Raw genomic sequence first — 57061 nt, forward strand, 5'->3', positions numbered from 1 at the left:
CGAGTTCGAGCAGGGCGAGGTCGTCGCCGTCGACGGCCAGTCCCAGGACGCGGTCTCGCTCGTCGAGGACCTCAACGAGCGCGCTGGCAAGCACGGCGTCGGTCGCACGGACACGATGGAGGACCGTATGCTCGGGCTCAAAGTCAGGGAGAACTACGAGCACCCCGCGGCGACGGTGCTGCTGACGGCCCACGAGGCGCTCGAATCGCTCGTGCTGACCCAGGAGGAGCGCTCGTTCAAGACGGGGATCGACCAGCGCTGGGCCGAGAAGGGCTACGAGGGCCTGGTCGACGCGCCGCTGACGAAGGCGCTGGAAGGGTTCATCGAGCAGACCCAGACCAAAGTCACCGGGACCGTCACGGTCAAGCTCGACGGCGGGCAGGCCCGCGCGGTCGGTCGCGAGAGCGAGTACGCAGTCTACAGCGAGTCGGCGGCCTCGTTCAACGAGGAGGCCGTCACCGACGACATCGAACAGGACGACGCGACGGGCGTCGCGAAGTACCACGGCTTCCAGTCCCGGTTGGCCAACCGCGTCGCCGAGAACGTCGCGGCCAAGCAGGCCGAGGCCGCCACCGACGGCGGCGAAGAGACAGACACGGACGAGTAAGATGACCGACGGCGAGGACACCCCCGACGCGGGCGAGGCGGCCGAAGCGAGCGGCGCGGACGGCACCGTCGACACCGCCACCGGCGGGACCGCGATCCGCCGGGATCGGTTCTCGGGTGGCCCCGCACGCGGGTTCATGTCCTCGCTGGCCGCCGACGAGCGCATCTTCGGGGCGGACCTGCAGGTCGACCGCGCCCACACGGTGATGCTGGCAGAACAGGACATCGTCGGTGACGACGATGCGGCCGCGATCCTATCGGCGCTCGACGACGTGGAAGCGGCGGGCCACGGCGAGTTGCCCGACGCCGAGGACGTACACGAGGCCATCGAGACCGCGGTCATCGGACGTGTCGGCCTCGAGGGTGGGCGCATGCACACTGCGCGCTCGCGCAACGACGAGGTGGCGACCTGTATCCGGTATCGTCTGCGTTCGGACCTCTTCGAGGCGCTGGAGACCGTGGTCGGGGCACGCGAGCAGTTGCTCGACGCCGCGGCCGAGCACACCGAGACGCTGCTGCCAGGGTTCACGCACCTGCAGTACGCCCAGCCAGTGACGGTGGCTCACTGGGTCCTCTCCTACGAGGGACCACTCGCGCGTGACACGGAACGGCTGCTCGCGGCGTTCGATACGACGAACCGGTCGCCGCTGGGCGCGGCGGCGTTCGCGGGCACGCCCTTCGACGTGGATCGGGCGCGCACGGCCGAACTGCTGGGCTTCGACGGCACCGTCGCGAACTCGATGGACGCCACGTCTTCGCGGGATTTCCTCGTCGAAACGACGAGCGCCCTGACGACGCTGGCGACGACGCTCTCGGGGCTCGCGGAGGATCTGGTGGTGTACAGCGGTCGCGACTACCTGGAGATCAGCGACGACTACGCCTCCACGTCGTCGATCATGCCCCAGAAGAAGAATCCGGACACGCTGGAGATCGTCCGCGCGACCGCCGGGGAAGCGCAGGGCGCGCTCCAGCGGTTGCTGACGACGCTGAAGGGGCTGCCCCGCTCGTACAACATCGACCTTCAGGAGGCGACGCCGCCGGCGTGGACCGCCGTCGACTCGGTGCCGCCCGCGCTGGAGGTCGCCACGGGCGCGCTGACGACCGCCGAGTGGCACGAGGACGTGCTGGCGGGGGAAGCCGCCGCCGGGTTCTCGACGGCGACCGGCGTGGCGGACCGGCTGGCGATGGCGGGCGTCCCCTTCCGGACGGCCCACGAAGTCGTGGCGTCGGTGGCCGAGGACCTCGATCCCGGGCAGAACGCGCCGGCGATCGACGAGCTGGAGGCCGCCGCCGAGGAAGTCCTGGGCGAGCCGCTGACGGCGTACGTCGACCGAGAGACGCTGGAATCGACGCTCGACCCGGTCGAGAGCGTGGCGATGCGCGACTCGCCGGGTGGACCGGCGCCCGAGGCGGTCGCCGCGCAGATCGACGCGGCCCGCGAACGCCTCGCGACCGACGAGGGCGCGATCGCCGAGCGCAGCGACGTGGTCGCGACGGGGCTCGACGAGCTCGAATCGGAGGTGGCCGACCGTGTCTGAGCGCCGAGACGCCCGCGACCGGTCGCACACCGACCGATACCACCGACCGCGACCGCTCCCACGACCCCGCGAGGGGAACTAACATAAAACTGATACAGTGAACGGACTGTCCACGAAATCGGGCTCGCGACGCGCTTAGCGTAGAGTCCGCGTAACTATTTTTCTCTGATAGGTTCGAAGCGTTTAAGTAGATAGCAGGGTGAGTAGGGACTACGATGGCAGAATGCGTCGAGTGCGGAGCGGAAGTAACTCTGCACGACGGCATCGAGATAGGAGAGATCGTCGACTGTGGCACCTGCGGTGCGGAGCTCGAAGTCGTCGACACCGAACCTCCAGTCCTCGAGACGGCACCCGAGCTCGAAGAGGACTGGGGTGAGTGAGAGTGAAGGTCGGCATCCTCTACTCCCGGATCCGCCGGGACGAGAAGCTCCTGCTGAACGAGCTGCGTGAGCGCGACCACGAGGTCGTCAAAGTCGACGTGCGCAAGCAGCGCTTCGGGCTCTCGGAACCGCCCGAGGACATGCGCGGCGTCGACGTGCTCGTCGACCGCTGTCTGGCGACGAGCCGCTCGCTGTACGCGACGGAGTTCGCCGACGCCTACGACATCCCGGTCGTCAACAGCGCCCACACGGCGGAGGTCTGTGCGAACAAGGTGAAAAACAGTCTCGCGCTGGAGAAGGCGGGCGTCCCGACGCCGGCGACCGACGTGGCGTTCACCAAAGACGCTGCCCTCGAAAGTATCGAGGACTTCGGCTATCCGTGCGTCCTCAAGCCCGTGATCGGGTCGTGGGGGCGGCTGATGGCGAAGATCGACTCCCGGTCGGCCGCGGAGGCGATCCTCGAACACAAGGAGACCCTGGGCCACTACGAGCACAAGGTGTTCTACATCCAGGAGTTCGTCGACAAGCCGGGCCGGGACATCCGTATCGTCGCGGTCGACGGCGAGCCGGTCGCCGGCATGGTCCGCTCGTCGGACCACTGGCTGACCAACGCCGCCAAGGGTGCCGAGACCGCGGAGATCGAGATCACGCCGGAGATGGAAGAACTGGTGACCAAGGCCAGCGACGCCGTCGGCGGCGGGCTGCTGGGGATCGACCTCATGGAGACCGGTGTGAGCGAGGACGGCGACCCCTCGGGCTACACCGTCCACGAGGTCAACCACACCGTCGAGTTCAAGGCGCTCGACGAGGTCACCGACGTCGACGTGCCGGCGACGGTCGTCGACTGGCTGGAGACCACCGCCGGCGTCGACGAGGGCGAGACCGCAGAGGCGACGACATGAACAGCGAGGTGACGGCATGAGCCAGTACACCGCGTCGGTCGTCGGCGGCACGGGCTTCACGGGCGGCGAGTTGCTCCGCCTGCTCGCGGGCCACCCCGAGTTCGAAGTCGTCCAGGCAACGAGCCGCTCGAAGGAGAACAAGACGGTGGGTCACGCCCACCCGAACCTCCGCGACCTGGACCTGCGCTTTTCATCCCCGGAGGATCTGGAGAGCGTCGACGCGCTGTTCGCCGCGACGCCACACGGCGTCTCGATGGAGCAGATAGACGAGTTTCAGGACGCCGCGGAGACGGTCGTCGACCTCTCGGCGGACTTCCGCCTGGATACGGAAGCCCAGTACGACGAGTGGTACGACGGGCACACGCGCCCGGAGCTGCTCGACGAGTCCGTCTACGCGTTGCCCGAACTGACGCGCGACGAACTCCCGGGCGCGGATCTCGTCGCCTCGGGCGGCTGTAACGCCACGGCGACGATCCTCGGACTCAAGCCGCTGGTCGAGGAGGGCATTCTCACCGACGACGAGCAGATAGTGGTCGACGTGAAGGTCGGCTCCTCGGAGGGCGGGGCAGGGGGCGGCGAAGCCTCCTCCCACCCCGAGCGGTCGGGCGTCGTCCGCCCGTATGCGCCGACGGGACACCGCCACGAGGCCGAGATCGAGCAGTTCCTCGGCCTGGACGTCTCCTTTACCGTCCACGCGGTGGACATGATCCGCGGCGCGAGCGCGACCTGTCACGTCTTCCCGGGCGAGCCCGTCTCGAAGGGCGACCTGTGGGGGGCGTATCGCGGCGAGTACGAGGACGAACCGTTCGTCGAGCTCGTGGCGGGCGGCGGCGGGGTGTATCGCTACCCCGAGCCCAAGGCGGTCGCGGGGACGAATCGCGCGGAGGTCGGGTTCGAGCTCGACCCCGGAAACAGGCGTCTCGTCGTCTTCTCGGCGATCGACAACATGATGAAGGGCTCGGCGGGGCAGGCGGTCCACGCCGCCAACGTCGCCTTCGGTATCGAGGAGACCGCGGGGCTGGAGTTCGGGGGCCTCCACCCGGTCGGCGCCCCCTGAGCAGGTGATTTTTCGTGACTACAGTCGTCAAGATCGGCGGCGCTCGCGCGGTCGACCCCGCGGGCGCTCTGGCGGACGTTGCATCGTTGCGTGAGGACGGAGAGAGCGTCGCGGTCGTTCACGGCGGTTCGACGGCCGTCGACGAGACGCTCGAACGGCTCGGCATCGAACCGGAGTACGTCGAGACCCCCTCGGGCGTCGTCGGCCGGTTCACCGACGAGGACACCATGGAAGTGTTCGAGATGGTGTTCGGCCACCTCAACACGCAACTGGTCGCGGGACTGCAGAGCCAGGGCGTCGACGCCGTCGGGCTCAACGGGGTGGACGGGAAGCTCCTGTACGGGCCGCGCAAGTCCGCCGTTCGCGTGCTAGAAGACGGGACTCGCAAGATCCGCCGGGGCGACCACTCGGGGACGATCAAGCAGGTCAACGCGGAGTTGCTGGAGACGCTGTTCGACGACGGTTACACGCCGGTCGCGAGTCCGCCGATGGCGGGCAAGGACGACGACGAGGTCGTGCCGGTCAACACGGACGCAGACCGCTCGGCGGCCCACATCGCCGGTGCGGTCGAGGCGACGCTCGTCCTACTGACCGACGTGGAGGGTATCTACGCGGACCCCGACGACCCCGACACACTCATCGAGTCCGTCGAGACCGGTGAGGAGTGGGCGGACCTCGAAGACGCCGCCGAAGGGTTCATGGAGCGCAAGGTGATGGCTATCGAAGAGGCCATCGAGGGCGGCGCCGAGGAAGTGGTAGTCGCGGACGCAAACGCCGGCGACCCTATCCTGTCGGCCCTGTCCGGCGGCGGGACGCACGTGTACGCGTCGGCGCTCGACACTGCGGACAGTTCGGAGGAGGATTCACAATGAGCGGATTCGTCTTTTCAGAGAAACCGATCCAGATCGAGGAGGGCGACGGCAGCCTCCTCTACGACGACAGCGGTACAGAGTACCTCGACTTCGGCGCGAGCTACGCCTGCGTCCCGCTGGGCCACGGCCACGAGGCGGTCCACGACGCGGTGACCGAGCAGTTCGAGAAGTTGACCTACGTGCAGGCGTCGTACCCCAACGCTTCGCGGACGGCGCTGTACGACCTGCTGGCCGACACCGCGCCGGGCGACGTGGACTACACGTGGCTCTGTAACTCCGGGACCGAGGCCAACGAGGCGGCGCTGAAGTTCGCCCGTGCGGCCACCGGGAACTCGAAGATCGTCGCGACGATGCAGGGGTTCCACGGTCGGACGATGGGCGCGCTCGCGACGACCTGGAAGAGCAAGTACAAGAAGCCCTACGAGCCGCTGATGGGCGACGTAGAGTTCGTCCCGTACGGGGACAGCGAGGCGATGGCCGACGCTATCGACGACGAGACAGCCGCCGTCATCGTCGAACCCGTCCAGGGGGAGGGCGGCATCAATCCAGGGACCAGAGAGTTCCTCCAGACGGCTCGCGTCGAGACGGCGACCAGCGGTGCGGCGCTGATCTTCGACGAGGTTCAGACCGGGATGGGCCGCACGGGGACGCTGTGGGCCTCCGAGTGGGCCGACGTGGTCCCGGACATGATCACCGCGGCCAAGGGCCTCGGAAACGGGTTCCCGGTCGGCGCGACGCTCTGTCGCGAGTGGATCGCCGACAACTACGGCTCGCACGCGTCGACGTTCTCGGGCGGCCCGGTCATCTCGGCGGCCGCGGGCGCGACCGTCTCGACCATCGTCGAGGAAGAGATCCCGACCCACGCTCGCGAAGTCGGCGATTACATGATCGGCGAACTCGAAGCGGCCGTCGGCGACCAGGTTCGCGACGTGCGCGGCGAGGGTCTGATGATCGGCGTCGAAGTCGGTCGTGGCGCAAACCGCGCGCTGAAGGAACTCGCGATAACCCACAACGTCCTCGCACTCCCCGCGGGCCGGACCGTCGTGCGATTCCTCCCGCCGCTGACGGTCACCGAGGAGGAGGTCGATCAGGTGGTCGACGCCACGGCGGAGGTCGTCGGCGATGAGTGAGAGCGCCGGCGAACCCGAGGACGCGACCGCGTCGGTTCCCGTCGACGAGGACGCGCGCGACCTCCTGATCGACGTGGTCGACACGCCCTCGGTGACCGGGGAGGAGGCCGAGGCCGCAGAGGTGCTCGCCGACTTCTTCGAGGCCCACGACCGCGAGGTGTGGGTGGACGACGTGGGCAACGTCCGCGCGCCGGCCGACGACAGCGTCCTCCTGACCTCCCACATCGACACCGTTCCGGGCGACATCCCGGTGCGCGTCGAGGAGGGTGAGGCGGGCGAGCAGGTGCTGTGGGGTCGCGGGAGCGTCGACGCGAAGGGGCCGCTGTGCTCGATGGCCGTCGCGGCCGTCCGCACGGGCGCGTCGTTCGTCGGCGTCGTCGGCGAGGAGGTCGACTCCCGGGGCGCCCGACACCTCGTCGAGGACCGCGACGCCGAGCCCGGCGCCGTGATCAACGGCGAGCCCTCCGGCTGGGACGGTATCACGCTCGGCTATCGGGGATTGCTGGGCGGGACGTACGTCGCGACCTCGGAGTCGGGCCACTCCTCGCGACCGGAGAACAACGCGATCCAGGACGCTATCGGCTGGTGGTCGGCGGTCGAGGAGGAGTTCGGCCACGACGACTGGGTCCCGGTCTTCGAGCGGGTGACGGCCAAGCCGATCAGTTTCGAGGGCGGGATCACCGACGACGGGCTCTCGGTCGAGGCGACGGCGGACGTGCAACTGCGCGTTCCGCCCGAATACACGACCGAGGAAGTGCGAGAGATCGCAGACGGCCACCTCACCAACGGAACCGTCCACTGGCACGACGCGGTCGAGCCGGTGATGATGAACCCGCGAACGGCTGCGGCACGAGCCTTCCGCGCGGCGGTCCGGCAGGTCGGCGGCGACCCTCGCCTGTTGCGCAAGACCGGCACAAGTGATATGAACGTCTACGCACAGGAGTGGGACTGTCCGATGGTGACCTACGGACCCGGTGATTCCGACCTGGACCACGCGCCAGACGAGCACGTCTCCCTCGCGGAGTACGACCGCGCAGTGGCCGTGTTGGAGACCGCGACGGAGCAACTCCAATCATGAACTTCCTCGACGTCGACGACCTCACGACCGGTGAACTGGCGGCCGTCCTCGACCGCGCGGCGGCGATCAAGGCCGACTACCGCGACAGCGGCGCGAGCGACCTGCTCGAGGGCCAGACACTCGGCATGATCTTCGAGAAGCCCTCCACGCGGACCAGAGTCTCCTTCGAGACCGGCATGACCCAGCTGGGCGGTCACGCCGTCTTCCTCGGTCCGGACGACATCGGCCTGCACGGTCGCGAGCCCGTGAAAGACATCGCGCGGGCGCTCGGTCGTTACGTCGACTTCGTGATGGCCCGCGTGTACGACCACGCCGACGTGGTCGAACTCGGCGAGTACGCCGAGGTGCCCGTCATCAACGCGTTGACCGACGACGCCCACCCCTGCCAGACGCTCGCCGATCTCTTGACCATCCGGGAGCACTTCGACGAGGACGTCTCGGTCGCGTGGGTCGGCGACGGCAACAACGTCTGTCAGTCGTTCGTCCTCGGCGCGGCGATGTCCGGGCTCGATCTCACGGTCGCCACCCCCGAGGGGTACGGCGTCGACGACGGCGTGCTCAAACGCGCCGAGGGGCTCGGCACCGCCCCGGCGACGACGACCGATCCGGAGGCCGCCATCGCCGGCGCGGACGTGGTGTACACGGACGTGTGGGTCAGCATGGGCCAGGAGGACGAGCGCGCGGAGAAACTGGAGGCCTTCGAGGGGTTCGGGATCACGCCCGAACGCCTGGGCGATCGCAAACTGATGCACTGCCTGCCGGCCCACCGCGGCGAGGAGGTCACCGACGCAGTCATCGAGCGCGACGACGCCATCGTCTGGGATCAGGCGGAGAACCGCCTGCACGCCCAGAAGGGACTGCTGGCGTGGCTTGCCGAGCAGGAATAGACAGCATCCGCGCGCCGTGGGCGCGCGGTTCACCGGGCCGAGCGTAGCGAGGGCCGTTTTTTCGCCACCGAGAGAGCGAAGCTCTCTCGAGCCCTGCTCCGCTTCGCTCAGCAGGACCACGTTTTTCGACGAGCGGTGCCCGCGGCGAGTGGGCCGAGCGAGGACGAGCGGAAGGGGAGGGCGCGATAGGCTCGGATTATCGTCGGTAAGGGTTCTCGACCGGTGAGAACGATCGTCGGTGGTCAAGGTATCTCTCGGCCAATATTTCGTATGGCTTCGACAGCGACGAACGCGAGCGAGCGGGGGGCAGTGAGAGCGAGCGGGGAGCAGCGGGTTCGGCGAGTCGTGGACTGGGCGGTGCCGATACTGCTCGGGCTGTACGGGCTGGCGGTAGGCTTCGGCGGGGCGGCGCTGGCGGTAGCGGCGGACCGGGACGTGATCGCCGAGCTGGTGGCCGAGGGGACGATCGTCTCGGACGTGTTCACTGACGCGGCGCTGGTCGACGTGACCTTCGCGACGGCGCGCTGGAGCGGGGTCGGACTCGTCGCGACGGGACTGCTGTCGTGGGTCGCGGCGGTGGCGTTCGTCGCCCATCGGCGTCGCGAGCGCGCTCGGACGCGAGGGTCCGGAGCCGCCCCGACGTACACGTGGACCGACGCGGCGGCGGGCGGCGTGGTGACGGCGGTCACCTCGTTTTTGTTGCCGTTCGCGCCGATGCTGGGCGGGTTCGCCGGTGGCTATCTCCACCGCAACGAGCGGACGAGCGCGACGCGAGTCGGTGGGCTGTCGGGGCTACTGGCGGTCCTGCCGCTGGCGGTGGCGCTGCTGTTCGTGACCGCGGGCGTCGCGATCGGAGCCCTGCGGGCCGACGCGGTCGGCGTCGCGCTACTGGTCGTCGGCGTCGTCCTCGTGTCGCTGCTGTTCACGGCGCTGTTCTCGGGCGGGTTCGGCGCGCTCGGTGGCTACCTCGCGGGCCGACTCCGCGAACGCGACACCGAGGACCTCGACGAGTTCGGCGGGGACCGCGAGGAGGGCAGCTTCGACGACGAACGACACGACCACGACGAATCGACCGCCGACTGAGCGGCCCTCGCACGGCCACACCGGCTCCCCCCGACGCCGCATCCGTCAGTTCTCCCGTAGAACTGTCCACGTTCGTCCACCAGACTGTCCCGAGAGCGTGCGAGAGATTGACAGTCGTATACCCTAATGATTTATAATGCAGTAGAATAATCGTGAACTACAGATGCGGATCACAGAAACGCGGCAACTGTTCACGGACTCGTGTGAGTATCCGACCGACGCGGCGACGGTCGCCGACCGGGTCGGTGACGTGGAGATCGAAGCGCCGACGGGGGATACGACGACGGTCGAGGCGGTGCTGTCGCGGTCGAACGTCGGCACCTACGAGTCGGCCGACGACGTGTACACGGCGGTGATGGGCAACCTCGACGACTCCTTCATCGGGCTGAAGTACTACGACGACCGCGGCGACAACCAGCCCCACCCCCACCGCACCTGGCACTGAGCCGGGGCCGGCGGCGTGACGGCGGGGAGTGTAACGGGCAGGGCCGCGGTGTGCGTCCGCAAAGGGTCTGAACGGGTAGTCCGGTCGGCGGTGGATTCGGACTCCGGGACGGGGGAGAGGCGGCGGGCCGGCGCGGCGCCCACTCGGATGTGCGACCGCCGCGCGACCGGAGAACACTGATTATCGCAGCGGCCGAACCCGTCCACCGATGGCCGATCCGTCCGTCGTCGACGCCGGGGAGCTGAACGCCGACGAATTACTCGACCGGATCACGTCGGAGGGCCGGATCCGACTCCGAACGGAGTTTCTCGACGCGGAACACGAAGTGACGCTGCGGTGGGACGGGGAGACCTACTACTGCGACACGCCGACGCGCCTGCACAGACACGACTCCGAATCCGAGATGCGGAACTGTCTGATCGAACAGGGTTACGGGCGTTGAGGGGGCTCGGTCGCGGCCGGCGGTGTAGCCCCCGTGCCGAGGCCACCGTGTCCGTTTAAGCGGCGGGAGTGCCAAGTAGGCGACACCATGGTCGAGGCGGACCCTTCACCCCAGCGGTTTCGCGAGTTGATGCTCGACGAACAGCCGGGTTTCGCGGACGTGCTCGCCTGCGTCTTCAATATTCAGGAACACGAGGTTCGGACCTTCCTGACCCTGCAGGACCACTCGGGAAGCACCGTCGCCGAACTGGCCGACCAGCTCGAACGCGACCGCAGCAACGTCAACCGCTCGCTGTCGACGCTCCGCGAGAAGGGGCTGGCCGAGCGCGAGCGGCGGCTGCTCGACGGCGGCGGCCACGTCTACCAGTACTCGGCGACGCCGCTGCCCGAAGCCCGCGAACTGATGCACGAGACACTCGACGAGTGGACCGCCTACGTCCACGAACGCATCGACGAGTTCGGCGAAGAAGACCTCTGATCGGTCGTATTCTCTCCGGTGTGGCGTGTTCCTCCGACGAGCGTGAGTCGAGCGTCTCGACCCGGTCGGACGACTACTCCTTCGATCGGAGCTTCCGGTAGAGGTACGCCAGACCGATCCCCCCGACGACCAGCGCCGGGAGCAGCGGCGAGTCGGCGGCCTTCGACGCCTGTCGGCGAACGGTCTCGCCGACCGACGACCCCTCGTCGATGTGGTCCAGCACGGCTTCGGTGTCGTTGGGGACTGGCTCGGGGTCGCCGCCGGCCTCGTAGGCGGCGTCGGGGTCCTTGAGCAGGTGGCCGGTCGTGAGACAGACCACGTCCTCGTCGGCGCTAACGTCGCCGGACTCGCGGAGTTTGCGGAGGCCGGCGACGGACGCGGCGGAGGCGGGCTCGACGCCGACGCCCTCCTCGGCCAGATCACGCTGGGCCTCGGTGATCGCCTCGTCGGAGACGGCGACGGCGGTGCCGCCGGTCTCGCGGATACCCGGCAGCGCCTTCGGAGCGTTGACGGGGTTGCCGATGCGGATAGCCGTCGCGATGGTCTCGACGTCGTCCCAGCGGCGCACCTCGTCGTTGCCCTCCTCGACGGCCTCGACCATCGGCGCCGCGCCCTCGGCCTGGACGCCGGTGAGTTTCGGCACGTCCTCGGCGTCGATCGCGCCGGCCGCCCGGAGTTCGCGGAAGCACTTGTACAGCGCGGCGGTGTTGCCGGCGTTGCCGACGGGCAGGACGATCCGGTCGGGATAGGTCCCCTCGTCGGCGTGGAACCGCTCCATAATTTCGAGGCCGATCGTTTTCTGGCCCTCCAAGCGGAACGGATTGAGCGAGTTGAGCAGGTACGCCTCGCCGCGGGCGGCGAGGTCCTGCACGATGTCGAGACAGGAGTCGAAGTTGCCGTCGACTTCGAGGATGCGAGCGCCGTGGAGGCTCGCCTGGGCGACCTTCCCGGCTGCGACCTTGCCGGCAGGCAGGAGCACGAGCGTCTCCATCCCGCCGCGGGCGCCGTAGGCGGCGAGCGCCGCGGAGGTGTTCCCGGTCGAAGCGCAGGCCAGTCGGTCGACGCCGACCTCCTTGGCCACGCGGACGCCGACGGTCATCCCGCGGTCCTTGAAGCTTCCCGTCGGGTTCATCCCCTCGTGTTTGATACGGAGGTTGTTCACGCCGACGTCGTCCTCGATACTCGGGACGTAGTGCAGCGGCGTCCCGCCCTCGGGCAGGGAGACGCCCTCCTCGAACGGCAGGGCGTCGGAGTAGCGCCAGACGCCGTAGGGGCCGCTCTCGGGCGAGCCGCCGGTACCGAAGTCGTCCCACGTCGGGAGGTCGGCGTAGCGGACTTCCAGCAGCCCGTCGCAGTCGTCGCAGGTATAGCGGATCTCGGCGAAGGGGTCGAAGGTCTCGCCGCACTCGATGCAGGTCAGCCAGACGCCGTCCGTCGCGACGGCCGGCTCGGACTCGTCGAGGTCCAGGTGCGCGCTCATTGGCAGTGACTGAACGCGCGGCGACCAAAAGAGGGCCGGTTACGTGGTGCGCGGCTCGGTCGGCACCGAACCCGGGCCGCTTTTTACGCGCGCCCGTCCATTCCGAACCACGGGGCACGTAGCTCAGTCCGGATAGAGCGTCGGACTTCTAATCCGACGGTCGTGGGTTCGAATCCCACCGTGCCCGTCCATCTTTTTCCCGGCCGGGTTTCCTCGGTCGCCTACGGCGACCTGCGGGAACCCGGCCGGCAAAAACATGGGTGAAAAAGCCGGACGACTCGGTCGCTTCGCTCCCTCGCGTCCGGTGAACCGCCTCGCTTCGCTCGACGGATGCTGGAACTTCTCGGATTTCTCTGTAGTGCTAGCCGGCTGGCGGCCCGAGCTTGACGATTCAGCCACCGGGTGACCTCGATCCCGTCCCAACTGCGGCCAGTACGATACGATCGTCATCGAGCTGGCCCGCGGTCTCGGCGACACCGTGACGATGTGGTCCAACGGCCAGATCGACCGAACTCTAACCTCCCGAAGACCCTTATCGCACGCCTCGAACGTACGGGCGTGGAGGATCTGCCGACGGACGTGCGGACGGTGCTCTCGCAGTTGTTCGCCGAGGGCCGGCGCGCGCTCGCCGAGGACGACGACCCTGCCACGGCGCGTGAGAGCGTGACGAGCGCCGCCTCGGTCGTCCGGAACAAACTCCCCGACGGCGAGTTCAAGCGGGAACTCCGCCACGGCTGCGAGCGGGTGGTCGACCTGCTCGACACCGGCGACGAGCCCGCCGACGCCGACGCCGCGGTGGAGTACCTGGCCGCGATGGAGCGGCGGCTGGACGCCGTCGAGTAGCCTGAAAACGACCCGTCCCGTGACTCCTCAGAACCCCTGGTTCGGGTCGGCGGCCATCGGGTCGTAGCCGGCGATGCGGTACTCCCGGGAGTCGGTGCAGTCGTCGTTGCCGTCGGCCAGGTCGCCGACGGCGTAGTCGAACCGGTGCTCGAAGTCACCGTTGTGACCCTCGGCGCGGTCGAGCACGTCCTCGACGGCCAGGTCCTCGTCGAAGTCCTCGCGGAAGGCGGCGGCGTTCTCGGCGGCCGTCGCGACGGTCTCCGCGTCGGCGTCGAACTCGGCCTCGAAGGCCGCTGCCAGTTCGGTCTCGAAGTCGTCGCTCATATTCGGGCGATCGGAGTCCTCCAACGTGTCTCTTTCCACTCGGGCTCAAACGTGGTCGCGGGGCATGAGATCCTCGAAGGGCTGGTCGTCGAGCCACTCGGCGAGTTTCACCAACTGCTCCGAAGCGGCTTCGAACAGCTGCTCGCCTTTCTCCCTGGTCGCGTCGGTCTGGTCGCCGAGCACGCCGCTCTCGGTGTTGTCGATGGCGTCGTAGAAGGTGCGAGCGCCGTGCTTGCGGAGGCCCTCGAAGTGCTCGACGTCGCGGATGCCCTCGTCGCGGGCGCGCTCGAACTGGTCCTCTCGCACCAGGTCCTCGTCGATGTGGAGCATCATCGCGGTCTCCTTGGGTCCGCCGTGGGGGCCGTTGTACTCGAAGATGTCGTCGACGAGGTCGGGGATGGACTCGTCCCACATCCACTCGACGGCGTAGGCGACCTCGTCGTCGCGGACCCGACGGCCCACTTCGCGGAGGTGTTCGACGTTGCCGCCGTGGGCGTTGACGAAGATCACGCGGTCGACGCCGTGGTAGGTGAGATTCCGGGTGAGCGACTCGACGTAGTCGCGGAAGACGCCGGGCTCGACCCACATCGTGCCGTTGAACTGGCGGTGGTGGGGACTGACGCCGACGTTGATCGTGGGGGTGCATAGATAGCCCGTCCGTTCGGCGGCCTCGCGGGCGAGCGCTTGGGCGATGCGGTGGTCGGTCGACTCGGGGAGGTGGGGGCCGTGCTGCTCGGTCGATCCGAGGGGGACGAGCGCCAGCGACTCCTCGGCGAAGTACTCGCCCAGTTCCGGCCAGGTGTGGTCTCCGAGGTACATGTCCCATCCCGAGGGCCCGCCCGTCGTTACTGTTTCCCTCGCGGCGGTATCGCCCGCGTCGGCGAGCATGTCACCGAGAACCACACGACCCCCGTCACTGATTTGCCGGCGGGTCGACGCACCCGTATGGACGACGGTTCGACCGACGAATCGCCCGGTGCGGCGACGCCCGAAACCGGCGACGCCCTCGGTGCGATGCTCCGGGAGTACCACGGGGGCGGCGAGGGCGTGGAACTGATCGAACGAGACGACGGCTGGATCGGGATCAGTGCGGGCGGCGCGTTCTACTTCGCCGACTACGACGAGTGGCCCGAGCCCGACCGGCGGGCGCTCGACCGCGTCGAGGGGCGAGTCCTCGACGTGGGCTGTGGCGCGGGTCGCGCGGCGCTGGCCCTCCAAGAGCGCGGTCACGACGTGACCGCCATCGACGTGTCGCCAGGCGCGGTCGAGGTGGCTCGCGACCGCGGCGTCGAGGACGCTCGCGTCGTGGACATCGCCGACGTGGCCGACGAGTTCGACCCCGGCACCTTCGACACGGTGCTCATGCTGGGCAACAACTTCGGGCTCGTGGGCACGGCCGAGACCGCGCCCGACCGCCTCCGGAATCTCGCGACGGTGGCGACCGACGACGCGACGCTCGTCGCACAGAGCCGCGATCCGGTCGCGACCGACGACGAGGCGCACCTCGCGTACCACGAGTACAACCGCGAGCGCGGTCGGCTCCCGGGCGCGCTCCGGATGCGCGTCCGCCACGAGCGGCTCGCGACGCCGTGGTTCGACTACCTCATGGCCGCGCCCGACACGATGGCCGAGCTGACCAGCGACACCCCCTGGGACCTCGTCGACACGATCGAACCCGAGGAGGGGCTGGACCCGGCGGGCGGCGACTACGTCGGGCTCCTGACGGTCGAACGCTGAGTGGCGGACCGGGGCGCGGCCGGCGCCGGGAGACGGACCGACTGCGGTCGGTGCCGAGCGGCGCCGGGGACCAACACTTTACTCGCTCGCCGCCGTTGTCGGGACAAGCGATCACCCTCTCATGTCGACACACGAAATCTCTCTGACGGTAGACGGAACGACCGAGGACCTGACCGTCGAGTCGCGGACACTGCTGGTCCACGCGCTGCGGGACGACCTGGGCTACACGGCGCCGAACGTCGGCTGCGAGAGCGGCAAGTGCGGCGCCTGCACGGTCGAGATGGACGGCGACGCCGTCAAGTCCTGTACGATACTCGCGGTTCAGGCCGACGGCAGCGACGTGACGACCGCCGCCGGCTACGCCGACGACGGGCTCGACCCCGTCCAGCGGGCCTTTCACGACGAACACGGCCTGCAGTGTGGCTACTGCACGCCGGGCATGCTCGCGACGACACACCAGCTGCTCGACGAGAACCGCGAGCCCACCCGCGCCGAGATCCGACGGGCGCTGAAGGGCAACGTCTGTCGCTGTACGGGGTACGAGAGCATCGTCGACGCCGTCGAGACCGCTGCCGAGCGGCTGCGAGCGGCCGACGCCGACGGCGAGCGGCCGACGGGCGACGGGCCCGCCGACCCGCCGGAACCGGGGGCCGAGGACTGAGATGTTCCCCGCCGAGTTCGACTACGAGCGCGCCGCGTCGGTGAGCGAGGCGCTGGCCCTGCTGGACGAACACGCCGACGCGGACGTGGAGATCCTGGCCGGCGGTCACAGCCTCGTCCCGGCGATGAAGAATCGTGGGCGGGAACCGGACGTGGTCGTGGATCTGGACGTGCCGGCGCTCGACGCGGTAAACGCGCTGGACGACCGGACCGTCGTCGGTGCGCTGACGACCTACGCGACGCTCGTCGACTCCGGCGCCGTCCGCTCGACCGTCCCGCTGGTGGCCGAGGCGGCGAGCGAGGTGGGCGACACCCAGATCCGCAATCGAGGGACGATCGGCGGGAACCTGGCGGCGGCCCACCCCGGCGCGGACCTGCCGGCGGCGGTCCTGGCGAGCGACGCGACGATACTGCTCCGCAACCGCGACGGCAAGCGCGAGGTGGGCGCGACCGACTTCTTCCGCGGCGACGGCGAGACCGCCGTCGAACGGGGCGAACTCCTCACGGGCGTTCGCGTGCCCCACGCCGACGACGGCGGATTCGCGTACGCGAGAAAGACCCATCCAGCGACGGGCTACGCGATGGTGGGCGTCGCCGCGGTGGTCGAGACGGGCGGCGGTGGGGGCGGAGACGACGGCAGCGAGGGAGTCGTTTCGAGTGCGCGCGTCGCCGCGACCGGCGCGGTCGACCGCGCGGTTCGCCTGCCGTCCGTCGAGGACTCGCTCGTCGACGAACCGCTCGACGCGGCGACCATCGACGCCGCGGCGAGCGAAGCGACCGACGATATCGACACCGGGCGACTGCGCTCGGACGCCCACGCTTCCGGCGAGTTCCGCGGGGAACTGCTGGAGACGTACGTCGGTCGCGCGCTGGAGACGGCCGCCGACCGGGCGGCCGGCGACACCCCGACAGCATGAACGGCGACCGGGCCCAGCCGGACTGGTCGGCGCCCGAGCGGGCGGTCCGCGCGACCGCCCGCGAGTGCCTCGATTCGGGCGAGCCGGCGGTCCTGACGACGGTCGTCGCCGTCGACGGGCGGGCCTACCGGCGGCCGGGCGCGAAGATGATCGTCGCGCCCGGGGGCGGTGCGACCGATTCCGAACCGACGGACAGCGCCGAGACGGAACGCGACCCGGCGACCGGTGCCGGCTCGGTGACGGCCGGCTGCCTCGCCGACTCGGTGGTCGAACTGGCCGGCGACGTGCTGGCCGACGGGTCGGCCCGCGTCGAGCGGTTCGACCTCCGCTCGGACGAGACGTGGGGCCTCGGCGTCGGCTGCGACGGCGTCGTCGACCTCCTGCTCGAACCGCTCGGGGCGGCCCATCGGCCGCTGGTCGCGCCCGACGAGGAGCTGGTGGGCGGGCGGACCGCGGCGGTCGTCGTCGAGAGCGAGGACGACCGCGTCGCGGTGGGCGACCGCTGGACCGAAGGGGACGGTCGGAGCGAGGGCGACGGCGCGGCCGGAGCGGCCACCGCGCTTCCGCCCGCAGTCGTTGCGACGGTCCCCGACGATGTCGACGGAGCCCGTTCGGTTCGAGCCGAAACGGGCGGCGGGTCGGTGCGGCTGTTCGTCGAGCGGCTGGCGCCGGCGCCGCGGCTCGTCGCAGTCGGGAGCAACGCGGACGTCCGCCCGGTCGTCGAGTCGGCGCGGTCGGCCGGCTTTCGGGTCACCGTCGTCGGCTTCCGCGGCGGCCGCGCGACGAGCGAGCGCTTCCCGCGTGCCGACCGGGTACTCGCGACCTCGCCGCGGGACCTGCGCGAGGCCGTCGGCTTCCGGCCCGAGGACTCGGTCGTGCTGATGACCCACAACTTCGTCGACGACCGCGTGGCGCTCGGGGAGTTGGTTGCGACACCGGTCGACTACGTCGGCGTGCTGGGACCCAGCGAGCGGTTCGACCGACTGCGTGCGGCGCTGGCCGACGACGGGATCGAACTGGACGACCGGGACCGCGAGCGGATCTACGCGCCGGCCGGCCTCGACCTCGGCGGCGGGAGCCCCGCGCAGGTCGCCCACAGCGTCGTCGCCGAAGCCCTGGCGGTCCGGAACGGGCGCTCTGGCGGACATCTCCGTGCGATCGACGGCCCGATTCACTCGCGAGACACCTGAGTGGCGACGGATTCGTGTCTCGTAGTGAGTGGTTCGACTCCATTCGTGGGAGAGCGTCGAAAGCCCTCGGCGCGCTCGCTCACGGGTCGCTTCGCTCGCCGGAAGACTCGCTCCGCTTGTCTTCCGAGCCTGCGCTCACTTCGTTCGCGCAGACCCCGTTCGCGTTGACGAGGTCTCCCTGCGGTCGACCTCGCTCTCGCGGTCGCTGAGCGGGATATCGTCGCTCCCTCCGGTCGCTCCGATAGTGCCCGCTCAGACGACTCAGTTCGCTTCACTCACCGCGAGCGCGCCTCGTCCTTTCAGTCCACCAGGTACAGCACCGCACCGCGCCACACACCTCCCCAACCGATTCGCTCGCTTCGCTCGCTCATCCGCTGTCAGAGCAAGCTCTGACAAGCCTTCGCACACACAGTTCGCGAAGACCTCGCACGGCTACGTTTCGCGGCCCTCGCTATGCTCGGGCACGCTCGACAGCGCGCGCCGGTTCAGGAGTCGGTAGTCGATTCCCGCCCTACCGGTTGTCGAGCCGCCAGTCGGGGATGGGGACCTGACCGCCGTCGACGCGGAGTTCGTGGCCGTTGACGTAGTCGGCGGCGGGCGAGGCGAGGAAAGTGACGCCGTTGGCGATGTCTTCCGGCTGGGCGAAATAGCCCAGGGGGTTGAGGTCCTCGATCTGCTCGGTGACGGCGTCGGAGAAGCCGTCGGTCATGCGGGTGTCGACCCACCCGGGCGCGACGGCGTTGACGCGGATCCCCTCGTGGCCGAGTTCCAGCGCGAGCGACTTGGTGAGCCCGAGCAGGCTGTACTTGCCCACGTCGTACTGGGGCGACTGGCCGACGCCGTTCTTGGTGTGGATCGAGGTGATGTTGACGATCTTGCCGTAGCCGTCCTCGATCATGCCGTCGACGACGGCGCGGGTGCAGTTGATCGACCCGAAGAGGTGGACCTCGATGTTCAGCCGGAAGTCGTCGTCGTAGCCCTCGTCGAGGAACGGCCCGGCGTTGCCGACACCGGCGTTGTTGACCAGGATGTCGACGCTGCCCAACTCCTCGACGCCGTGTTCGACCATCGCCTCGACCTCGGCCTCGTCGGTCACGTCGGCGGCGACGCCGACGGCGTCGCTGTCGTCGTCGCGGTCGCGGATGGTCGCCGCGGTATCTTTCGCCACGTCCTCGTCCAGATCGTTGACGATCACGTCGGCGCCGTGGGTCGCGAGTTCGAGGGCGATCGCGCGGCCGTTGCCCCGGCCGCCGCCGGTTACCAGTGCGGTCTGACCTGTCAGGTCGAGATCCATGGCGCTCCGTTCGAATCCCGGCGTCTTCAAGCCCGGCGGTGGGGGAACGACTGTCCGCTGTTCGTCGCAGCCGCGGGGGGTGGACGCGGGCTCGCGCCGGCCGAGTGACGCGTCGACCGGGGCGCGGGTTCGCGCCGACGCTCGGAACGTTTTTTGTGGCGCCCGTCCCTCGTAGGCGTATGGATTACCTGGAAGTCGAGGGCGCCCGCGAGTTCGTCGCCCGCCTGGACCACGGCGGGGACTGGCGGGCCCAGATCGAGGCCTTCGCCGCCGACGAGGGAATCGACGCCGCCTTCTTCTTCGGACTCGGCGCCGTGGGCGACGCCGAGATCCTCTACTACGACCAGGACGACGAGGAGTATTACCCCGAGACCTTCGACGAGCCGCTGGAGATGGCCGCCTGCGTCGGCAACGTCTCCGAGCTGGACGGCGAGCCGTTCGCCCACACCCACGCCGTCCTCTCGCGGGCGGACGGGACGACGCTGGCGGGCCACCTCGACAGCGCGACCGTCTTCGCCGGGGAGCTGTACGTTCGCGAGTTCGACGTAGCGCTCGACCGGGAGTACGACGAGGAGACCGCGCTGGACCTGTGGCCACTATGAGCCGGCCGCGGTGACCGAGGACCGATGAGCGAGACACGATGACGCCCGAGGGACGACGATGAAACCGGAAGACGAACGCTACTTCGAACGACTGGAGTCCGGACTCGACGAGGCCTTCGAGGTGGCCGAGCGGGCCCGCGAGCGCGGCGGCGACCCAACCGACAGCGTGGAGATCCCGGTCGCTCGCGACATGGCCGACCGCGTCGAGAACATCCTCGGCATCGACGGCGTCGCCGAGCGCGTCCGCGAGTTAGAGGGCGAGATGAGCCGCGAGGAAGCGGCGCTGGAACTCGTCTCCGACTTCGTCGACGGCGACGTGGGCGACTACGACTCCCGTGCGGGCAAGGTCGAGGGCGCGGTCCGCACCGCGGTCGCGCTGCTCACGGAGGGCGTCGTCGCCGCCCCCATCGAGGGGATCGACCGCGTCGAAATTCTGGAAAACGACGACGGCACCGAGTTCGTCAACGTCTACTACGCCGGCCCGATCCGCTCGGCCGGCGGGACCGCCCAGGCCCTCTCGGTGCTGGTCGCCGACTACGCCCGCGCGATGCTCGGCATCGACCAGTACAAGGCCCGCGACGACGAGATCGGCCGCTACGCCGAGGAGATCGACCTCTACGACAAGGAGACGGGACTGCAGTACTCCCCCAAGGAGAAAGAGAGCAAGTTCATCGCCGAGCACATGCCGATCATGCTCGACGGGGAGGCCACCGGCGACGAGGAGGTGTCGGGCTATCGGGATCTGGAACGGATCGATTCGAACTCCGCCCGCGGTGGCATGTGTCTCGTCATGGCCGAAGGGATCGCGCTGAAGGCGCCGAAGATCCAGCGCTACACCCGCAATCTCGACGAGGTCGACTGGCCGTGGCTCCAGGACCTGATCGACGGCACGATCGGGAAAGACGACGGCGAGGACGAGGCCGACGACGGAGAGGACGCCGAAGCGGAGGACGACGCCGACGACGACAGCGAGGGAGACACGGACGAGCCCGCGGGACCGCCTCGCCTGGAGCCGTCGAAGAAGTTCCTCCGGGACCTCATCGCCGGGCGGCCGGTCTTCTCCCATCCGAGCGAGGCCGGGGGCTTCCGGCTGCGCTACGGTCGGGCGCGCAACCACGGGAACGCGACCGCCGGCGTCCACCCGGCGACGATGCACCTCGTCGACGACTTCCTCGCGACGGGCACGCAGATCAAGACCGAACGGCCCGGCAAGGCCGCCGGGGTCGTCCCCGTCGACACCATCGAGGGGCCGACGGTCCGCCTGGCGAACGGCGAGGTCCGCCGCATCGACGACCCCGAGGAGGCGCTGGCGGTGCGCAACGGCGTCGAGAAGGTGATCGACCTGGGCGAGTACCTCGTCAACTACGGCGAGTTCGTCGAGAACAACCACCCGCTCGCGCCCGCCTCCTACACCGTCGAGTGGTGGGCCCAGGAGTTCGACGACGCCGGCGCCGACGTGCAGGCGATGCGCGACTCGCTCGACGTGGATCTCGCCGACCCCAGCGCCGCGGAGGCCCTGGAGTGGGCCGACGACTACGACGCGCCGCTACACCCGAAATACACCTACTGCTGGCACGACCTGTCGGTCGACGAGGTGTGCGCGCTCGCCGACGCCGTCGACGAGGGTCGTATCGCCCAGACCGACGGCGCCGTGGTGAGGGATCCGGAGGACCGCGACGACGCCGACAGCAGCCAGGGTACCCAGCACGACGCCGCGACCGACGGCCACGACCGCGACGCCGGCGCCGCGGCGGCCGGCGATCTCGTGATCCCGCGGTCGCCGGGCGTATGCGAAGCCGTCGAGCACCTCCTCGTCGAGCACACCCAGACCGAGGACACGCTCGTGATCCCCGACTGGCGCCCGCTGGTGCGGACGCTCGGCTTCTCGGACTCGCTCGAACGCGAGTGGGCGCCCGAGGACCTCTCCGAACGGGCGAAAGCCTACGGCGGCGGCGAGGCCAGCGACGCGCAACTCGAATCCTCCGCGGCCTCCACGGAGGACGGCGCCAACGCCATCGAGGCGATAAACGAGGTCGCCCCGTTCCCCGTCCGCGAGCGCGCACCCACCCGCATCGGCAACCGGATGGGCCGCCCGGAGAAATCGGAGAAGCGCGACCTCTCGCCGGCGGTCCACACCCTCTTCCCTATCGGCGAGGCCGGCGGCGCCCAGCGGAAGGTCGGCGACGCCGCCGTCGCCGGCGACAGCTACGACGACTCCCAGGGGAAAGTCGAACTCGAAGTCGGTCGCCAGGAGTGTACGGCGTGTGGCGAGCGAACCTACAAGCCCCGCTGTCCCGACTGCGGCGGCGTCTGCGAGGCCGTCTACGTCTGTCCGGACTGCGACCACGAGGTCGAACCCGACGAGTCCGGCCGGGCCGAGTGTTCCCGTTGCGAGACGCTCGCCCGGCCCACCCAGACCACCGTCGTCGATATCAACTCGGAGTTCAAGTCCGCGCTCGCGAACCTCAACGAACGGCCCACCGCCTACGACGCGCTCAAAGCCGTGAAGGGCCTGTCCTCCGAGCAGAAGACGCCCGAACCCATGGAGAAGGGGGTCCTCCGCGCGAAACACGGCGTCTCGGCGTTCAAGGACGGCACCGTCCGCTACGACATGACCGACCTGCCCGTCACGGCGGTGCGCCCCTCCGAACTGGACGTGACCGCCGACGCCTTCCGCGCGCTGGGCTACGGCGAGGACATCCACGGCCAGCCGCTCCAGCACGACGACCAGCTGGTCGAGCTGAACGTTCAGGACGTCGTCCTCTCGGAGGGCGCCGCCGAGCACATGCTCAAGACCGCCGACTTCGTCGACGACCTGCTCGAATCCTACTACGGTCTCGAACCGTTCTACGAGTTAGAGGAGCGCGACGACCTGGTGGGGGAGCTGGTCTTCGGGATGGCGCCCCACACGAGCGCGGCAACTGTCGGAAGAGTTGTGGGTTTTACAACGGCCGCTGTCGGGTACGCACATCCATACTTTCACGCCGCTAAACGCCGGAATTGCTTCCACCCGGAGACGAAGGTGTGGTACGAAGACGAAGAAGGAGCGCTCAACCACGAGTCGATCGAGACCCTCGTCGAGGGGTACCTCGATCCGAGCCATGCCGAGCGCGACGACTTCGGAACGCTCGTCGACGACCTCGACCACCTCGACGGCGAACTCTCCGTCCCCTCGTTCGACAACGGCGGTTCACAGTCGATCCAGCCCGTCGAAGCGCTCAGCAAACATCTGGCACCGGATCATCTCGTCGAGATCCGTACGGAATCCGGCCGAGAGCTGACCGTGACACCGGATCACGACGTCCACATCTACGAACCGGATCTCGGTCGGATGGTCTCTGTCCCCGCGGGGAAACTCGACGAGTCCGACTGTCTCGTCACGCCGAAGGACCTCGATAGCGCCGATCCGGCCGAAGAGCCGGAGCGGTTCGACCTCCTGAAGGAGTTCGTCGAGTCCGATGTCGTCGACGACGACCGACTGATGGTCAAGGGCCTCGACAAGGAGCGGCTGTACGAACGTTTCGAACACCGACTGGCCGACGAGTGGGATGGTCGCTTCTACCCACTCCAGAGCACTGCCGACCACCTCGGCCTCACCAAGAAGACGCTGAGTAACTACCTCTACCGCGAGAGCATCCCGGTCGCGTTGTTGAGTCACTTCTTCGACTCGACGGACGACCTGCTCGAATTCGTGCCGGAGGACGCAACCCTGGGTGTCAAACACGACAGGACTGAAATCGACCGGCACGTCACGCTCAACGAACGGGTCGCGACGCTGCTCGGCTACTACGCCGCCGAGGGATTCGCCCGGATGCAGGACACTCCGAAGGGGACGATCCATCAGACGACGATCTGCGGCACGGACGAGGAGGCTCGACAGTTCTTCCTCGACGTGTTGACCGAGGAGTTCGGCGCCGACCCGTACGTCGAGAATCACGCGAAGGTCACGGCCTCGGGCAGATTGCTCCGCGGATTCTTCGACACGGTGCTGGATGCGGGCGTCTTCGCTCACACCAAGCGAGTCCCGCAGTGTATCTTCGACGCACCTGACCGGATCGCCGGCGCCTATCTCGCAGGGTATTTCAGCGGTGACGGTACCGCTGACAACCAAGCACCCCGCGTCTCCGCGACGACTGTGAGTCCGGAACTCAAATCCGACGTGCTCGCACTGCTGACTCGACTGGGTATCACTGCGACGGTAAATCACACTGGTCCAGTTGCACTTTCGGACGCGTTCCCGGACTTCTACCAGGAGGACGACGAGTCGCTCTCGCGCCACAGCTACGAACTAACCATCTCTCGGGACGACGCCGTCCGATTCGCCGACCGCGTCGGGTTCCACCTCACCGAGAAGGACTATCGGCTGCGCCGACAGGTCGACGGGCGGAAGCACACCGACCGCCACGCCTACGTGTTCGACGGGGGTTCGGATGAGTACCACCTCGATCCGGTTCAGTCGGTCTCGTACATCGAGTCGGATGTCGACCACGTGTACTGTCTCACCGTCGCCGAAACCCACTCGCTCATCGCCGAAGACCTGTCGGCAAAGCAGTGTGACGGTGACGAGGACTGCGTCATGCTTCTGATGGACGGGCTGCTCAACTTCTCGAAGCAGTTCCTCCCGGACCAGCGCGGCGGGCAGATGGACGCCCCCCTCGTCATGTCCTCGCGGATCGACCCGGCGGAGATCGACGACGAGGCGCACAACGTCGACATCATGCGGGAGTATCCGAAGGAGTTCTACGAGGCGACCCGCGAACTCGCCGACCCGGAGGACGTCGAGGAGATCATGACCATCGCGGAGGAGACGCTGGGCACCGACGAGGAGTACACCGGCTTCGACCACACCCACGACACCACCAACATCGCCGCCGGGCCGGATCTCTCGGCGTACAAGACGCTGGGGTCGATGGAGGACAAGATGGACGCCCAGCTGAACCTCTCGCGGAAGATCCGGGCGGTCGACGAGACGGACGTGGCCGAGCGCATCATCGAGTACCACTTCCTGCCCGACCTCATCGGGAACCTCCGCGCGTTCTCCCGGCAGGACGTGCGCTGTCTGGACTGCGGCGAGAAGTACCGGCGGATGCCGCTGTCGGGCGACTGCCGGGAGTGTGGCGGCCGCGTGAACCTCACCGTCCACGAGGGGTCGGTCAACAAGTACATCGAGACCGCCACCCGCGTCGCCGAGGAGTTCGGCTGTCGCACCTACACGAAACAGCGCCTGGAAGTCCTCGAACGGTCGATCAACCGCGTCTTCGAGGACGACACCAACAAGCAGTCCGGCATCGCGGACTTCATGTGAGCGCGCCGTTTCCGCCGAGCGAAGTGAGGCGGTTCTTCCGAGCACGCCGCCGGCGCGCTCGATTTTTTCGTCCACGTTTTTGGCCGAGCGGGTCGCGAACTGCGAGGGGCGACCGAACGGGAGCGCCTCGAAGGTGAGCGGCGAAGCCGCGAACGGAGCGAGCGACCCCGAGGCGAAAAACGTGGGACCGACACCAACAAGCAGTCCGGCATCACCGACTTCACGTGAGAGCGCCGTTTTCGCGACCGCGTTTCGTCGGACGAGCGGCGCGCCGTCGGAGATCCGTCCGCCAGAACAGAGGCGAAAACGAGCCTGACGACTCCGTCGTTTCCCTCGCCCGACGCTCAGTACAGAGGCCGTATTCAGCAGAGTAGAGATATCGTTACAAACTGGTTCTATATTTTTTCAGCTATGTGTTTTTGTGTAACGAAAATCTGCCATATATAAATGCTACCGTGATGGTTACTTCATCAGGAGGCGGCGAAGACGGCTGCGACGTCGGCCAGTTCGCCGAGTGAGAGGTCCCCGTCCGCGTAGTCATCGGCCGCGGTCAGGAGTTCACTCACCGTTATTTCGCCGTCCCCGTCGGCGTCGTAGTCGGCCGCCGGGCCCGACAGGGCTTCCCCAGACGATCCAGATGCGACGCTGTACCCGTACACTTTCCCGCCGAGTTCGGGGACGTAGATCCGGTCTGCTCCGACCGCGACGTGACCGCCGCCGCCGCCCGGAATACTCCAGTAAACGTCGCCGCTTCCGGCATCGACCGCGTAGGTCGTGTCTCCGCACGCGATGACAATATCACCGACCACGAGTGGAGACGACCGGTAGCCACTCCCGATCTCGGCCATCCACTGCTGGGACCCGTCCGTCGGATCGAGCGCGTACAGCTCGTCGTTGTGAACGTAGACGGATCCGTGTGCCACCGCGACGGTGTCCCCGAACGGGCGTGGGAAGTTTCTGGACCACAGCTTCTCGCCCTCATCGACCCCGAGGGCGAGGAGCCTGTACTCGGACTCCTCCACGCCGACGATCACCCGCCCGTCGCTCACCGTCGGTGAACCGTTCGCCAGTCCCGTCCAGTCCCCGATATCGTAGCGCCACCGCTCGGTCCCGTCCGACCGGTTGACCGCGACGATAGCGCCCCCACCCTGGGCGGCGGGCACGTACACCGTGTCGCTTGTAACCGCCGGAGCGAACTTGATCCATCCGCCCGCGTCGAACTCCCACCGCTTCTCGCCACTGTCCGCGTCGAGCGCGTACAGGTAGCTGTCCTTCGTACCGACGTAGACCGTTCCGTCGACCACGACCGGTGACGCCCCGACTTTCTCCGACCGCCCCGGTTCGTCCGCGTGCTGTGGTTCGAACTCCCACTCGATTGTCCCCGTCTCGGCGTCGAGCGCGTACAGATGCCCGGCTGTAGCCCACAGGTCCGGCCCTGCCCCGACGTAGACCATCCCGTCGGCGACCGCTGGCGAGGTCCGTACGTCCGTATACACGTGTGTGCGCCACTTCTGGGTGCCGTCGTCCGCGTCGACCGCGTAGACGTGTTCGTTCCAGCTACCAAAATAGAGCGTCCCGTCGACCAGTGCCGGCGACGACGTCACGCGGTCCTGTACGGTATCCCCAATGTCGAACTCCCACTCTTGGGAAACCTTGTCATCCTCTTTCGGGAGGTGGTTTGCGTCGACGAACCCGGTGTGTCGCGCGTCGACCGCGTAGGTCCGCTGGTTGAATTCCCGCTCGGTCGCCTCCGCAGTTGTAATCCCGAGGACGCTGCTCCCGGCGACTGCCATAGCCCCCCGGAGCAACTCACGCCGCGTCGCGCTCGGTCCTCGCATACTCACACCCCGCAGAGAGAGCGGATTAAACTTTCCCAGCGCACGTATTTTTCTGGAGATTTATTAACTCTGGACGACATCATATCAGTTCAGCTGCAAATCGGTTGCTGTATTCGCGCTGTGTATGCACCACGCTCGGTGAGACATATATCGGAACCGGCAGCTTCTCTAACAACCAGTTCGCGCACCTAACTGACCGCCGTCGCTCTCACGACCGAAGCTATATCGGGACGCGTCGCCCGAACGAAGGTATGACCGACGACGCGTCCGCCCCCGTGGTGGCCTCCCTCTCGGCCGACCGCTACGACGAGTTCCGCCGGATCGTCGACTACGCGTTCCACCCCGGAGCGGGGCCCCAGGAGTACGACGACGAGCCCGAGCGGATCGCCGACCGCTACGGGGCGTTCGTCGACGACGACCTCGTCAGCGTCTGCGGCCACTACGACTTCCGGGCGAACCTGCGTGGCGAGCGGGTCCGACTCGCCGGCCTGGCGGCCGTGGCCACGCCGCCGGAACACCGCCGGGAGGGGTACGTCGGGGCGCTGATCGACGACGCGCTGGAGCGGTGGCGCGGCGAGTACGCGCTCGCGGCGCTGTGGCCGTTCGCGCGGTCGTACTACGAGCAGTTCGGCTGGGCGACCGCCAACACCGCGACCACCTACACCTGCCCGCCCGAGCAGCTGGCGTTCGCCCGCGGGGCTGCCGCCGGCCGAGCGCGCCCGGTCGAGCCCGACGAGTGGCGCGCCCTGCAGTCGGTCCACGAGACGGCCGCCGAGCGGACGACGCTCGCGCTCGAGCGGCGCTCGGAGACGTGGTGGCGCGAGCGGATCCTCTCCGAAGGGGGCGACGACCGCCCGTGGGCCTACGTCTGGGAGCGCGACGGCGACGCGTGCGGCTATCTCGTCTACGACTTCGAGGACGCCGGCGAGGGGTTCGAACAGCGGCGGCTCGCGGTCGACGATATGGCCGCCGTCGACCACGAGACGTGGCTCGGTCTCCTCGGATTCCTCGCCGACCACGACTCCCAGGCGACGGAGGTCCGCTTCGCCGGCGACGGTCGGGGGGATCTGCTCGACCTCGTTCCCGACCCCGACGCGGTCGACTGCGAGGTGGAGACGGGACCGATGGTCCGCGTCGTCGACGCCGCCGACACGCTCGAAGCGTGTCCCTATCCGGCCGAGGCGAGCGCGGACCTCACGTTCGACGTGAGCGACGCGACCGCCGACTGGAACGACGGGCGATTCCGGCTCTCCGCCGCGGACGGGACCGGCGAGTGCGAGCGGATCGACGACGCCGACGGGGAGTCGGCGGCCACCGCGGACGCGACACTCGACGTCGGGACGCTGTCGCAGCTCGTCGTCGGGTATCACGACGCCGCGACCGCCCGCCGCGTCGGCGGTCTCGTGGTCGCCGACGAGTCGGTCGCCGACGCGCTCGCGGAGCTGTTCCCAGCGGAGCGCGTGTACCTGCGGACGTTCTTCTGAGGGGGCGACCGTCGGCGGTGGGGCCGTTCACGCGTGACCGAGCCAGAGTCGCCGGATGGCTCCCTCCCGGACTTCGTAGACGGCAAGCGCCTCCATCGGGTCGTCCATCCCGGCGACCCGCTCGCGGACGGCCTCGAACGGGCCGACGGTGAGGCGCTCCGCGAACGCACAGTTCAGGTCCGGGTACGCCGCGAAGAGGTCGGCGTACTGCTCGCGAATGGCTTCGCGGCCCTCGGCGGTAGTCTCGTCGCCCGACAGCGGCGCGATGACCGCGTCCTCGGCGAAGTGCGACGCGAACGCTTCGGCGTCGCCGTCGTTGTAGGCCGCGAGCTGTCCGTCCACGACCTCGCGCGTCTCGGTGTCGGTCTCGTCCATACCGTCGGTCCGTCTCCCGGACGTGTGGAATAGCTGTTGGGTCCGGGCCGGCCGTTCCACCCGAAACGGTGGCCTTTTGCTCGCGGCCGGCGCGCTCACAGGTATGACCGACGGGGACGCGGACGACGCGGACGGGACCGACGAGGAGGGACTGACCTACGCCGAGGCGGGCGTCGACATCGCCGGCCAGGAGGCCGCGACGGCGGCGCTCGTGGGCGCCACGGGCGATTTCGAGGGCGACTACGCCGGCCTGCTCGACATCGGCGACCGCTACCTCGCGCTGGCGGCCGACGGCGTCGGGACCAAACTGCTCGTCGCCGAGGCGCTCGACGACTACTCGACCATCGGCATCGACTGCATCGCGATGAACGCCAACGACCTGGTCGCGGCGGGCGTCGACCCCGTCGCCTTCGTCGACTACCTCGCCGTCGAGGAGCCCGACGACGAGACGGCCGCCGCTATCGGCGCGGGGCTGGACGAAGGCGCCGAACAGGCGGGTGTCGCGCTCGTCGGCGGCGAGACCGCCGTGATGCCCGACGTGATCAAGGGCCTCGACATCGCCGGCACCTGCGCCGGTCTCGCGCCCAAAGACGCCATCTTCCCCGGCGAGGCCGAGGCCGGCGACGTGGTCGTCGGCTGGTCCTCCTCGGGCATCCACTCCAACGGACTGACGCTGGCTCGTGAGGCCGCGACCCGGAACCACGAGTACACCGACCCGTTCCCGCCGAACCCCGACAGGTCGATCGGCGAGGAACTGCTCGAACCGACGCGCATCTACAGCGACCTCCTGGGCCCGCTGCGCGAGATCGACACCCACGCCGCCGCCCACGTCACCGGCGGCGGCTGGACGAACCTCACCCGGATGGGCGCCTTGCGCTACGAGATCGACGACCCGTTCGACGCCCAGCCGGTTTTCGAGTTCGTCCAGCAGGAGGGCGACGTGACCGACGAGGAGATGCACCGCACGTTCAACATGGGTACCGGGTTCGTCGCCGCGATGTCCGAAGACGACGCCGAGAAAGTCGTCGACGCGACCGACGACGGCCGGGTTATCGGTCGCGTCGAGGACGGCGACGCCGCGGTCACGGTTCGCGGACTCGAACTGACCGAGTAATCGCGAGCGAACGCAGTGAGCGAGCGCTTTTTTGGTCCAGATTTTTTCGCCGATGGTGCCCACAGTGGCGCGAAGCGCCACGAGGACACCGGAGGCGAGAAAAGGTGGTTGCCGGCACCGGGTTCGTCGCCGCGATGTCCGAAACGGACGCCGAGTGAGCCTACGCCTCCGGCGCTCGCTCGCCGGCCCCGCGGACGACCGCGTCCTCGTCGAGGCCCAGCCAGTCGACGCTCGTCCGCCAGAGGTCGCGCTGGGCGTCGCGGTCGTAGGACGCCTCGGCCGGGCGAACGACCTCGCGGTCGTCGAAGTACTCGCCGGTGACGGTCGCTACCTCGTGCGACCTCGCCAGGTAGGTCTGCGTTTCGGCGGACTCGGCGGCGGTGTCGACCGTCCCGGTCAGCCGCCCGACCAGGCCGAAGGCCTTCCAGCCGAGGCCGGCGAGCAGCGACCCGTTGCGCGAGAGCCCGGTCGACGGCGACACGCCCGGATGGCAGCAGTTCGCCGTCACCGACTCGGGGAGCCGTCGGGCGAGTTCGAACGTGAACAGGACGTTCGCGAGCTTCGAGTGGCCGTACGCCCCCACGCCGCTGGGCCCGTCGGGACCGCGCACGCCGTCGAGATCGAGTTCGGCTCGCCGGTGGAGGTCCGAGGAGACCGTCACGACGCGGGCGGGATCGGCCCCTGCATCGGTGTTCTCTCCATCCGCCTCCTCGGCGCGGCGCTCGCCCGTCACGGCGAGGCGGTCGGCGAGTCGGTTCGTCAGGAGGAACGTCGCGAGGTGGTTGACCGCGAAGGTCAGGTCGACGCCGTCGTCGATGCCCGGCACGGCGACCAGCGTCCGGTCGCCCTGCCAGGTGCCGGCGTTGTTCACCAGGCAGTCCAGCCGGTCGAAGTCGGCGAGGACGGCGTCGGCGAGTCCGCGCACCTCGTCGAAGTCGGTGTAGTCGGCGGCGTAGAAGGCGTGGTCGTCCCCGGGGAGTTCGGCGACCAGCGCCTCGCCCGCCGGGCGGTCGCGACCGTGAACGACGACCGTCGCGCCGGTTGCGGCGAGGTTGCGCGCCGTCTCCGCGCCGATCCCGCTGGTCGACCCCGTCACGAGCGCGACGTGTCCCTCGTCGAGTACCGAGTCGCCGTCGGCTGCGCCTGTCATGACCGACCGTTCGGCTCCGACCGAGTTAACCCCGCTGCCGACGCCGTGCGGTCGGGTCTGGGTCCCGCTCACCCCCTTCGGTCACCCCAGCTAGCGGCCGACGGCGGCGCTCGCCCGCTCGTAGCCGGCCTGGATCGCGTCGATGACCGGGGCGGGAAGCCAGTTCGCCCACCGGACGAAGCTGGCGAACCGCCCCACGGGATAGCGGGCCTTCGGGTCGTCGGCCTCGGCCGCTCGCACCACCGCGGCGGCGACGCGGTCCGGTCCCACGGCCAGCGGGTTGCCGTCGAGGATCCAGCCGTCGTCGAGGCCAGCGTAGGTCCGCGCGTAGGCGGGCGTCCGCTCGCGACCGGCCATCCGTTCCCGCGCCGCGTCGGCGAAGTCGGTCTCGACCCACGCCGGCTCGACCAGGCTCACGTCGACGCCGCTCGCACGCAACTCGACCCGCAGCGCGTCGTGCAGCGACTCGACGGCGGCCTTCCCGGCGGCGTAGGCGCCCAGCCCCGGCGAGGCGACCAGGCCCATCACGCTGGAGACGGTGACGACCCGCCCGCGACCGCGCTCGCGCATGTGCGGGAGCGCGGCCCGGGCGAGGCGGTGAGGGCCGTGGACGAGCACGTCGAACCCCTCGCGGGCGGCGTCGACGGGCACGTCCTCGACGGGACCGGCCTCGGCGTAGCCGGCGTTGTTCACCAGGCAGTCCAGCCGCCCGGTCTCGGCGACCACCTCGTCGACGACGGCCTCGCACCGCTCGTCGTCGGTCACGTCCAGCGCGCGGGTCGCACAGCGCGCGCGGACGCGCTCGGGCAGCGGCGTCGCCACGTCGGTCGCGTACACCAGCCAGCCACGCTCGGCGAACGCCAGCGCGATGGCCGACCCGATGCCGCCGCCCCCGCCCGTGACGAGGACGACCGGTCGGCCGTCGGCCGCACCCTCCGTCGAGCGAGGCGGATCGTTCCGTGACACGCCCGACCGGGCGTGTGCCGGTGAAAAAAGCGTTCCGGGCCGGACGCGAGCGGGTAAGTTAAATCGACGCCACGGATGAGGGGAAGTATCTTTGCCGGTCACGCTCGCATTCGATCGTGTGAGCTATCTGTCCTCTCATCGGGTGACGAACGGGACGTCCGACGGCGAGCAGACCGACGAGGTGAGAGGGGTGCGTTCGCGGTGACGCTCGCGAACGTCGACCGCTACGACCCCGACCGGGTCGGTGACGTTGGCGGTCGGGCGGTCGTCCTCGGCGGGAGCGTCGCGGGGCTGTGCGCGGCGCGGGTGCTCGCCGACGGCTTCGAGGAGGTCGTCGTCGTCGAGCGAGACCCGCTGCCCGACGCGCCGGTCGCCCGCGACGGTGCGCCCCAGACGAGCCACCCCCACGCGCTGCTGACGGCCGGCCAGGCGGTCCTCGAAGATCTGTTCGTCGGCTTCGGCGAGGAGCTGGTCCGCGCGGGCGGGCTCGTCGTCGACACCACACGCAGCTTCCTCGAGTACCAGCGCGGCGGGTTCGTGGCTCCCGGCACCGAGCGGACGCCGACCTACTGCGCCACCCGACCGCTGTTCGAGCACGTCGTCCGCCGCCGTCTCCGCGAGCGCGACGCCGTCCGGCTGATGAGCCCCTGCCGGTTCGTCGACTACCGGACCGACGACGACGGCCGCGCCGTAACCGGTGTCACCGTCCGCGACGGCGACGGGCCGACGGAGTCGCTCGCCGCCGACCTCGTCGTCGACGCCACCGGCCGGGCCAGCCGGACGCCGGAGTGGCTGGACGACGCCGGCTACGACGCCCCGCCGACCGACCGCGTCGAGATCGACCTCCGATACAGTTCCGTCCGGATCGACCGCCCGCCGGGCGACCGCCGGCTGGTCAGCGTGCCGCCGGACCCGCCGCGGACCAGCGGCGCCGCGCTGATCCCCGTGGAGGGCGACCGATGGGACGTGATCCTCGCCGAGATGGGCGCCGAGGGCGGCCCGGTCGACCGCGCGGCCGTCCTCGAGTTCGCCGCGGACTTGCCGGTCGACCTGGTGGGCGACCTCCTGGCCACGCGCTCGTGGGTCTCCGACGGCGTCACGCGCTACCCCTTCCCCGCGAGCCTGCGCCGCCGCTACGAGCGGCTCGACCGGTTCCCCGAGGGGCTGGTCGTCACCGGCGACGCGCTGGCGAGCTTCAACCCCGTCTACGGCCAGGGGATGTCCGTCGCCGCCCTCGACGCGCTGGTACTCCACCGGGCGCTGGCCGACGGCGGCATCGACCGCCTCGGCCCTCGTTTCTTCGACGGCGTGGCGCCGGTGCTCGACACCCCCTGGCAGCTGGCGGTCGGCGCCGACCGCGGCTTCGCGGCGACCGACGACTCGCCCTCGGCGACCGAACGGCTGTTCGAGCGGTACTTCGACCGCCTGCTCCGGCGGGCCCACGAGGACAGCGCCGTCGCCGCGGCCTACCAGGCGGTCGTCGGACTGGAGCGGCCGCCGACCGCCCTGCTGCGCCCCTCGGTCCTCGCCCGGGTCCTGCTCCCCGTCGGCGGGGACGGCGAGCGAACGGGGCCGCCGCGGACCGCTCCACCTACCTCAGATCAGGGGTCGGCCCTCGCCGATGACGAAGGTGCCCTCGAACGCGACCGTCCCGAGCGACCGACCTAACCCGAGCCCGCGCAGGCGGTCGGCCAGCGGATTGCCGCCCAGCGCGTACGATCCCGCGACGGGGCGGGCGCCGAACGCCCCCGACAGTTCGAGCGGTTGCGCTCGGAGCCGACCGCCGGGGTCGCCGCCGGTCCCGGTCCCGTCGGTGTAACTCGTCGCCTCGACGGTCGTCCGAAACCGCGGGTTCCACGGCGTCTCGAACGTGAGGACGTGACCTCGTTCGCCTCCGATTGCCGTCCGCCGACGGTCGCCGCGGTCGGTGATCGCGACGTCGGCGACCGACTTCGGATACCCCCAGATCTCGACGCCCAGCGCGCGGGCGGGCTCGGTCGTGACCGGGAGCGCGGCGACGTATCCGCCGAGCGCTCCCGCCGGTCGGGCGAGCCCGCGACGGACGGCGCCGAGTTCGGGGACGGGGCCGGCGGCGGGCGTCGCCGCGAGGAGGGCGCCGAACTCCTCGTAGGGCGCCATCGCGTCGTCGCCGATCCGGCGGTAGTCGACCGAGAGGAGAGTGACCGCGGACCGGCCGGGAGCGATTCTGAGCGGTGCGAGCCCCTCGGGGAGCCGCTCGGCGACCGCGCCCGCGTCGGCCGTGACGACGACCGCCGTCGCCTCGGCCTCGGTCTCCAGCGGCACGGCGACTTCCTGGCCCGTCGAGAGGGTTCGCGTCTTCGGCGGCTGGTCGGACACGTCGGTCTCTCCGTGCGAGTCGGCCGAAAGGATGTCGGTGGCGCCGTTCGACTACTCGTGGCCGTACACGGGAACCGGGTGATACGGTTCTTCGAGGTACTCCACGTCGGAATCGGACAGCGACACGTCCAGGGCTTCGACGGCCGCTTCGAGGTGCTCGATGCTCGACGTGCCGACGATGGGCGCGTCGACGTTGTCGTTCTGGAACTGCCAGGCCAGGGCGATCTGCGCCATCGTGACGCCCTTGTCGTCGGCCAGCTCCTCGACGCGTCCGTTGATCTCCTCGCTGCCGGGGCCCTCGTGGTAGGGCGTCCCGTAGTCGATCTCGTGCTCGCCGCGGTCGGTCGACGTGAACTCCTCGTGGGGCCGAGTCAGATAGCCCGCCGCCAGCGGCGACCACGGGATGACGCCGACGTTTTCCCGGTCGCAGACGGGGTACATCTCCCGTTCCTCCTCGCGGTAGGTCAGGTGATAGAGGTCCTGCATCGTCTCGAAGCGGGCCAGCCCCTCCTCGTCGCTGACCCGCAGAGCCTCCTGGAACTGGTGGGCCCACATCGACGAGGCGCCGATGTGCCGTACTTTGCCGCGGCGGACGGCGTCGTCGAGCGCACGCAGCGTCGTCTCGATGGGCGTATCGTAGTCCCAGCGGTGGATCTGGTACAGATCGGCGGTGTCCATGCCGAGCCGGTCGAGCGAGTGGTCGAGTTCCTGCTCGATGGTCTTCCGCGAGAGCCCCTCGGCGTTGCGGTGGTCCTTCGCGCCCGAGAAGCGGACCTTGGTGGCGACGACCTGCTCGTCGCGGTCGTAGTGAGCGAGCACGTCGCCGAGGATCTCCTCCGATTCACCCGCCGAGTAGGTGTTTGCGGTGTCGAAGAAGTTGACTCCCAGGTCGATGGCCCGCTCGACGAGTTCGCGACCCTCCTCTTCGTCGAGCATCCAACTGTCCTGGCTGCCGAAGCTCATGCAGCCGAGACAGACCTTCGAGACCTCCATGCCCGTGGATCCGAGCGTGGTGTACTCCATAGCCGACCGATGGCGCGACCGGACGTAAAACGCCCGCTCTCGGAAGCTCGCGGTCCTCGTCGACGCTCGTTGGGGCGCTCAGACGGCCGCTACTTTGACAATGCGAGGCTCGAAAGGTGTAGGGCATGGTAATCGATGACGAGGGGGCGCTGGTCGAGGCCCTCCGGGAGCTGGCCGGGGACGACCTCCGCGTGGTGGCCACGTACGACCGGGACGGCTACGACCCCGTCTACGTCGCGCCCGGCGCGGAAGAGCGGGTCCGCTCGCAGGCCGAGCGAGTCCACGACGAACTCGTCCTCCAGGGGCTGGGCCGGGGCCACCTCGAAGAGCTGTTCGCCGCCGGCGACCTGCACTGTTCGATCCACCGCTTCGACGACCTGACCGCCTTCCACTTCGCCGTCGGGGAGTTCTCCGGCCTGTTCGTCAGCGTCGACTCCGATGCGGACCTGCCGCTGGCGACGTTCTCCGGGACGTGCAAGGAGCATCTCTGACCGGGCAACCGTGATCCCGCCAGCACCGAGCGCCCGCACGACCACGACGACGCGGCGGCGCAGTCGGTCGGTTCCGTTCCCCGTCGAGCGGTCGGGATCCGCGCCGGGTTTATATTCGCAGATTGCATACGCGTGCGTGTGAGCACCCGTACGAGTGCGCTGGACGCCGTCGTCTTCGGGGTGGACGTCCAGAGCGGCGACGTGCGCGGGGACGTGTCCTACGCGCTGGTGGCGTTCGACGGCGAACACGTCGACCGGGACGTGGTCTCCCGGCGGAAGCTCCGCCGGCTGATCCGCGACGAGCGACCCGCCATCGTCGCCACCGACAACATGTACGAACTCGCCGAGAACAAGGACGCGCTGGTCCACTTCCTCGGCGAACTGCCCGACGAGACGACGCTCGTCCAGGTCACCGGCGCCGAACGCCCGGAGCCGCTCTCGCGCGTCGCCAACCGCCACGACGTGCCCTACGGCAAGGACCCGATGAAGGAAGCCGAGGCCGCCGCCCGCCTGGCCGCCAACAACGTCGGCCAAGTCGTCTCCGCCTTTACCGACGAGACCGAGGTCAAGGTGTCCCGTGGTCGCTCGACCGGCGGTGGCGGCGGCTGGTCCGAGGACCGCTACACGCGCCGGATCCACGGATCCGTCAAGAAGCGCACCCGGGAGGTCGAGTCCGACCTGCAGGAGGCGGGCCTCGACTTCGAGCGGGAGGAGACCGAGAAGTACGGCGGCTTCTCCAACGCCGTCTTCACCGTCGAGGGCCGCCCCCGGGACATCCCCGTCTCGAACGAGCGGGCGGGCGACGTACGCGTCGAGGTCGAGCGCGTCCGCCGGGACGGCATCGAGTTCCGCCCGCTCGCCAAGCGCCGGGACCACGTCGTCGTCGGCGTCGACCCCGGCACGACTACGGCGGTCGCGATCGTCGGCCTCGACGGCGAGGTGCTGGACGTGCTGAGCACCAGAACCGCCGACAGCGCCGAGGTCACCGAGTGGATCGTCGAACGGGGACGACCGGTCATCGTCGCCGCCGACGTGACGCCGATGCCCTCGACAGTCGAGAAACTGCGCCGCTCGTTCGACGCCGCAGGCTGGACGCCCGACCGGGACCTCCCGGTCGACGTGAAACAGCACCGCACCCGCGAGGAGGGCTACGACAACGACCACGAGCGCGACGCCATGGCCGCCGCTTTCGGCGCCTTCGACGCCCACAGGGACCAGTTCGAGCGCATCGCCGCGAAGGTCCCCCCGGGCCAGGAAGTGGGGCCAGTCGTCGCTCGTGTCGTCGCCGGCGAGGAGAGCGTCGAGACGGTCCTCGACGACCTGCGCGACGACGGTGGCGAGGCCCCCGAGGAGTCCGACCAGCCCGACAACGAACAGTCCCCCGAACAGAAGCGGATCTCACAGCTCGAATCGCAGGTCGCCCAGCTGCAGTCCCACGTCGAGAGCCTGGAAGACACGATCGACGAGAAAGACGCCGAAATCGACGATCTCGAAGGCAAGCTCACCGAGGCGCGCAGCGAGACCCGCATCGAGGCCCGCAAGGACCGAGAGGTCACCCGGCTGGAGCGGGAGAACCGCCGTCTGAAGGGCGAGGTCGACGAACGCGAGGAGCGCGTCGACGAACTCGAGGGGAAACTCGAACGGCTGAAGGCGCTCTGGAAGCTCGACCACTCGAACTTCGCGGACATCTCCGAGAAGAAGGAGGGGCTGACGCCGGTGAAAGTCGTCGAGCAGTTCACCAGCGACGCCATCGACGACGCCGACGAGCGGTTCGGCCTCGCCGAGGACGACGTGATCCTGTTCCGCGACGCCTCCGGCGCCGGTGCCTCGACCGCCGACAAGATCGTCGACGTCGATCCCAAGATCGTCCTCCGCGACGGCGGCCTCTCGGATATCGCAGACGAGATCCTCTTCAAACACGACGTACCGGTCGCGCCCGCCGACATGGTCACCGTCCAGGAGGTCGACGAACTGGCCGTCGCCCGCGAGCGCGAGGTCGAGGCGGCCATCGAGGACTGGGAGGACCGCGCCGAGGAGCGCGAACGCGAGCAGAACGCGCAGATGGTCGACCGACTCATCAGCGAACACCGCGCCGGCGACCGCGGCGAGAGCGACTGACTGGGTCGGTCCCCGCCCTCAGACCATGCCGCCCATGCCGAAGGAGGCGAGGACGTTCGTGACGACGCCGTAGAGTATCAGGCCGACGCCGGCGACGACGAGACCGATCCCGGCGGCGATCAGCGGTTCCACCGACGCGATGAGTCCGATACCGCCCAGGATCACGAGGATGCCCACGATCCCGGCGGCGCCGAGTTTGTCTATCACGTCTCCGCCTCCACTCGGCCGGGCCTTAACCGTTTCAGTCTCCGTACTTCCCAGCGACGGTCGGCGTCCGTGCTCAGTACGCGAAGTCGGCGTCGACGTTCTGGGCGGCCCGCACGAGTTCGGTGACGGCTTCGCGGTTGCTCAGTAGCTCCATCTCCGAGCCCTCGAACTCCAGGGAGCCGCCCATGACGGCCTCGGTGATGTCCAGGTCGTCTTCCAGCAGGTCGACCCAGACGGCGTAGGGGCCGGCCAGTCCGAAGTCGTAGTCGGCATCGGGGTCGTGCCCGCGGGCGGCCACGCAGGCGCCGTCGGCGACGACGACGGTGAGAACGACGGGGTCGCCGTCGTAGCGGTCGTCGGGGAGGATGGCGAACCGGAACGTGGCGTCGAAGCCCGCGGCGGCCTCGGCGAAGGACTCGCGGTCGTTGAGTCGCGCCTGGAGCCGGTCGGCCCACTCGTCGGCGTCACCCGGCAGCGTCGGTGTCATCGTGTGTGGTGTGGGCTTCTCCGCGGCTTTGAGCTTTCGGGTTTCGTAGGGCGTCTCGGCGCCGCCGACGAGGGGGCTCGCGTCCGGGGTCACACCCGTTCGGTCTCACACCCCGCCGTTGTCGAACGCCATGACGACGGGTCGGTGGTCGGAGACCTGCACGTCGATCACGTCACAGCGGGTGGGTTCGATGTCGGGGGAGGCGAGGAAGAAATCGAGGGTGCGAGTCTCGGAGACCAGCGAGTCGAGCGGGCGCGGCGGGACCGTCTCCCCCGGGTTGTGGAGGACGAGTCCGGTCTCTTCGAGCGCCGACTCGACCTCGTCGAGGCCGTCGTAGGCGTTGAAGTCGCCGGCGACGACGACGCGCTCGCGCTCGGCGACGATGGCCGCGATCTCGTCGAGCTGCTTGCGGCGGCCACGGCCGCTCATCGCGAGGTGGACCGCGAAGATCGACAGGTCGCCGATGCGGACCTCCGTGACCAGGCGCTTGGGCCCGGTCTCCAGGTAGTGCGCCTCGATGACGGCGTCGATGTCGTCGCGGACGAGCAGGCCGTTCGAGAGGTGCGAGAGCACGGGGAGCCGGCCGAGGACGTTACCGTCGCCGTACTTGGCGTCGGCCCGAGCGTGATAGGCCAGGCCGCGATCGGTCAGCGCCTCGGCGAGGCGGGTGACCTGCCCCTCCGTCATGGTGCGGGCCGACCCCTGGTCGACTTCGAGCAGGCACACCACGTCGGGGTGCTCCTCGGCGATCACGTCGACGAGGCGCTCGGTGGCGCGCTGTTCGGCGGCGTCGTCGCCGAGCAGTCCCCGGTGGGGTTTCAGCGCGTAGTCGCGAAGCGATCCGTCGTAATCGAGCAGGTAACCGGCGTTACACGAGAGTATCTTCACACGTTCTCCGTCGCCGTAGGTGGCGACCGACCGTCCGTTGGGGGGACAGAGCCGGTACGAGCGTATAAATGCGACGGTGACCTGTCGGTGAGCGGGCGGGTCGGCGGGCGGGCGCGCCACCGGGACGGAGATGCGACTGATGAGAAGCGAAACGCGAGTCGAGAGCCGGGCCCGCTACGGCGCCAGGGCGCCGGACGCGGCGGGCGGTCCCAAAGCGATACGGTGTGGGTCGGCGTCGGTCCGGGTCCTCAGAAGGTCTCGAGGTAGCGGTCGAGTTCCCAGTCGGAGACGTCGACGCGGTAGTCGTCGTACTCCTGGCTCTTCGCTTCGACGAAGTTCTCGTAGACGTGTTCGCCGAGGGCGTCCTGGATGACCTCGTCGGTCTCGAGGGCGTCGAGCGCCTCGCCGAGGTTCGACGGCAGCGTGGTGATGCCGTACTCCTCGCGCTTCTGTTCGTCGAACTCGTAGATGTTCTCGCGGACGGGGTCGTCGCAGTCGAGCTCGCGCTCGATGCCGTCGAGGCCGGCGTGGATGAGCGCGGCGAAGGCGAGATAGGGGTTACACGACGGGTCCGGGAACCGAGCCTCGATACGGGAGGCGGCCGGGACGCGCGCGGCGGGCTTGCGAATGAGCGCCGAGCGGTTCCGGTCGGACCAGGCGACGTAGACGGGCGCCTCGTAGCCCGGAACGAGTCGCTTGTAGGAGTTGACGGTCGGGTTGGAGACGGCGGCGATGGCCTCGGCGTGGTCGAGGATGCCGGCGGTGAACTGCTTGGCCGTCTCGCTCAGGTTGAACTCGTCGTCGTCGTCGTGGAAGGCGTTCTCGCCGTCCTCGGTGAACAGCGAGAGGTGGGTGTGCATGCCCGACCCGTTGATCCGCGGGATCGGCTTGGGCATGAACGTGGCGTGGAGGTCGTGTTCGGCGGCGATGGCGCGAACGACCGCGCGGAAGGTGGCGACGTTGTCGGCCGTCGACAGCGCGTCGTCGTACGTGAAGTTGATCTCGTGTTGGCCCTGGGCGACCTCGTGGTGGGAGGCCTCGATATCGAAGCCCATGTCCTCCAGTCCGTAGATGATGTCGCGACGCACGTCCTGAGCGAGGTCCTTCGGCGCGAGGTCGAAGTAGCCACCGGCGTCGTTGGTCTTCGTCGTCGCGCGACCCTCCTCGTCTTCCTCGAAGAGGAAGAACTCGGGCTCGGGCGCGGCGTTGACGGTGTAGCCCATGTCCTCGGCGCGCTCGATGGCCCGCTTGAGCACCCCGCGCGGGTCGCCCGAGAAGGGCTGGCCGCTGGAGGTGTCGATGACGTCACAGATGAGACGGCCGGCCGCGCTCTCCTCCGTGTTGCGCCACGGGAGGACGGCAAAGGTCGACGGGTCCGGGTCCAGGCGCATGTCCGACTCCTGGATGCGGACGAAGCCGTTGATCGACGAGCCGTCGAAGTAGATACCCTCTGTGAACGCCTTCTCGGCCTGGTCGGCCGGTACCGAGACGTTCTTCACTGTCCCCAGAATGTCCGTGAACTGCAGGCGCAGGAAGTCGACGTTCTTCGCTTCGATCTCGTCGAGCACGTCCTGTGCCTCGGCGGAGAGACCCCCGTCCGGTTTCGCGTTTTCGCTTGTCATGTTGATCGACACCAGAAGGGTGTGCCCCTATTATTAAAACCCTATCCATCTGCGCAAATCTTCCCCTTCGAGAGACGGAATTGCATATTCGTAAAATTCTAATGCCCCGGTGTCGTCTGTGGACGTAATGACGTACGAAAATCTGGACCGCAAGTTGGTAAATGCCCTGCTAGGTGACGGGCGCGCGAGCCTACGCAGCCTGGGCGAGGATCTGGACGTGTCTGTGACCACGGTGTCGAACCACCTCTCGGACCTGGAGGAAGACGGCATCATCGAGGGCTACACCCCGAAAGTCGACTACGACAAGCTCGGCTACGACGTGACCGCGGTCCTCCAGTTGAAGGTGGAGGGCAACGCGCTTCCGGAGGTCACCGACTCGCTGCGCGGCCACGACCAGATGATCTCCGTCTACGAGGTGACCGGCGACTACGACATCATCGCCATCGGCAAGTTCACCGACACCGACGGCATGAACGAACACATCAAGGAGCTGCTCGTCGACCCCGAGATCAAAGAGTCCAACACGAGCGTCGTGCTCAACGCCGCCTCCGAGCACGAGCAGTTCGAACTCGACACCGAGTAGCGCGACGGCGAGCGACCCCACCCGCCCGTTCGGGCGGCGTGGTCTCCATCGGGTGTGGGCCCGCGGAGACCGGCTCCGTTTTCCGCTTCCGAAACGACCGTCAGCGGCCCGTCTGACGACGGTCTGACGGGTATTCATGTGCCGTGAGTGGCCTTCTCACGGGTATGGACAGCCGGGGTTCGGCCGGTCGACCGGTCACCGTCGAGGGCGGCGGTGGCGCGGCCGACCGGGACGTCCGGGACGTGCTCGTGGGGCTGGTCGTCGGCGACGGCGCCGGCACCGACGAGTCGCTCCGCGCGGTCGCCCGCGCCGCGGGCGGGAGCGACCGCCTCGTCCCGGAACTCCTCTCGGCCCTCGGCGACGACGCGACCGCCGTCCGGATCGGCGCCGCGTGGACGCTCTGTGCGCTGGCCGACGACCAGCCCGCCGCCGTCGGCTACCTCGCCGAACAACTCGCCGCCTGGAGCGACCGCGAGGGCGGCGCCGAACCCTTCGAGGTCGGCCAGGTGCTCTCGTACCTGCGCGGGAGCTACCCCGGGCGCGTCGCCGACGCGGTCGACTCCGCCGCGGCGCTGGGCGCGCTCGACGCCGACGGCGGGCAACGGGGTGGTGACGGACGCCCTCGCGACGGCCGGTCGACCCCCGGAGCGTCGCCCGATCCGACCGGGACGGCGAGCGACGGCCCCCCTGCCGAGCGCGTCGAAACCGACGGCGGTGTCGGCGAAACGGCGGTCGCGGACCTGGGCGACGGGCGACGGATCGTTCGCCCCTCGAACCGGCGCGGCGGCGTCCACCAGCGACCCGTCGACCCAGACGGACCGCCTCGGCGGGACAGCCCCCCGGAAGCGGTCCCCGAGACGCACCCGACCCATCCCGAGTTCGACGAGAACGACGCGAAACCGGCCCGCAGAGGCCCCGAGACGCCGACGGAGCCGACCGGTACCGACGAGCGGACGCCCACCATCGGCACCGACGCGCCGGAGACGCCGGAGACGTTCGCGGCTATCGGCGCCCTGAGTACGTTCGACAGCCTCTCGGCCGTCGCCGAGGGCTGTGAGGACCGGTTCGCGACGGGGTATCGGTGTCGCGCCGTCGACGAGGACGAGGAGCGCGGCGTCGCGACGCGACTGTTCGAGCGCCCCGACGAGTGTGACCGCCTCGATTTCGCCGCCGATCTGACGAAGCGGCTGAGCCGCTGGCGGGCGCTGGCCGACGGCGAACGCGTCGTCGACCTCTTCGAGTGGGGCGACCGCCCGCGGCCGTGGGTCGCCACCCAGCCCGTCGACGAGTCGCTGGCCGACCGCGACCGCCCGCCGGTCGACGAGGCACTCGCTCAGGCCGAGCAACTGGCCGACGCGGTCGCTCACTGTCACCGCCACGGCACCGTCCACGCCGGCATCGACCCGAGGAGCGTCGTCTTCCGCGGCGACGCCCTCACCGGCCTGGAGCGGCCGATGCTCGACAACGTCGGCCTGATGCACGCCTTCCGCGAGTACTTCCAGCCCGCGAACTACCTCGACCCCCGCTTCGCCGCGCCGGAGTACTTCGACACGGACTTCGGCCGCGTCGACGCCGCGACCGACGTGTACGGCCTCGGCGCGACCTGTTACTACCTCTTCACCGGCCACCCGCCCTACAGCGGCACCTACTGCGAGATCCGCGAGGGCGTCCTCGACGGCCGCCCGCCCGCGCCCAGCGCGGTCGGTGACGCCGTTCCCGAGGAACTCGACAGCGTCCTCGGGAAAGCGATGGCGCGGGAGAAGATGAAGCGCTACGACGCCGTCGAGGGGTTCCGGAACGACCTCGACGCGGTCGGCGGCGAGTGACGGAACGATATTCGGGCGGTTTCACGGCTGCCCGTCGACCGCGGCCGCTCGGCCGCTCGGCGGGGAGTCGATCCCGAACGCCTCCGCGTAGCGCGCGGTGGCCGCGACCGCGAACGCGAGGCCGCTCAGCGTCGTCAGGAAGAACCCGTAGTACGGTGTGTACCCGCCCGGTGCCTCCAGCAACCTGACCGGTGGGTACGCGACGCAGAGGAACGCCGCGACGCACAGAACCCCCACCTCGATCCGTGGGAGGGAACGGCTCGCGCGAACGAGACCGTAGCTCAGCGGCGGCACGAGCACCAGCGCCCGACCGGGATAGAATCCGTTCAGGTCCCAGGGCGGTCGCGCTCCGAGCGTCCCGACGAGATCCTGTCCCCAGTGGAGATAGACGCCGACCGCGAGCACCGCCACCCCGAACGCGGCGGCCCGGTCGGCGAGCGAGAGCGATACATCGCGCATACTCGCGGATTGTGTCGCTTCACCATAAGCTTTCCAGCACTTGCCGAGCAGTCGCTCACCGGCCGAAAACGGAGAGAATCGCGAACTGCGGAAGCCTTGTTCGGGAGGGGCCGCAGCGGTCGAAGGCAGTACGGGAGTCGACGGGTAAGCATTCGCGCGCCGAAGGCGCGCGATTCACCGGGCGCGAACGGAGTGAGCGTCCGGCTTTTTTCCCCAAGTTTTTCGCTCGGGGGTGCTCGCGAGCACCCCCGAGCGAAAAAGTGGGTTCTACATCATGCCGCCCATGCCGCCGCCCATACCGCCCATGCCGCCGCCCATGCCGCCGGGCGCGCCGCCGGGGCCGCCGGGCGCGCCGCCGTCGTCGTCGTCGCCGCCGGTGGCGCCGCCCTTCAGGTCACCGGCCGCGATGACGTCGTCGATGCGGAGGATCATGACCGCGGCCTCGGTCGCGGACTCGACCGCCTGGGTCTTGACGCGGAGCGGCTCGACGACGCCGTCCTCGACCATGTCGACGGTGTCGCCGGTGTAGGCGTCGAGGCCGACGTTGTGGTTGCCCTTGTCGTGCTGGCTACGCAGGTCGACCAGCGAGTCGATCGGGTCGAGGCCTGCGTTCTCGGCGAGCGTTCGCGGGACGACGTCGATGGCGTCCGCGAAGGCTTCGACGGCCAGTTGCTCGCGGCCGCCGACGGAGTCGGCGAAGTCACGGAGTTCGAGGGCGAGGTGGGCCTCGGGGGCGCCGCCGCCCGGGAGGACCTGCCCGTCTTCGAGCGTGACCGAGACGACGCCGAGCGAGTCCTCGATGGCGCGCTCAACCTCGTCGGCGACGTGTTCGCGTTCTCCCTGGGATCGCGGGACACCTGGCTTGGCTTTACCGTCTCGAACGTCGTCGCGTCCGTAGTCGCGTACCTCCCGTCCGTCCGCGGGACCTGGCGCGAGGTCGACCGACCGAAGACGAGACGCCGACGGCAATCGCGGACGACTGACCCGGGCTAGCCACCCACTGAGATCTTACCGACTATCGGTCACTTACCCCATCAGGATGTCTGACCCTGGGGTGAATCTCGGATCGAAGATGGCGTCTAACCAATAGAATTCTAAATTACTATTTAGTTTGTAGTAAAGTTAAATCGAAATATATAAATTGGACAGTATTTGGATTACATTTGTGGCAAATCGGAAAACGAGGCGGTCCTTCATCAAAGGGTCCGCTATTGGAATAAGTGGGATTGCACTGGGTTCCAAGGGTGCAACGGCAGCATCTGTGAACACGGACGATTCGTTCTATCTCGGAACGAGTGGGCCTGCGGAAGTCTTCGAGAATACCAGCGACGGGTGGGAGCAAGTCGGGGAGACGATTCTCAGCGATCCGGCGACCGTCACCGACCTCGCCACCTACGAAAACACCCTGTACGCCGGCGTCAGTACGGACAACAATCAGGATAGGGGAGAAGGGCAGGTGTACGCCTACGCCGACGGGCGCTGGGAGCGAGTCGCCTCCGGCCTCCAGAACGAAGTGGCCACACTCGGAGTGTACGACGGCTCGCTCTTCGCCGGAACGTCCTACGACGACGCAACGCTCCACGAATACGATGGCTCAAATTGGTCGGAGGTCGACATCTCCGTCTCTGGTTGGTACGGATTCAGCGCCTCGTACGTCTACGACGGAAAGCTCTTCCTCGGGGATAGCCTCCACGACGTGTTCGGCTATTACGACGGGGATTCGTTCCAGGAAGAGGCCGACCAGGGTGGGAGTTGTATTTACGACTTTGCTGCCTTCGACGGCGACCTCTACGCGAGCGCGTGGAGTGGCCGGCTCTACAAACGCAACGGTGGGTCGTGGAACGAGGTGTACGACTCGGGGTACAGCGGCATCCTGGAACTCGAGCCATACGACGGCGCACTCTACCTGGGTGAAAACAACGGTGCGCTCCGTCGCTACGAATCCGGTGGCTCCTCAACGCAGATCCACTCGTTCGACGATAGCGTCGTGGCACTCCGGACGCGCGGTGGCAATCTGTACGTTGGGACTGGACACAACGCCGTCGAATACGAAGGTAGTTATCGCGACGACGGCGTGGCGACCGTCTATCAGTACGACGGGAGTTCGATGACCAAATACTCGGCGACCGATCAGTTCGGCGGTGCGGCACAGGTCCTGGTGGTCGGCGGTGAGACGAGCAGCGATCAACCCGTCGATCTCGGCCCGACGATTCAGGAGAAGCGGGACTACGCGTCGTACCTGCAGTCGACATCGGATGGCTTCATCGACGAGACGGCCGAGGCGAACGCGGCGCTCAACGAACTCCAGCGTGCCGCCTCCGCGGGAGACATCACCGGTGCGCGCGCTCGCGACGCCATCGACCGGCTCAAGCTCAGTGAGTCGATGACCGAGATGACCATTGCCGGGGCGTTGCCCGGTGAGCCACGGCCGGCCTCGGATACCCAGTTCGGCGTTCCCGGGCGCGAAACGGCACTGGAGAAGGACTACAACTTCGTAGAGCTCATGGGCAAGTCCATCATCGACGCGGTCACCAACTTCGGGTTCGCAGCGATTGGGTATTTCGAGCTACCGGTAAAACTATTAAAAGCAGTTGCGCCCGCCTCGGTGAAGTCGCTGATCCGCGTCGGCTCTGAAGGCTCGATATATAAAACCCTAAAGTGGCTCCTCGGACGCGGGCCGATCTCCGAGTCTGACTATCTGTTGAACGACCTCCTCATCAGAGTCGACGACATCGCAACAAGGTTGTATCAGATTGCAGAATCGACCAGCATAAACGCCGGGCGCCTGAGCAAGAAACGAGACGAACTTGTCGCCCCAGTCGTTGAAATAGCCTATGAATGGGTACTCAGCGCTATCTTCAACGGTGAGCCGTTCTATCCGTGGGAATCGCATCGTTCGGTTCCGAGTGCGCTCACCGAATTTACGAACAAGGTCAATCCTGACCGGACAGCTGGGATTGACATCTCCGGACCTCGTCAGTCAGCGATGGACCGTGCCGAGTACCGTCGGGGGGAGGTGGCCGCCCTCGCACAGAAGACAGATGGGTATGTCGACACCTTCCGCGGGCTGGCAGAGGCCGCAGGGCTTCTCGGGCCGATGCTCGAGATAGCCGGGTACGGCCTCGCGATATTTACAGGCGGGCTCGTCGCTCCGATAGCCACCGCGGTCGGCATAACCTTCGACATTGCTGCAGGGTTCCTCTCCGGCGGTGCTGCAATCTCTGCAGTCAACGGAATAAACGGCTTCAGAAAACAACACGACGTCGCTCTGGAGGAGATCAGGACCGGTTCCTCGCTCGACGTAACCGGAGGGGGTGCCTAACTCATGCCAAGCGAAAAAGTAATCAACTTGCTCGATACGTTCGAATCGGCGATCGATTCTGACCCAGTCGCCGCTACGGAGACGCTGGGCGAACTGACGGCGGCCTACGCGGATGCGAAGGTTGACGAAGAAATCCTGACGCGACGGGCAGCTGAGCTCTCGGGAAGCGTTTCGGAACAATCCGCGGGGGAACGCATCGAAGCACTAATGCAGGCCAGTGTGGGGACCGAAATGAGCCGCCCCGCCTTCCTCGCACATGGCGCTGCTGCCCTCGAGACGTCAGACGAGGCCGACGTCGAAACGTTGCGAGAGCAGGCCGCCCAGTTGCGAGCGAGGGAAACACAGTACCACGACGCAGCCGCGGAGGCAGAGTCGGCCGTGCACGAAGCGGACGTGCAGGGGATGCTTGAGCTCGTCTCGTTCTCTCCAGTGTCGGACACTGTCCCGAAGGGAAGCACAGTCGCGGTGACTGGGGTTCTCGTGAACGTCGGTGACGAACAGATCTCCGGCATCGAAAGTACCGTCGAGACATCAGACGGCATCGCCGTCTCGGACCGGTCCGGCCTCTCAAGCGATCTCTCCGGGGGCGCTCGCAGTGACGTGACGCTGACCGTTTCGGGGAACGCCACGGGACCCCAAGATCTCACAATCGAGTCGAGTAGCGACTCGACGATCAGCCGGACAAACCTCTCGATAACGGTCCGCGACAAACCGCAGTATCTCACCGACGCCGTCCAGATGATAGACGAACTCCTGTCGCGCATCGAGGGTGGCGATGTCCACCACGGTATCGCGAACGCGCTGTCGAAGAAACTCGAGAACGCGCGTCGCAAAGTCGTCTCCGCTCGCGACAGCGCCCGACACGGCGACGAGGATGCAGCGAACAGGGATCTTAACCCTGCTATCAATATGATCGAAGCCTTCCGAGAGCAACTGCAGAGCCTCGACGAGGGTGGCGGAAACGGGAAGGGCAAAGCCAACGGGAAGAACGGCGGCAGTGAAAAGCTCCCCCAGACTCTGCAGTTCACCCTGTCGAAGCAGTCTAAAACGTTGCTACAGGTACTAGCCAACGGCGAGCAGGCGGCCGTCTAGAGGCTGGTTCCAGAACGATTTCCCCAATTTCTTCGCGATCTCGCACGGGACGCGTGCTCTGGTTTGGTCTCCTCCACGAGGTACGACAGCGCACCCATCAGAAGTAGAATCCCCATGCCAACGCAGAGCATGCCACCCGCCACGGAGAGGATACCCACGATCTTCGTCAGTACAAGATACGTCGTGGTCGGGCCCGAGTACGAAGGATAGTGTCTATATACGAAACCCGACAAATCTTCCGGTCGTCTCACGGTTTCTTCCCACAGTACCAGCAAGGGAATCCCAAGGCCGAAGAAGCACGCCAATAGGAAGTGAGAGATCATTGTAACGAACGCAACCATGTCCTCCAGCCCTTAGCACATGACAGTTCACACTCACGATAGAACGAGCAGTTCCTATCCGGGGAACCCGCAGGAACCCCGCGAACGGCAACGCCTCGGGACACCGGTCTCAGGCGATGAGAAGCAACACCCCGAACGCGAGTAGCATGAAACCACCGCCGACGGTCAGAATTCCCATTGCGACCACGAATTTACCCAGCCAGGACGGCATCTCCATCGTGGCAGAATCGTACGCGAGCTGCCAGTCGAGGACGTCTTCCGGGCGCGTGATTGCCGCGATACCGATGTAGAACAATACTACCGCCAGTCCGATCATCGCCGCTGAAAGTAGGTTGAACGGCATCTGAATCTCGTTTTATTGCCAATCACACCCCTAAAACAATTACTTTATCGAACTGCCAGGTCAGGATTCTGGGAACAGACCAGTTCGCCCCGAGAATGTCTGTGCCGACTGGACTAGAGAATCGCCATCGCGTGACGGACGTGTGACGCACGTTCATGCGGGACAGTGTCAATGATCCGCGTCGGCGTCGGGGGCCGAACTCAGTCGCTGCTGGACCGACTGGGCTGAAGAACGGGCCGTTACTCCTCGCAAAGCGCTTCGACGATGGTCTGGTGCTGTGCCTTTCGGAGCGGTCGCTCAGCGGTCGAAAACGGCAAAAATCGTGAACTTCGAGATCGGATTCGGGAGGGGTTCGCGACGGTCGGAATCGATGCGGCGGTCGACGGGCTGTGTCGGCGCGAGCGGGTGCAACCGCTTCGCCTCGCGGGTCATCCGAGGCGGCAGAGCCGCCTCTTCTTCCCCGCTCGGCAGTTCGGAGCGCTTCGCTCGCGCTCAGCGCTCCTACATCATGCCGCCCATGCCGCCGCCCATGCCGCCCATGCCGCCGCCCATGCCGCCGGGCGCGCCGCCGGGGCCGCCGGGGCCGCCGGCGTCGTCGTCGCCGGTGTCCGTGCCGCCGCCCTTCAGGTCGCCCGCGGCGATCACGTCGTCGATGCGGAGGATCATGACCGCGGCCTCGGTCGCGCTCTCGACGGCCTGGGTCTTGACGCGGAGCGGCTCGACGACGCCGTCCTCGACCATGTCGACGGTGTCGCCGGAGTAGGCGTCCAGACCGACCTGGTGGTTACCGGAGTCGTGCTGGGAACGCAGGTCGACCAGCGAGTCGATCGGGTCGAGGCCGGCGTTCTCGGCGAGCGTGCGCGGGACGACGTCGATGGCGTCGGCGAACGCCTCGACGGCGAGCTGCTCGCGGCCGCCGACGGAGTCGGCGAAGTCGCGCAGCTCCAGCGCGAGGTGGGCCTCCGGGGCGCCGCCGCCGGGGAGGACCTGCCCGTCTTCGAGGGTCACGGAGACGACACCGAGGGAGTCCTCGATGGCGCGCTCGACCTCGTCTGCGACGTGCTCGGTGCCGCCGCGGAGGATCATCGTGACGGCCTTGGCGTCCTCGACGTCCTCGACGAAGATGCGCTCGTCGCCGGCGACGTCCTTCTGGGCGACGCTGCCCGCGAAGCCCAGATCGTCTTCGGTGATGTCGTCGATGTTGGAGACGATGCGGGCGCCCGTGGAGCGCGAGAGCGCCTTCATGTCGGACTTCTTCGCGCGGCGGACGGCCAGAATGCCCTCCTGGGCGAGGTAGTGCTGGGCCATGTCGTCGATGCCCTTCTGGCAGATGACGACGTCGGCGCCGGCGTCGGCGAGTTTGTCGACGTACTCCTTGAGCTGTTCCTCTTCCTGGTCGAGGAACTGCTGGAGCTGGTCGGGGTCGGTGACGTTGACCTCGGTGTCGAGCTCGGTCTCGGGCACCTCGATAGCGGTGTCGAGCAGCGCCACGTCGGCGTCCTCGACGGCGTAGGGCATGTTCTCGTGGACGCGCTCCTTGTCGATCATGACGCCCTCGACGAGCTCGGACTCGTCGATGGAGCCGCCGACGACGGTCTCGAGCTGGATGTTGTCCGTGTCGACGCCCTCGTCGTCCGCGACGGACTGGACCGCGTCGACGACGAGCGAGGAGAGGGTGTCCTTGGCGTTCTCGGCGCCCTTGCCGGTCATGGCGGTGGCGGCGATGGACTCCAGAATCTCCGTGTCGTCGGCGTCGACGTCGATGGCGATGTCCTCGAGGGCTTCCTTGGCCTTCTCGGCGGCCTGGCGGTAGCCCTGCGCGAGGATCGTGGCGTGGATGTCCTGGTCGAGGAGGTCCTCGGCCTTGCCCAGCAGCTCACCGGAGATGACGACGGCCGTCGTGGTGCCGTCGCCGACCTCGTCCTCCTGGGTCTGGGCGACCTCGACGATCATGTTGGCCGCGGGGTGCTCGATGTCCATCTCCTCGAGGATGGTCACGCCGTCGTTGGTGACGACGACCCCGCCGGAGTCGTCGACCAGCATCTTGTCCATCCCCTTCGGACCGAGTGTGGTCCGTACGGACTCCGCCACGGCCTTCCCGGCCGTGATGTTCATGGACTGTGCGTCCTTGCCCGAGGTGCGCTGGGAGTCCTCGGACATGATGATGAGGGGCTGGTTACCCATCTGCTGAGCCATAGTCAAGAGAGAGGTTGATTGCGATTCTATATAAAAGTAACGGAGGATCGCGTCGTTGGTGTCGCTGGGCGGCCGAGGATAGTGTGTGAAATGGTATCAAAGACGTATTTATATACGATCGTCGGGTGAGAACGGGTGCCAACGGGCGGAACCGGCGGCGGGCACGAGTCCGGTCGGTGCCGGGGGAGTACATTTGTCCGTCGGGAGCGTACGGATCGCATGGTCGAGACACGGACGATCGGATCCGGGGGATGGGGGCGCGAGCGCGTGCTGACGATAGTCGCGGGCGTGCTGCTCGTCAACCTCGTCGGCGCGGCGCCGGCGGTGCTGTCCGGGCCGGGGTCGCCGTGGTTCCAGGCGCTGGCGAAGCCGGCGATCTACCCGCCGCCGTGGGTGTTCGGCGTCGTCTGGACGGCGCTGTTCACGCTGCTGGGCGTCGCCGTCGCGCTCGTGTGGCTGACCGACGGGCGCGGAACCGGCGGTCCGAATACGGACGGGAACGGCTGGACCGCCCGACGAGTCGCGCTGGCGGCGTTCGTTGGTCAGATGGTCCTCAACGTCGCCTGGACGCCCGCGTTCTTCGCCGCGGAGAACCTGCTCGCCGGGCTCGTCGTGATCGTCGCGCTGTGGCCTGCGGTAGTCGCGACCATCTGGGCCTTCGACCGCGTCGACCGCCGGGCGGCCGCGCTGCTCGTGCCGTATCTCGCCTGGGTGACCTTCGCGGCGCTGTTGAACTACCGGTTCCTGGCGCTGAACTGAGGACCGTCGAGACTCGGCGGGGCGGTCACTCGCCGGCCCCGTCCTTCAGGTGCCCGACCAGCGCGTCGTTGACTCGTTCGGGCTCCTCGTCGTGGACCCAGTGGGAGGCCCAGGGGACCCGTTCGAGGTGGCCGTCGGTGCAGTAGCCGACGCTCTCGGCGGCCATCTCGGGGAGCAGGGCCACGTCCTCGTCGCCCCAGACGACGAGGGTGGGCGCTTCGACGGTCTCGCGGGGCGGGTCGTCGCGGCGGCGCAGGAGGGCGCGGTACCAGTTGACGGCGCCGCGGATCGCCCCCTGTCGGCGCCAGGCGTCGCGGTAGTGGGCGAGGTCGTCGTCGGAGAACGCGCCGGGGTTGGCGCTGGCCTCCAGCATGTCGGTCACGCCGCGGGCGTCGCCGCGCCCGAGAACGGCCTCGGGCACGACCGGCAACTGGAAGAAGAGCATGTACCAGCTGCGGGCGAGCTGGCGAGGGTTCGTCATGACCGTGTGGCGCATCACGCTCGGATGGGGGACGTTGACGATACCGAGGTGGTCGACGCGCCGGGGGTGGCGCAGCGCCAGGTCCCAGGCGACCGCGGCGCCCCAGTCGTGGCCGACCACGTGGGCGTCGTCGCGGTTCTCGGCCTCGATCAGTTCGGCCACGTCGCCGGAGAGCTCGCGCATCCGGTAGTCGTCCAGGTCGCGGGGCTTCTCGCTGAGGTTGTAGCCGCGCTGGTCCGGGACGACGACGTAGTAGCCGGCGTCGACCAGCGCGGGGATCTGGTGGCGCCAGCCGTACCAGAAGTCGGGGAACCCGTGCAGCAGGACGACCATCGGGTTCGAGGGGTCGCCGGCCGTGACGACGTGCAGGTCGACGCCGTTGACGGTGTGGCGCGTCGACTGCGCGGATGCGAGGTCGAGCAGGCTCGCGTCGGTGGCGGTCATACCCGGACGTGCGTCCGGCAGGCCCCTGTAGATTCTGGTGAGGTGACCGGTCCGCTCCCCGCGCAGGGGTCGCCGCGCGATTTATTCCCGCCCGTCGCGTCCGCTCCAATATGGCCTACACCTGCCAGTGCGGGGCGACCCTGCGGTACAAACAGGACCTCGTCAAGGAGCAGGGCGAGGTGTACCCGACCTGGAAGTGCCGGGACTGTCTGAGCGAGGTTCCCGGCGTCCACGCCGAGCGGATCAAGCATCGGCACCCGTCGTAGGAGTCGATTTTGTCGAGAGGAGTCACTGCACCGTACCGCTCTCGTGATCGGGGCCGCGAACAGCGTGAAAGCCCCGGCCGTCTCGACTCCCGCGCCTCGCTGTCGTTCGAGAGAGCGAAGCTCTCTCGTGATGACGAAAGACGCCGGCGGCGTCTTTCGAACCACGCTCCTCGGTCGTTACACTCCCTGCGGTGCTTGCTTCGGCGGGGTTCGTCGAGACGGCCGCCCCTTTCATTCCCGCCCGCGTAGCTTGGCCGGTCAGTCTGTACGGGTGGGAATGAAAGGGGCCGCTATTTCCGGGAAGACGGGCGAAGCAAGCACTGGAACGAGCGGAGCGAGTGAAGCGCGCAGCGAGCCCCTCGACCGGAAATAGCGGGGGCTTTCACGCTGTTTGCGGTGAGGTTACCGGTTGTGGTCGCTCAAGCAGCGGTCTTGCTGTTCTCTACAGCCCCCTCAGGAACAGACCGACCACGTACTCATCGGCCCATCCCGAAGCGGCGATGCCGGAGTTCGGGGGTGATCTGGATGCGGTCGATCTCCTGACCGGTGCGATACCAGACGAACGCCGCACGGGTGAACAGTTCCCGACACTCGATGCGGACCTCGCGGGGGATGCCCTCGCTGCGCTCGTGGATATCGCGGATCGCCGCCTCGGTGAACAGCTCGACGGGCTGGTCCTCGTAGGGCTCGTCGCGGAAGTAGGCGAACGAACGGGCGACGTACTCGGCGATGTCCTCGGGGGCGAACGGCTCGATGCCCTCGTAGTAGCGCAGCCGCGAGTCCAGGGTCCCCCGGAGGTCGGCGACGCGCTCTTTGCCCTCGGGCGTGCCCATCAGGAACAGGCGCACGCCCATGTCGCCGGCCACCTGTAGCGTCGAGAGGATGTCGGGGGGCAGCACCTCGATCTCGTCGACGACCAGGAGGAGTGTCTTGCCGTCGGCGCGCACGTCCTCGACGAGGTCGCGGGCGGCCTCCTTGGCGTCCTCGGTGGCCCAGGGGACGCCGTCGCGGGTCTGCCAGTAGTCCCGGTCTTCGACCTCGTACCCCGCCGATTCCGCCGTGGTCTGGACGGTCGCGTACAGTTTCCGAGGTGTCGTCTCGCGTGGATTGTCCAGCGCGGCGACGACGAAGTCGTCGTGTTCGCCGAGGTCGCGGCGGACGATCTCGCGGAAGGCGGTCTTGCCGGTGCCGTAGTGGCTGACCAGACCGATGTGTTGCTCCTGGAGGAGCCAGCCGGTCACCTGGTTGAGCATCTCGGTGTCGTGGCGGACGTACAGCGGTTCGGGCATCCGGTCGGTGCCCGCCTCCTCGGTGAACGGCAGGTCCGCGACGGTGTCGGGGTCGCCGCCGAGCGCGCAGCCGAACGATAGCAGACGCTCCTCGACCTCGGCGAGCTGGTCGAGGAGCACACCCCGAGAGCGGTCGCCGTCGTCGTCCAGCGCCCGGATCTTCTCGACGAGGTCGCCGACGGTCTCGGTGTCGCCCGCGCGGCCCTCGGCCGTCGGCCGGTCCGTGTCGTCTGTCATGCTGTTCGGTCGATCGACGGAGAGTTGGCCGCCCAGTCGGATAGCTTTTCTGACGCGCTCACGCCGAGACGGTGAAGACGCCGACCCGCTCGTCGCTCTCGGCGAAGCCGTAGCGGACGGCCTTCGCGCGCACGGTGGTTTCGCCCTCGGGCAGGTCGACCGGACCGGTGTACAGCCGCCAGCGCGGCTCGGTGCCGTCCTCGTCGACGGTCTCGTCGGCGAACGCGTAGCACGTCGACGCGCCCTGGGTGGCGCAGTACAGCGAGAGGGTCGCCGGCCCGTCGAGTTCCAGCCCGGCCGTCCTGGCCGTTCGCTCGTCGTGGGTCGGAGCGTTGACGACGAACCGCGGGGCGGCGGTCTCGGGCTGGTCCGTCCCGCCGTAGCGCTCTCGGACCATCTCCGCCTCGGCGACGTCACCGGCGTCGCCGACCCGCTCGCGCCAGTCGTCCAACGCCCCGCGCATCCGGTCCAGTACGTCGGCGTACTCGGGGTCGTCGGCCAGGTCGTCGACCTCGTGGGGGTCGGCCCGCAGGTCGTACAGCTCTTCGGCGGGCCGATTCGTGTCGAACCACCGCTCGGCCCCCTCCAGGTCGCCCTCGCGTGCCCGGTCGAGGATCTCCCGCATGACCGGGTGGCGATTCCGGTAGGGGATCCACTGGCGGTAGGGCGTCCCGGGCCGGTAGTGGCGGACGTACTTGAACCGGTGGTCGCGGACGGCTCGCACCATGTCGTACGATTCGTCGTAGCGGTCCCTGGCCGCGAAGACGTACGCGCGGTCGTCGGCGTTCGGGCCGAAAAAGCGGCGGCCACCGACGTACTGCGGCACGTCGAGGCCGCAGGCGTCGAGCATCGTCGGGCCCAGATCCACCATGCTGACGAGGCGGTCGTCGACGCTCCCCGCGTCGATCTCGCCGGGCCAGCGGACGATCAGGGGGACGTGGATCCCCCCGTCGTAGAGCCAGCGCTTGCTGCGAGGGAGCCCCTCGCCGTGGTCGCTCCAGAGCACGACGATGGTGTCTTCGGCCAGCCCGTCGGCCTCCAGTCGGTCGAGCACGTCGCCGACCCACGCGTCCGAGCGAGCGATATTGTCGTACTGACGGGCGATTGCGAGCCGGGTCGTCTGGGTGTCGGGGAGGTACGGGGGGACCTCGACCGCGTCGGGGTCCGTCTCGGGGTCGGCGACCGCCCCGCCGAACTGGTCGTCGGTCCCCGGTTCGGTGGGGTCCCACTGGCCGCTCTCGTGGGTGACGCCGTTGGTGACCATCGCGAAGAACGGCTGGTCGGACTCGCGGGCGTCGTCGCGCCAGCCGGCGCCCGACCCGTGGTGGTCCCACATCGTCGCGGGCGTGCCGAACTGGTAGTCGGCCTTCGAGTCGAGCGTGGTGTAGTAGCCCGCCCGCCGGAACAGTTCGGGGACCGCCGTCACGTAGTGGGGCGGGACGGCCTCGTAGGGCGTCGGAAGCCCGGGCGCGTCGTCGCTGGTGTGAGTCGTCCGCATGTGCTGGGTGCCGATGGCGTTCTGATGGCAGCCGGTCATCACCGCGGAGCGACTGGGGGCACAGACCGGCGCGGTCGAGAAGGCGTTTGGGTAGCGCCGCCCGTCGGCCGCGAGCCCGTCGATCGCGGGCGTTCGAGCGAGATCGTCGCCGTAACACCCCAGGCGCGGTGTCGTGTCTTCCATCGCGATCCAGAGAACGTTCGGCCGGTCGGCCTCGGGCATACCCCACGAGCGGTCGCCGCGGCCCTAAGTGTTGTCGCGTGGTCGGTCGGCGAACGCGGAATTCGCCGACGCTCCCCGGGTCGGGACCGTCGCGACGGACGCACCGTCTCGGCGTCAGCCGCCCAGGACCGCCGCGAACACCCGGTACAGTCCGAACCCGACGGCGATCGAGGAGACGAGCGTGATGACCCAGAACGCCAGCGTCACGCCGATCTTCCGGCGGGAGACGCCCGCGGACCCGCCCGCCAGGCCGCCGCCGATGACGCCGGAGATGATGATGTTGTTGAACGAGATCGGGATCCCCAGCGCGATGGCCAGCTGAGCGATGATAAA

Annotated in this window: 52 protein-coding genes, 1 tRNA gene and 1 pseudogene (2 of these 54 cut by a window edge); 32 read left to right on the forward strand and 22 right to left on the reverse strand. The window is 68.4% G+C overall.

Annotation, left to right across the window (positions count from 1 at the left end):
- From I7X12_RS08350 to I7X12_RS08410, 13 genes are all read left to right on the forward strand, one after another.
- A protein-coding gene (locus tag I7X12_RS08350) for an argininosuccinate synthase (protein WP_198063372.1) crosses the window boundary here: on the forward strand, nt 1-607 show its final stretch. 653 nt of this gene lie to the left of the window's left edge; 607 of the gene's 1260 nt are visible here — the last part of the coding sequence; its start codon lies beyond the left edge, outside the window; it ends in the stop codon at nt 605-607.
- Nucleotide 608: 1 nt separating this feature from the next.
- A complete protein-coding gene (gene argH / locus I7X12_RS08355; protein WP_198063373.1) occupies nt 609-2144 on the forward strand; it encodes an argininosuccinate lyase in 1536 nt (511 codons plus the stop codon).
- Nucleotides 2145-2359: 215 nt separating this feature from the next.
- Nucleotides 2360-2524, forward strand: a complete 165-nt coding sequence (lysW, locus tag I7X12_RS08360; protein WP_006882170.1) for a lysine biosynthesis protein LysW — start codon at nt 2360-2362, stop codon at nt 2522-2524.
- A gap of 2 nt (nt 2525-2526) precedes the next feature.
- Nucleotides 2527-3426 carry a lysine biosynthesis protein LysX gene (lysX, locus tag I7X12_RS08365; protein WP_198063822.1) on the forward strand — a complete coding sequence of 300 codons (900 nt, stop codon included), beginning with the start codon at nt 2527-2529 and terminating at the stop codon, nt 3424-3426.
- 16 nt (nt 3427-3442) lie between these two features.
- Entirely contained in the window at nt 3443-4483 is a 1041-nt protein-coding gene (gene argC / locus I7X12_RS08370; protein ID WP_198063374.1) for an N-acetyl-gamma-glutamyl-phosphate reductase, read from the forward strand.
- 14 nt (nt 4484-4497) lie between these two features.
- Nucleotides 4498-5355, forward strand: coding sequence for an acetylglutamate/acetylaminoadipate kinase (locus I7X12_RS08375; RefSeq protein WP_198063375.1), 858 nt, complete (start codon nt 4498-4500; stop codon nt 5353-5355).
- On the forward strand, nt 5352-6485 hold the full coding sequence (locus tag I7X12_RS08380) for an aspartate aminotransferase family protein (RefSeq protein ID WP_198063376.1): 1134 nt from the start codon (nt 5352-5354) through the stop codon (nt 6483-6485). Before I7X12_RS08375 ends, I7X12_RS08380 begins: the two co-directional genes overlap by 4 nt.
- Nucleotides 6478-7563 carry a [LysW]-lysine hydrolase gene (locus tag I7X12_RS08385; protein WP_198063377.1) on the forward strand — a complete coding sequence of 362 codons (1086 nt, stop codon included), beginning with the start codon at nt 6478-6480 and terminating at the stop codon, nt 7561-7563. Before I7X12_RS08380 ends, I7X12_RS08385 begins: the two co-directional genes overlap by 8 nt.
- Nucleotides 7560-8450 carry an ornithine carbamoyltransferase gene (gene argF / locus I7X12_RS08390; protein ID WP_198063378.1) on the forward strand — a complete coding sequence of 297 codons (891 nt, stop codon included), beginning with the start codon at nt 7560-7562 and terminating at the stop codon, nt 8448-8450. The genes I7X12_RS08385 and argF overlap by 4 nt, the downstream gene beginning before the upstream one ends.
- Before the next feature lie 270 nt (nt 8451-8720).
- Entirely contained in the window at nt 8721-9533 is an 813-nt protein-coding gene (locus tag I7X12_RS08395; protein ID WP_198063379.1) for a DUF5518 domain-containing protein, read from the forward strand.
- Nucleotides 9534-9696: 163 nt separating this feature from the next.
- Nucleotides 9697-9978 (forward strand): DUF5789 family protein, encoded by a 282-nt coding sequence (locus I7X12_RS08400; protein WP_198063380.1) that lies wholly within the window; start codon nt 9697-9699, stop codon nt 9976-9978.
- Between the two features lie 208 nt (nt 9979-10186).
- The gene (locus I7X12_RS08405; RefSeq protein ID WP_198063381.1) at nt 10187-10420 is read left to right on the forward strand and encodes a hypothetical protein; all 234 of its coding nucleotides are present in this window, start codon (nt 10187-10189) and stop codon (nt 10418-10420) included.
- Between the two features lie 87 nt (nt 10421-10507).
- Nucleotides 10508-10897 (forward strand): helix-turn-helix domain-containing protein, encoded by a 390-nt coding sequence (locus I7X12_RS08410; RefSeq protein WP_198063382.1) that lies wholly within the window; start codon nt 10508-10510, stop codon nt 10895-10897.
- Nucleotides 10898-10970: 73 nt separating this feature from the next.
- Here I7X12_RS08410 and thrC read toward each other — a convergent pair whose 3' ends face one another.
- Nucleotides 10971-12377: a threonine synthase gene (gene thrC / locus I7X12_RS08415; RefSeq protein ID WP_198063383.1), complete on the reverse strand. Its 1407-nt coding sequence runs from the start codon at nt 12375-12377 to the stop codon at nt 10971-10973.
- Nucleotides 12378-12489: 112 nt separating this feature from the next.
- Here thrC and I7X12_RS08420 point away from each other — a divergent pair.
- Both I7X12_RS08420 and I7X12_RS08425 read left to right on the forward strand, forming a co-directional pair.
- A tRNA-Arg gene (locus tag I7X12_RS08420) sits at nt 12490-12564 on the forward strand.
- 371 nt (nt 12565-12935) lie between these two features.
- A complete protein-coding gene (locus I7X12_RS08425) occupies nt 12936-13220 on the forward strand; it encodes a hypothetical protein (protein WP_198063384.1) in 285 nt (94 codons plus the stop codon).
- Between the two features lie 27 nt (nt 13221-13247).
- Here I7X12_RS08425 and I7X12_RS08430 read toward each other — a convergent pair whose 3' ends face one another.
- Both I7X12_RS08430 and I7X12_RS08435 read right to left on the reverse strand, forming a co-directional pair.
- The gene (locus tag I7X12_RS08430; RefSeq protein WP_198063385.1) at nt 13248-13544 is read right to left on the reverse strand and encodes a hypothetical protein; all 297 of its coding nucleotides are present in this window, start codon (nt 13542-13544) and stop codon (nt 13248-13250) included.
- 45 nt (nt 13545-13589) lie between these two features.
- On the reverse strand, nt 13590-14363 hold the full coding sequence (locus I7X12_RS08435) for a creatininase family protein (RefSeq protein ID WP_198063386.1): 774 nt from the start codon (nt 14361-14363) through the stop codon (nt 13590-13592).
- Nucleotides 14364-14489: 126 nt separating this feature from the next.
- Between I7X12_RS08435 and I7X12_RS08440 the strand changes: the two genes are divergently transcribed.
- The 4 genes from I7X12_RS08440 to I7X12_RS08455 all read left to right on the forward strand — a co-directional run bounded on the left by I7X12_RS08440 (nt 14490) and on the right by I7X12_RS08455 (nt 18048).
- A complete protein-coding gene (locus I7X12_RS08440; RefSeq protein WP_198063387.1) occupies nt 14490-15281 on the forward strand; it encodes a class I SAM-dependent methyltransferase in 792 nt (263 codons plus the stop codon).
- Nucleotides 15282-15402: 121 nt separating this feature from the next.
- Complete coding sequence (locus I7X12_RS08445) at nt 15403-15942, forward strand: (2Fe-2S)-binding protein (protein WP_198063388.1); 540 nt, start codon at nt 15403-15405, stop codon at nt 15940-15942.
- A gap of 1 nt (nt 15943) precedes the next feature.
- Complete coding sequence (locus I7X12_RS08450; RefSeq protein ID WP_198063389.1) at nt 15944-16858, forward strand: FAD binding domain-containing protein; 915 nt, start codon at nt 15944-15946, stop codon at nt 16856-16858.
- Entirely contained in the window at nt 16855-18048 is a 1194-nt protein-coding gene (locus tag I7X12_RS08455) for an XdhC family protein (protein WP_198063390.1), read from the forward strand. Before I7X12_RS08450 ends, I7X12_RS08455 begins: the two co-directional genes overlap by 4 nt.
- A gap of 511 nt (nt 18049-18559) precedes the next feature.
- Here I7X12_RS08455 and I7X12_RS08460 read toward each other — a convergent pair.
- Nucleotides 18560-19342, reverse strand: coding sequence for an SDR family NAD(P)-dependent oxidoreductase (locus I7X12_RS08460; protein ID WP_198063391.1), 783 nt, complete (start codon nt 19340-19342; stop codon nt 18560-18562).
- A 179-nt stretch (nt 19343-19521) separates the two neighbouring features.
- Between I7X12_RS08460 and I7X12_RS08465 the strand changes: the two genes are divergently transcribed.
- On the forward strand, nt 19522-19944 hold the full coding sequence (locus tag I7X12_RS08465) for a PPC domain-containing DNA-binding protein (RefSeq protein WP_198063392.1): 423 nt from the start codon (nt 19522-19524) through the stop codon (nt 19942-19944).
- Between the two features lie 58 nt (nt 19945-20002).
- The gene (locus tag I7X12_RS08470) at nt 20003-25249 is read left to right on the forward strand and encodes an LAGLIDADG family homing endonuclease (protein WP_198063393.1); all 5247 of its coding nucleotides are present in this window, start codon (nt 20003-20005) and stop codon (nt 25247-25249) included.
- Nucleotides 25250-25719: 470 nt separating this feature from the next.
- Here I7X12_RS08470 and I7X12_RS08475 read toward each other — a convergent pair whose 3' ends face one another.
- Entirely contained in the window at nt 25720-27087 is a 1368-nt protein-coding gene (locus I7X12_RS08475) for an outer membrane protein assembly factor BamB family protein (RefSeq protein ID WP_198063394.1), read from the reverse strand.
- A 251-nt stretch (nt 27088-27338) separates the two neighbouring features.
- Between I7X12_RS08475 and I7X12_RS08480 the strand changes: the two genes are divergently transcribed.
- Entirely contained in the window at nt 27339-28571 is a 1233-nt protein-coding gene (locus I7X12_RS08480) for a GNAT family N-acetyltransferase (protein WP_198063395.1), read from the forward strand.
- A gap of 27 nt (nt 28572-28598) precedes the next feature.
- Here I7X12_RS08480 and I7X12_RS08485 read toward each other — a convergent pair whose 3' ends face one another.
- Nucleotides 28599-28946 carry a nuclear transport factor 2 family protein gene (locus I7X12_RS08485; protein WP_198063396.1) on the reverse strand — a complete coding sequence of 116 codons (348 nt, stop codon included), beginning with the start codon at nt 28944-28946 and terminating at the stop codon, nt 28599-28601.
- Between the two features lie 103 nt (nt 28947-29049).
- On the opposite strand from I7X12_RS08485, the gene purM reads away from it, so the two are divergent.
- Entirely contained in the window at nt 29050-30060 is a 1011-nt protein-coding gene (gene purM / locus I7X12_RS08490; RefSeq protein ID WP_198063397.1) for a phosphoribosylformylglycinamidine cyclo-ligase, read from the forward strand.
- A 160-nt stretch (nt 30061-30220) separates the two neighbouring features.
- Here purM and I7X12_RS08495 read toward each other — a convergent pair whose 3' ends face one another.
- Nucleotides 30221-31210, reverse strand: a complete 990-nt coding sequence (locus I7X12_RS08495) for an SDR family NAD(P)-dependent oxidoreductase (RefSeq protein WP_198063398.1) — start codon at nt 31208-31210, stop codon at nt 30221-30223.
- Between the two features lie 90 nt (nt 31211-31300).
- Nucleotides 31301-32176 carry an SDR family NAD(P)-dependent oxidoreductase gene (locus I7X12_RS08500; protein WP_198063399.1) on the reverse strand — a complete coding sequence of 292 codons (876 nt, stop codon included), beginning with the start codon at nt 32174-32176 and terminating at the stop codon, nt 31301-31303.
- 201 nt (nt 32177-32377) lie between these two features.
- Here I7X12_RS08500 and I7X12_RS08505 point away from each other — a divergent pair, with 201 nt between their 5' ends.
- Nucleotides 32378-33844, forward strand: coding sequence for an FAD-dependent oxidoreductase (locus tag I7X12_RS08505; RefSeq protein ID WP_198063400.1), 1467 nt, complete (start codon nt 32378-32380; stop codon nt 33842-33844).
- Here I7X12_RS08505 and I7X12_RS08510 read toward each other — a convergent pair.
- Both I7X12_RS08510 and I7X12_RS08515 read right to left on the reverse strand, forming a co-directional pair.
- Nucleotides 33773-34534, reverse strand: a complete 762-nt coding sequence (locus I7X12_RS08510) for an acetoacetate decarboxylase family protein (RefSeq protein ID WP_198063401.1) — start codon at nt 34532-34534, stop codon at nt 33773-33775. The two genes, I7X12_RS08505 and I7X12_RS08510, sit on opposite strands and share 72 nt — an antisense overlap.
- Before the next feature lie 51 nt (nt 34535-34585).
- On the reverse strand, nt 34586-35557 hold the full coding sequence (locus tag I7X12_RS08515) for an aldo/keto reductase (protein ID WP_198063402.1): 972 nt from the start codon (nt 35555-35557) through the stop codon (nt 34586-34588).
- Between the two features lie 125 nt (nt 35558-35682).
- Between I7X12_RS08515 and I7X12_RS08520 the strand changes: the two genes are divergently transcribed.
- Both I7X12_RS08520 and I7X12_RS08525 read left to right on the forward strand, forming a co-directional pair.
- Nucleotides 35683-36048, forward strand: coding sequence for a hypothetical protein (locus tag I7X12_RS08520; RefSeq protein ID WP_232343115.1), 366 nt, complete (start codon nt 35683-35685; stop codon nt 36046-36048).
- 138 nt (nt 36049-36186) lie between these two features.
- Nucleotides 36187-38166: a DUF460 domain-containing protein gene (locus tag I7X12_RS08525; RefSeq protein ID WP_198063403.1), complete on the forward strand. Its 1980-nt coding sequence runs from the start codon at nt 36187-36189 to the stop codon at nt 38164-38166.
- Between the two features lie 18 nt (nt 38167-38184).
- Here I7X12_RS08525 and I7X12_RS08530 read toward each other — a convergent pair whose 3' ends face one another.
- The 4 genes from I7X12_RS08530 to glnA form a co-directional block, all read right to left on the reverse strand.
- Nucleotides 38185-38373, reverse strand: a complete 189-nt coding sequence (locus tag I7X12_RS08530) for a DUF7470 family protein (RefSeq protein WP_179910188.1) — start codon at nt 38371-38373, stop codon at nt 38185-38187.
- Nucleotides 38374-38446: 73 nt separating this feature from the next.
- Nucleotides 38447-38953, reverse strand: coding sequence for an SCP2 sterol-binding domain-containing protein (locus I7X12_RS08535; protein WP_232343117.1), 507 nt, complete (start codon nt 38951-38953; stop codon nt 38447-38449).
- 12 nt (nt 38954-38965) lie between these two features.
- The gene (locus I7X12_RS08540) at nt 38966-39748 is read right to left on the reverse strand and encodes an endonuclease/exonuclease/phosphatase family protein (RefSeq protein ID WP_198063404.1); all 783 of its coding nucleotides are present in this window, start codon (nt 39746-39748) and stop codon (nt 38966-38968) included.
- 248 nt (nt 39749-39996) lie between these two features.
- Nucleotides 39997-41370, reverse strand: coding sequence for a type I glutamate--ammonia ligase (glnA, locus tag I7X12_RS08545; RefSeq protein WP_198063405.1), 1374 nt, complete (start codon nt 41368-41370; stop codon nt 39997-39999).
- Nucleotides 41371-41497: 127 nt separating this feature from the next.
- Here glnA and lrp point away from each other — a divergent pair, with 127 nt between their 5' ends.
- A complete protein-coding gene (gene lrp / locus I7X12_RS08550) occupies nt 41498-41953 on the forward strand; it encodes an HTH-type transcriptional regulator Lrp (protein ID WP_198063406.1) in 456 nt (151 codons plus the stop codon).
- A 164-nt stretch (nt 41954-42117) separates the two neighbouring features.
- Nucleotides 42118-43779 (forward strand): hypothetical protein, encoded by a 1662-nt coding sequence (locus tag I7X12_RS08555; protein WP_198063407.1) that lies wholly within the window; start codon nt 42118-42120, stop codon nt 43777-43779.
- Nucleotides 43780-43800: 21 nt separating this feature from the next.
- On the opposite strand, the gene I7X12_RS08560 is transcribed toward I7X12_RS08555, so the two are convergent.
- Together I7X12_RS08560 and I7X12_RS08565 are read right to left on the reverse strand one after the other, a co-directional pair.
- Nucleotides 43801-44238 carry a hypothetical protein gene (locus I7X12_RS08560; protein ID WP_198063408.1) on the reverse strand — a complete coding sequence of 146 codons (438 nt, stop codon included), beginning with the start codon at nt 44236-44238 and terminating at the stop codon, nt 43801-43803.
- A gap of 267 nt (nt 44239-44505) precedes the next feature.
- A pseudogene (locus I7X12_RS08565) lies at nt 44506-45078 on the reverse strand (TCP-1/cpn60 chaperonin family protein); the annotation flags it as partial.
- A gap of 421 nt (nt 45079-45499) precedes the next feature.
- Between I7X12_RS08565 and I7X12_RS08570 the strand changes: the two are divergent.
- Nucleotides 45500-47560 (forward strand): hypothetical protein, encoded by a 2061-nt coding sequence (locus I7X12_RS08570; protein ID WP_198063409.1) that lies wholly within the window; start codon nt 45500-45502, stop codon nt 47558-47560.
- A 3-nt stretch (nt 47561-47563) separates the two neighbouring features.
- A complete protein-coding gene (locus I7X12_RS08575; protein WP_198063410.1) occupies nt 47564-48652 on the forward strand; it encodes a COG1361 family protein in 1089 nt (362 codons plus the stop codon).
- A 450-nt stretch (nt 48653-49102) separates the two neighbouring features.
- On the opposite strand, the gene I7X12_RS08580 is transcribed toward I7X12_RS08575, so the two are convergent.
- Nucleotides 49103-49336, reverse strand: coding sequence for a hypothetical protein (locus I7X12_RS08580; RefSeq protein ID WP_198063411.1), 234 nt, complete (start codon nt 49334-49336; stop codon nt 49103-49105).
- Nucleotides 49337-49837: 501 nt separating this feature from the next.
- Nucleotides 49838-51520 carry a thermosome subunit alpha gene (gene thsA, locus I7X12_RS08585; protein ID WP_198063825.1) on the reverse strand — a complete coding sequence of 561 codons (1683 nt, stop codon included), beginning with the start codon at nt 51518-51520 and terminating at the stop codon, nt 49838-49840.
- 231 nt (nt 51521-51751) lie between these two features.
- On the opposite strand from thsA, the gene I7X12_RS08590 reads away from it, so the two are divergent.
- Nucleotides 51752-52291 carry a TspO/MBR family protein gene (locus tag I7X12_RS08590; RefSeq protein ID WP_198063412.1) on the forward strand — a complete coding sequence of 180 codons (540 nt, stop codon included), beginning with the start codon at nt 51752-51754 and terminating at the stop codon, nt 52289-52291.
- 25 nt (nt 52292-52316) lie between these two features.
- Here the strand turns inward: I7X12_RS08590 and I7X12_RS08595 are convergent, their stop codons facing one another.
- Nucleotides 52317-53216 carry an alpha/beta fold hydrolase gene (locus I7X12_RS08595; protein WP_198063413.1) on the reverse strand — a complete coding sequence of 300 codons (900 nt, stop codon included), beginning with the start codon at nt 53214-53216 and terminating at the stop codon, nt 52317-52319.
- Between the two features lie 110 nt (nt 53217-53326).
- On the opposite strand from I7X12_RS08595, the gene I7X12_RS08600 reads away from it, so the two are divergent.
- On the forward strand, nt 53327-53482 hold the full coding sequence (locus I7X12_RS08600; protein ID WP_198063414.1) for a hypothetical protein: 156 nt from the start codon (nt 53327-53329) through the stop codon (nt 53480-53482).
- Nucleotides 53483-53958: 476 nt separating this feature from the next.
- Here the strand turns inward: I7X12_RS08600 and I7X12_RS08605 are convergent, their stop codons facing one another.
- From I7X12_RS08605 to I7X12_RS08615, 3 genes are all read right to left on the reverse strand, one after another.
- Nucleotides 53959-55008, reverse strand: a complete 1050-nt coding sequence (locus I7X12_RS08605; RefSeq protein ID WP_232343119.1) for an ATP-binding protein — start codon at nt 55006-55008, stop codon at nt 53959-53961.
- A 58-nt stretch (nt 55009-55066) separates the two neighbouring features.
- Nucleotides 55067-56728, reverse strand: coding sequence for a sulfatase family protein (locus I7X12_RS08610; protein WP_198063415.1), 1662 nt, complete (start codon nt 56726-56728; stop codon nt 55067-55069).
- 114 nt (nt 56729-56842) lie between these two features.
- A protein-coding gene (locus tag I7X12_RS08615) for an inorganic phosphate transporter (protein ID WP_198063416.1) crosses the window boundary here: on the reverse strand, nt 56843-57061 show its end. It continues 987 nt past the right edge of the window; the window shows 219 of its 1206 coding nt (coding positions 988-1206); the start codon falls outside the window, past its right edge; its stop codon occupies nt 56843-56845.

This window comes from Halosimplex litoreum (assembly GCF_016065055.1).
Lineage (GTDB): Archaea > Halobacteriota > Halobacteria > Halobacteriales > Haloarculaceae > Halosimplex > Halosimplex litoreum.

Bases quoted from the DNA above. Each gene is read 5' to 3' on its own strand.
- I7X12_RS08465 (WP_198063392.1), top strand. From the start codon at position 19,522: ATGGATTACCTGGAAGTCGAGGGCGCCCGCGAGTTCGTCGCCCGCCTG.
- I7X12_RS08400 (WP_198063380.1), top strand. From the start codon at position 9,697: ATGCGGATCACAGAAACGCGGCAACTGTTCACGGACTCGTGTGAGTAT.
- I7X12_RS08430 (WP_198063385.1), bottom strand. From the start codon at position 13,544: ATGAGCGACGACTTCGAGACCGAACTGGCAGCGGCCTTCGAGGCCGAG.
- argC (WP_198063374.1), top strand. From the start codon at position 3,443: ATGAGCCAGTACACCGCGTCGGTCGTCGGCGGCACGGGCTTCACGGGC.
- I7X12_RS08520 (WP_232343115.1), top strand. From the start codon at position 35,683: ATGGTAATCGATGACGAGGGGGCGCTGGTCGAGGCCCTCCGGGAGCTG.
- I7X12_RS08445 (WP_198063388.1), top strand. From the start codon at position 15,403: ATGTCGACACACGAAATCTCTCTGACGGTAGACGGAACGACCGAGGAC.
- I7X12_RS08575 (WP_198063410.1), top strand. From the start codon at position 47,564: ATGCCAAGCGAAAAAGTAATCAACTTGCTCGATACGTTCGAATCGGCG.
- I7X12_RS08450 (WP_198063389.1), top strand. From the start codon at position 15,944: ATGTTCCCCGCCGAGTTCGACTACGAGCGCGCCGCGTCGGTGAGCGAG.
- purM (WP_198063397.1), top strand. From the start codon at position 29,050: ATGACCGACGGGGACGCGGACGACGCGGACGGGACCGACGAGGAGGGA.
- I7X12_RS08605 (WP_232343119.1), bottom strand. From the start codon at position 55,008: ATGACAGACGACACGGACCGGCCGACGGCCGAGGGCCGCGCGGGCGAC.
- I7X12_RS08435 (WP_198063386.1), bottom strand. From the start codon at position 14,363: ATGTACCTCGGAGACCACACCTGGCCGGAACTGGGCGAGTACTTCGCC.
- I7X12_RS08480 (WP_198063395.1), top strand. From the start codon at position 27,339: ATGACCGACGACGCGTCCGCCCCCGTGGTGGCCTCCCTCTCGGCCGAC.
- argF (WP_198063378.1), top strand. From the start codon at position 7,560: ATGAACTTCCTCGACGTCGACGACCTCACGACCGGTGAACTGGCGGCC.
- I7X12_RS08610 (WP_198063415.1), bottom strand. From the start codon at position 56,728: ATGCCCGAGGCCGACCGGCCGAACGTTCTCTGGATCGCGATGGAAGAC.
- I7X12_RS08470 (WP_198063393.1), top strand. From the start codon at position 20,003: ATGAAACCGGAAGACGAACGCTACTTCGAACGACTGGAGTCCGGACTC.
- thrC (WP_198063383.1), bottom strand. From the start codon at position 12,377: ATGAGCGCGCACCTGGACCTCGACGAGTCCGAGCCGGCCGTCGCGACG.
- I7X12_RS08600 (WP_198063414.1), top strand. From the start codon at position 53,327: ATGGCCTACACCTGCCAGTGCGGGGCGACCCTGCGGTACAAACAGGAC.
- I7X12_RS08595 (WP_198063413.1), bottom strand. From the start codon at position 53,216: ATGACCGCCACCGACGCGAGCCTGCTCGACCTCGCATCCGCGCAGTCG.
- I7X12_RS08485 (WP_198063396.1), bottom strand. From the start codon at position 28,946: ATGGACGAGACCGACACCGAGACGCGCGAGGTCGTGGACGGACAGCTC.
- I7X12_RS08590 (WP_198063412.1), top strand. From the start codon at position 51,752: ATGGTCGAGACACGGACGATCGGATCCGGGGGATGGGGGCGCGAGCGC.
- I7X12_RS08475 (WP_198063394.1), bottom strand. From the start codon at position 27,087: ATGCGAGGACCGAGCGCGACGCGGCGTGAGTTGCTCCGGGGGGCTATG.
- I7X12_RS08455 (WP_198063390.1), top strand. From the start codon at position 16,855: ATGAACGGCGACCGGGCCCAGCCGGACTGGTCGGCGCCCGAGCGGGCG.
- lysW (WP_006882170.1), top strand. From the start codon at position 2,360: ATGGCAGAATGCGTCGAGTGCGGAGCGGAAGTAACTCTGCACGACGGC.
- I7X12_RS08440 (WP_198063387.1), top strand. From the start codon at position 14,490: ATGGACGACGGTTCGACCGACGAATCGCCCGGTGCGGCGACGCCCGAA.
- I7X12_RS08395 (WP_198063379.1), top strand. From the start codon at position 8,721: ATGGCTTCGACAGCGACGAACGCGAGCGAGCGGGGGGCAGTGAGAGCG.
- I7X12_RS08515 (WP_198063402.1), bottom strand. From the start codon at position 35,557: ATGGAGTACACCACGCTCGGATCCACGGGCATGGAGGTCTCGAAGGTC.
- I7X12_RS08410 (WP_198063382.1), top strand. From the start codon at position 10,508: ATGGTCGAGGCGGACCCTTCACCCCAGCGGTTTCGCGAGTTGATGCTC.
- I7X12_RS08555 (WP_198063407.1), top strand. From the start codon at position 42,118: ATGGACAGCCGGGGTTCGGCCGGTCGACCGGTCACCGTCGAGGGCGGC.
- I7X12_RS08560 (WP_198063408.1), bottom strand. From the start codon at position 44,238: ATGCGCGATGTATCGCTCTCGCTCGCCGACCGGGCCGCCGCGTTCGGG.
- I7X12_RS08380 (WP_198063376.1), top strand. From the start codon at position 5,352: ATGAGCGGATTCGTCTTTTCAGAGAAACCGATCCAGATCGAGGAGGGC.
- thsA (WP_198063825.1), bottom strand. From the start codon at position 51,520: ATGGGTAACCAGCCCCTCATCATCATGTCCGAGGACTCCCAGCGCACC.
- I7X12_RS08495 (WP_198063398.1), bottom strand. From the start codon at position 31,210: ATGACAGGCGCAGCCGACGGCGACTCGGTACTCGACGAGGGACACGTC.
- glnA (WP_198063405.1), bottom strand. From the start codon at position 41,370: ATGACAAGCGAAAACGCGAAACCGGACGGGGGTCTCTCCGCCGAGGCA.
- I7X12_RS08405 (WP_198063381.1), top strand. From the start codon at position 10,187: ATGGCCGATCCGTCCGTCGTCGACGCCGGGGAGCTGAACGCCGACGAA.
- argH (WP_198063373.1), top strand. From the start codon at position 609: ATGACCGACGGCGAGGACACCCCCGACGCGGGCGAGGCGGCCGAAGCG.
- I7X12_RS08385 (WP_198063377.1), top strand. From the start codon at position 6,478: ATGAGTGAGAGCGCCGGCGAACCCGAGGACGCGACCGCGTCGGTTCCC.
- I7X12_RS08580 (WP_198063411.1), bottom strand. From the start codon at position 49,336: ATGCCGTTCAACCTACTTTCAGCGGCGATGATCGGACTGGCGGTAGTA.
- I7X12_RS08460 (WP_198063391.1), bottom strand. From the start codon at position 19,342: ATGGATCTCGACCTGACAGGTCAGACCGCACTGGTAACCGGCGGCGGC.
- lrp (WP_198063406.1), top strand. From the start codon at position 41,498: ATGACGTACGAAAATCTGGACCGCAAGTTGGTAAATGCCCTGCTAGGT.